General features: G+C 66.9%; 43 protein-coding genes (1 of these 43 running past the window's edge). 35 read left to right on the top strand and 8 right to left on the bottom strand.

Annotated elements, in window-relative coordinates:
• Positions 1 to 2,010, bottom strand: partial view of a formate dehydrogenase-N subunit alpha gene (gene fdnG / locus ARC23_RS08230; RefSeq protein WP_152985234.1) — the 5' portion only. 1,059 nt of this gene lie to the left of the window's left edge; the window shows 2,010 of its 3,069 coding nt (coding positions 1-2,010); the start codon lies at positions 2,008 to 2,010; its stop codon lies beyond the left edge, outside the window.
• A 292-nt stretch (positions 2,011 to 2,302) separates the two neighbouring features.
• On the opposite strand from fdnG, the gene gmk reads away from it, so the two are divergent.
• From gmk to ARC23_RS08145, 16 genes are all read left to right on the top strand, one after another.
• Positions 2,303 to 2,968: a guanylate kinase gene (gene gmk, locus ARC23_RS08220; protein WP_057496804.1), complete on the top strand. Its 666-nt coding sequence runs from the start codon at positions 2,303 to 2,305 to the stop codon at positions 2,966 to 2,968.
• A 110-nt stretch (positions 2,969 to 3,078) separates the two neighbouring features.
• Positions 3,079 to 3,378, top strand: a complete 300-nt coding sequence (gene rpoZ / locus ARC23_RS08215) for a DNA-directed RNA polymerase subunit omega (protein ID WP_005410877.1) — start codon at positions 3,079 to 3,081, stop codon at positions 3,376 to 3,378.
• 105 nt (positions 3,379 to 3,483) lie between these two features.
• Positions 3,484 to 5,646, top strand: a complete 2,163-nt coding sequence (locus ARC23_RS08210; protein WP_057496803.1) for a RelA/SpoT family protein — start codon at positions 3,484 to 3,486, stop codon at positions 5,644 to 5,646.
• A gap of 183 nt (positions 5,647 to 5,829) precedes the next feature.
• The gene (locus ARC23_RS08205; RefSeq protein WP_005410875.1) at positions 5,830 to 6,216 is read left to right on the top strand and encodes a RidA family protein; all 387 of its coding nucleotides are present in this window, start codon (positions 5,830 to 5,832) and stop codon (positions 6,214 to 6,216) included.
• 7 nt (positions 6,217 to 6,223) lie between these two features.
• Positions 6,224 to 8,335 (top strand): ATP-dependent DNA helicase RecG, encoded by a 2,112-nt coding sequence (recG, locus tag ARC23_RS08200; RefSeq protein WP_057496802.1) that lies wholly within the window; start codon positions 6,224 to 6,226, stop codon positions 8,333 to 8,335.
• Positions 8,336 to 8,666: 331 nt separating this feature from the next.
• The gene (locus ARC23_RS08195; RefSeq protein ID WP_057496801.1) at positions 8,667 to 9,605 is read left to right on the top strand and encodes a nucleoside hydrolase; all 939 of its coding nucleotides are present in this window, start codon (positions 8,667 to 8,669) and stop codon (positions 9,603 to 9,605) included.
• A gap of 88 nt (positions 9,606 to 9,693) precedes the next feature.
• Positions 9,694 to 9,936: a type B 50S ribosomal protein L31 gene (locus ARC23_RS08190; protein WP_005410871.1), complete on the top strand. Its 243-nt coding sequence runs from the start codon at positions 9,694 to 9,696 to the stop codon at positions 9,934 to 9,936.
• A 296-nt stretch (positions 9,937 to 10,232) separates the two neighbouring features.
• A complete protein-coding gene (locus tag ARC23_RS08185) occupies positions 10,233 to 11,510 on the top strand; it encodes a citrate synthase (RefSeq protein WP_057496800.1) in 1,278 nt (425 codons plus the stop codon).
• Positions 11,511 to 11,855: 345 nt separating this feature from the next.
• The gene (locus ARC23_RS08180; protein ID WP_057496799.1) at positions 11,856 to 12,932 is read left to right on the top strand and encodes a hypothetical protein; all 1,077 of its coding nucleotides are present in this window, start codon (positions 11,856 to 11,858) and stop codon (positions 12,930 to 12,932) included.
• Between the two features lie 350 nt (positions 12,933 to 13,282).
• Positions 13,283 to 13,645: a NirD/YgiW/YdeI family stress tolerance protein gene (locus tag ARC23_RS08175; protein WP_057496808.1), complete on the top strand. Its 363-nt coding sequence runs from the start codon at positions 13,283 to 13,285 to the stop codon at positions 13,643 to 13,645.
• Positions 13,646 to 14,065: 420 nt separating this feature from the next.
• Positions 14,066 to 14,575 (top strand): CS1 type fimbrial major subunit, encoded by a 510-nt coding sequence (locus ARC23_RS08170; protein ID WP_057496798.1) that lies wholly within the window; start codon positions 14,066 to 14,068, stop codon positions 14,573 to 14,575.
• A gap of 51 nt (positions 14,576 to 14,626) precedes the next feature.
• Entirely contained in the window at positions 14,627 to 17,353 is a 2,727-nt protein-coding gene (locus ARC23_RS08165; protein ID WP_057496797.1) for a TcfC E-set like domain-containing protein, read from the top strand.
• Positions 17,350 to 18,483: a CfaE/CblD family pilus tip adhesin gene (locus tag ARC23_RS08160; protein WP_057496796.1), complete on the top strand. Its 1,134-nt coding sequence runs from the start codon at positions 17,350 to 17,352 to the stop codon at positions 18,481 to 18,483. Before ARC23_RS08165 ends, ARC23_RS08160 begins: the two co-directional genes overlap by 4 nt.
• Before the next feature lie 18 nt (positions 18,484 to 18,501).
• Entirely contained in the window at positions 18,502 to 19,209 is a 708-nt protein-coding gene (locus ARC23_RS08155; RefSeq protein WP_057496795.1) for a hypothetical protein, read from the top strand.
• Between the two features lie 62 nt (positions 19,210 to 19,271).
• Positions 19,272 to 24,287: an ESPR-type extended signal peptide-containing protein gene (locus tag ARC23_RS08150; RefSeq protein ID WP_057496794.1), complete on the top strand. Its 5,016-nt coding sequence runs from the start codon at positions 19,272 to 19,274 to the stop codon at positions 24,285 to 24,287.
• 69 nt (positions 24,288 to 24,356) lie between these two features.
• Entirely contained in the window at positions 24,357 to 25,100 is a 744-nt protein-coding gene (locus ARC23_RS08145; RefSeq protein ID WP_057496807.1) for a hypothetical protein, read from the top strand.
• A 36-nt stretch (positions 25,101 to 25,136) separates the two neighbouring features.
• On the opposite strand, the gene ARC23_RS08140 is transcribed toward ARC23_RS08145, so the two are convergent.
• A complete protein-coding gene (locus ARC23_RS08140) occupies positions 25,137 to 25,781 on the bottom strand; it encodes a hypothetical protein (protein ID WP_057496793.1) in 645 nt (214 codons plus the stop codon).
• A 210-nt stretch (positions 25,782 to 25,991) separates the two neighbouring features.
• Positions 25,992 to 28,415 (bottom strand): penicillin-binding protein 1A, encoded by a 2,424-nt coding sequence (locus ARC23_RS08135; protein ID WP_057496792.1) that lies wholly within the window; start codon positions 28,413 to 28,415, stop codon positions 25,992 to 25,994.
• A 219-nt stretch (positions 28,416 to 28,634) separates the two neighbouring features.
• Between ARC23_RS08135 and ARC23_RS08130 the strand changes: the two genes are divergently transcribed.
• From ARC23_RS08130 to tkt, 13 genes are all read left to right on the top strand, one after another.
• Entirely contained in the window at positions 28,635 to 29,693 is a 1,059-nt protein-coding gene (locus tag ARC23_RS08130) for a pilus assembly protein PilM (RefSeq protein WP_057496791.1), read from the top strand.
• Positions 29,693 to 30,586, top strand: coding sequence for a PilN domain-containing protein (locus ARC23_RS08125; protein WP_057496790.1), 894 nt, complete (start codon positions 29,693 to 29,695; stop codon positions 30,584 to 30,586). Before ARC23_RS08130 ends, ARC23_RS08125 begins: the two co-directional genes overlap by 1 nt.
• The gene (locus ARC23_RS08120) at positions 30,583 to 31,239 is read left to right on the top strand and encodes a type IV pilus inner membrane component PilO (protein ID WP_057496789.1); all 657 of its coding nucleotides are present in this window, start codon (positions 30,583 to 30,585) and stop codon (positions 31,237 to 31,239) included. Before ARC23_RS08125 ends, ARC23_RS08120 begins: the two co-directional genes overlap by 4 nt.
• Positions 31,239 to 31,772 (top strand): pilus assembly protein PilP, encoded by a 534-nt coding sequence (locus ARC23_RS08115; RefSeq protein WP_057496788.1) that lies wholly within the window; start codon positions 31,239 to 31,241, stop codon positions 31,770 to 31,772. The genes ARC23_RS08120 and ARC23_RS08115 overlap by 1 nt, the downstream gene beginning before the upstream one ends.
• Positions 31,773 to 31,793: 21 nt before the next feature.
• A complete protein-coding gene (locus ARC23_RS08110) occupies positions 31,794 to 33,764 on the top strand; it encodes a type IV pilus secretin PilQ (RefSeq protein ID WP_057496787.1) in 1,971 nt (656 codons plus the stop codon).
• Between the two features lie 181 nt (positions 33,765 to 33,945).
• Positions 33,946 to 34,971, top strand: a complete 1,026-nt coding sequence (locus tag ARC23_RS08105; protein ID WP_057496786.1) for an AAA family ATPase — start codon at positions 33,946 to 33,948, stop codon at positions 34,969 to 34,971.
• Between the two features lie 8 nt (positions 34,972 to 34,979).
• Positions 34,980 to 35,909: a DUF58 domain-containing protein gene (locus ARC23_RS08100; protein WP_057496785.1), complete on the top strand. Its 930-nt coding sequence runs from the start codon at positions 34,980 to 34,982 to the stop codon at positions 35,907 to 35,909.
• Positions 35,906 to 36,355, top strand: coding sequence for a DUF4381 family protein (locus ARC23_RS08095; RefSeq protein WP_057496784.1), 450 nt, complete (start codon positions 35,906 to 35,908; stop codon positions 36,353 to 36,355). Before ARC23_RS08100 ends, ARC23_RS08095 begins: the two co-directional genes overlap by 4 nt.
• Positions 36,352 to 37,356, top strand: a complete 1,005-nt coding sequence (locus ARC23_RS08090) for a vWA domain-containing protein (protein WP_057496783.1) — start codon at positions 36,352 to 36,354, stop codon at positions 37,354 to 37,356. Before ARC23_RS08095 ends, ARC23_RS08090 begins: the two co-directional genes overlap by 4 nt.
• Entirely contained in the window at positions 37,353 to 39,173 is a 1,821-nt protein-coding gene (locus ARC23_RS08085) for a VWA domain-containing protein (protein ID WP_057496782.1), read from the top strand. The genes ARC23_RS08090 and ARC23_RS08085 overlap by 4 nt, the downstream gene beginning before the upstream one ends.
• A complete protein-coding gene (locus ARC23_RS08080) occupies positions 39,170 to 40,885 on the top strand; it encodes a BatD family protein (RefSeq protein ID WP_057496781.1) in 1,716 nt (571 codons plus the stop codon). The genes ARC23_RS08085 and ARC23_RS08080 overlap by 4 nt, the downstream gene beginning before the upstream one ends.
• A gap of 57 nt (positions 40,886 to 40,942) precedes the next feature.
• Positions 40,943 to 42,262 (top strand): dicarboxylate/amino acid:cation symporter, encoded by a 1,320-nt coding sequence (locus tag ARC23_RS08075; RefSeq protein ID WP_057496780.1) that lies wholly within the window; start codon positions 40,943 to 40,945, stop codon positions 42,260 to 42,262.
• Positions 42,263 to 42,478: 216 nt separating this feature from the next.
• Positions 42,479 to 44,476 (top strand): transketolase, encoded by a 1,998-nt coding sequence (tkt, locus tag ARC23_RS08070; protein ID WP_057496779.1) that lies wholly within the window; start codon positions 42,479 to 42,481, stop codon positions 44,474 to 44,476.
• Between the two features lie 126 nt (positions 44,477 to 44,602).
• Here the strand turns inward: tkt and ARC23_RS08065 are convergent, their stop codons facing one another.
• Together ARC23_RS08065 and ARC23_RS08060 are read right to left on the bottom strand one after the other, a co-directional pair.
• Positions 44,603 to 46,555, bottom strand: a complete 1,953-nt coding sequence (locus ARC23_RS08065) for an acetyl-CoA hydrolase/transferase C-terminal domain-containing protein (protein WP_057496778.1) — start codon at positions 46,553 to 46,555, stop codon at positions 44,603 to 44,605.
• 33 nt (positions 46,556 to 46,588) lie between these two features.
• Complete coding sequence (locus tag ARC23_RS08060) at positions 46,589 to 47,146, bottom strand: flavin reductase family protein (RefSeq protein WP_057496777.1); 558 nt, start codon at positions 47,144 to 47,146, stop codon at positions 46,589 to 46,591.
• Positions 47,147 to 47,264: 118 nt separating this feature from the next.
• Between ARC23_RS08060 and ARC23_RS08055 the strand changes: the two genes are divergently transcribed.
• Genes ARC23_RS08055 through ARC23_RS08045 form a run of 3 tightly spaced genes read left to right on the top strand, consistent with a single transcriptional unit; the run spans position 47,265 to position 49,424 of the window.
• On the top strand, positions 47,265 to 47,630 hold the full coding sequence (locus ARC23_RS08055; protein WP_057496776.1) for a BlaI/MecI/CopY family transcriptional regulator: 366 nt from the start codon (positions 47,265 to 47,267) through the stop codon (positions 47,628 to 47,630).
• Entirely contained in the window at positions 47,623 to 48,864 is a 1,242-nt protein-coding gene (locus ARC23_RS08050; RefSeq protein ID WP_057496775.1) for a M56 family metallopeptidase, read from the top strand. Before ARC23_RS08055 ends, ARC23_RS08050 begins: the two co-directional genes overlap by 8 nt.
• Complete coding sequence (locus ARC23_RS08045) at positions 48,861 to 49,424, top strand: hypothetical protein (protein ID WP_057496774.1); 564 nt, start codon at positions 48,861 to 48,863, stop codon at positions 49,422 to 49,424. Before ARC23_RS08050 ends, ARC23_RS08045 begins: the two co-directional genes overlap by 4 nt.
• Before the next feature lie 35 nt (positions 49,425 to 49,459).
• Here ARC23_RS08045 and ARC23_RS08040 read toward each other — a convergent pair whose 3' ends face one another.
• The 3 genes from ARC23_RS08040 to ARC23_RS08025 all read right to left on the bottom strand — a co-directional run bounded on the left by ARC23_RS08040 (position 49,460) and on the right by ARC23_RS08025 (position 52,279).
• Positions 49,460 to 50,260, bottom strand: a complete 801-nt coding sequence (locus ARC23_RS08040) for an MBL fold metallo-hydrolase (RefSeq protein ID WP_057496773.1) — start codon at positions 50,258 to 50,260, stop codon at positions 49,460 to 49,462.
• Positions 50,261 to 50,271: 11 nt separating this feature from the next.
• Positions 50,272 to 51,090: a S1/P1 nuclease gene (locus ARC23_RS08035; RefSeq protein ID WP_057496772.1), complete on the bottom strand. Its 819-nt coding sequence runs from the start codon at positions 51,088 to 51,090 to the stop codon at positions 50,272 to 50,274.
• Between the two features lie 559 nt (positions 51,091 to 51,649).
• Positions 51,650 to 52,279: an OmpW/AlkL family protein gene (locus ARC23_RS08025; RefSeq protein WP_057496770.1), complete on the bottom strand. Its 630-nt coding sequence runs from the start codon at positions 52,277 to 52,279 to the stop codon at positions 51,650 to 51,652.
• A gap of 191 nt (positions 52,280 to 52,470) precedes the next feature.
• On the opposite strand from ARC23_RS08025, the gene gap reads away from it, so the two are divergent.
• The 3 genes from gap (at position 52,471) to ARC23_RS08010 (ending at position 57,638) form a co-directional block, all read left to right on the top strand.
• Positions 52,471 to 53,475 carry a type I glyceraldehyde-3-phosphate dehydrogenase gene (gene gap / locus ARC23_RS08020; RefSeq protein ID WP_057496769.1) on the top strand — a complete coding sequence of 335 codons (1,005 nt, stop codon included), beginning with the start codon at positions 52,471 to 52,473 and terminating at the stop codon, positions 53,473 to 53,475.
• Positions 53,476 to 53,601: 126 nt separating this feature from the next.
• Entirely contained in the window at positions 53,602 to 56,265 is a 2,664-nt protein-coding gene (locus tag ARC23_RS08015; protein WP_057496768.1) for a DUF2339 domain-containing protein, read from the top strand.
• Entirely contained in the window at positions 56,262 to 57,638 is a 1,377-nt protein-coding gene (locus tag ARC23_RS08010; protein WP_057496767.1) for a DUF3999 domain-containing protein, read from the top strand. Before ARC23_RS08015 ends, ARC23_RS08010 begins: the two co-directional genes overlap by 4 nt.
• Positions 57,639 to 57,671: the final 33 nt, after the last annotated feature.

The following is a 57,671-nucleotide window of genomic DNA, read 5'->3' as shown; positions in this document are numbered from 1 at the left end:
ACCGCCGTCCTTCTCGTACATCGCTTTGATGCGATGGAACAGCTCGGACATGATCTCGATGTCGCTGCGCGCTTCGCCCGGCGGATTGGCGCCCTTCCAGTGCCACTGCAGCCAGCGCGAGGAGTTCACCACCGCGCCGTTTTCCTCGGCGAAGGAGGTGGTCGGCAGGCGGAATACTTCGGTCTGGATCGTGCTTGGGTCGACGTCGTTCAACGCACCATGGTTCTGCCAGAAGGCGATGGTCTCGGTTTCCAGCGGGTCCATGCTGACCATGAACTTCAGCTTGGAGAACGCGCTGATCAGCTTGCCCTTGTTCGGCGCCGAGGCCAGCGGATTGAAGCCCTGGCAGATGTAGCCGTGGATCTTGCCTTCATTCATCAGCTCGTACGCCTGCAGCATGTCGTACGGCTTGTCGAGCTTGGGCAGGTAATCGAAACACCAGTTGTTGTCGGCGGTGGCGGCGTCGCCCCACCACGACTTCATCAGGCTGACGTGGAACTTCGGGTAGTTCTGCCAGAACGACATCTGGTTGGCGCGCAGCGGCTTCTGCGTGCGCTTGGCGATGTAGGCGTCGTAGTCCTGTTCGTCCTGTCTGGGCAGGGTCAGGTAGCCGGGCAGCAGGTCGGACATCAGGCCGATGTCGGTCAGGCCCTGGATGTTGGAGTGCCCGCGCAGCGCGTTCATGCCGCCACCGGCCACGCCGATGTTGCCCAGCAGCAGCTGCACCATGGTGCCGGCACGCACGTTCTGCGCACCGATCGAGTGCTGCGTCCAGCCCAGCGCGTACAGGATGGTCATCGCCTTGTCCTTGCCGGCGGTGGACGCGATCATGTCCCAGATCTGGCGAATGCTGTCGGCCGGCGTGCCGCAGATGCGCTCGACCATCTCCACCGTATAGCGCGCATAGTGCTGCTTGAGCAGGTTGTAGACGCAGCGCGGGTCCTTCAGCGTCGGGTCGCTGCGCACGAAGCCATCGTCACCGTACGCGTAGTCCCAGCTGGAGCGGTCGTAGCTGCGCTTCTCTTCGTTGTAGCCCGAATACAGGCCGTCCTTGAAGGCGAATTCGTCCTTCACCAGGAACGACATGTCGGTGTAGTTCAGCACGTACTCGTGCTGGATGCGGTCCTCGGTCAGCAGGTAGTTGATCAGGCCGCCCAGGAACACGATGTCGGTACCGGTGCGGATCGGCGCGTACACGTCGGCCACCGCGGCCGAGCGGTTGAAGCGCGGATCGACCACGATCAGCCGGGCCTTGTTGTGTGCCTTGGCCTCGGTCACCCATTTGAAGCCGCACGGATGCGCCTCGGCGGCATTGCCACCCATGATCAGGATCAGGTCGGCATTCTTGATGTCGACCCAGTGATTCGTCATCGCACCACGGCCTAGCGTCGGGGCAAGACCTGCCACCGTCGGGCCGTGTCAGACACGTGCCTGGTTGTCGAATGCCAGCATGCCCAGGGAGCGCACGACCTTGTGGGTCAGCACCGCGGTTTCATTGCTGGTGGCCGAGGCCGCCAGCATGCCGGTGGTCAGCCAGCGGTTGACCGTCTGCCCGGCTTCGTTCTTCTGCACGAAGTTGGCATCGCGGTCTTCCTTCATCAGCCGTGCGATGCGGTCCAGCGCATCGTCCCAGCTCAGCCGCTTCCACTCGTTCGAGCCCGGCGCGCGGTACTCGGGGTAGAGCAGGCGCGACTTGCTGTGGATGATGTCGGCCAGGCCGGCACCCTTCGGGCACAGCGTGCCGCGGTTGACCGGATGGTCCGGGTCGCCCTCGATATGGAAGATGCTCGGCTCGGCGTTCTTGGCGCCATCGCCGAGGCTGTACATCAGGATGCCGCAGGCCACCGAGCAGTACGTGCAGGTGTTGCGGGTCTCGGTCGCGCGGGTCAGCTTGTATTGCCGAACCTCCGCGAGCGCGATGCCGGGCGCGAAGCCCATCAAAGCCAGGCTGGAGCCCACCAGGGTTGTCCCGGTGACCTTCAGGAACTGGCGGCGACTCATCGAGGGCATGCCGTTCTCCTTGGATGGCGGGGCGGCACGCAGACCACCCGGCTGTCGGTAGCTACATGCCGGTTATAGCACAGGCCCCCGGATGCCCATGTGGCACTAGGGCCGGCACCGGCCGGACGGGCGCGGGAACGGCCCGCTCTGGTAAAGTTGCGTGCCCGCCCCCCGGGGAAGCGTCTGCCGGGCCTGGTTCCAGGATGTTCCGCGCAGCCCCCGCCATCCTGGCGCGATCCTCCGCGCCGGATCTGGAACACCGAGGAAAAATTTTGCGAAATCAACCCGTTGGATCCCCCGCATGAGCGCCCCGTCGAAACCGTCGGCCGCCATCGCGCGCGGCACGCTGTACATCGTTGCCGCCCCGTCCGGCGCCGGCAAGAGCAGCATCGTCAACGCCACGCTGGCGCGTGATTCGCAGATCGCCCTGTCGATCTCCTTCACCTCCCGCGCGATGCGTCCGGGTGAAGTGAACGGCCAGCACTACCACTTCGTCTCTGCGGAGAAGTTCGAGGAAATGATCGCCGCCGGCGACTTCTTCGAACACGCCTGGGTGCACGGCGACTGGAAGGGCACCGCCCGCCAGTCGGTGGAGCCGCAGCTGGCCGCCGGCCAGGACGTGCTGCTGGAGATCGACTGGCAGGGCGCGCAGCAGGTGCGCCAGCTGGTGCCGGGCACGGTCACCGTGTTCATCCTGCCGCCGTCCAAGCAGGCCCTGCAGGACCGCATGCGCAAGCGCGGCCAGGACAGCGAGGCGGTCATCGCCCAGCGCCTGGGTGCGGCCCGCGATGAAATGCTGCACTTCAACGAGTTCGACTATGTCATCGTCAACGAGGTGTTCGACACCGCCGTGGACGAGCTGTGCGCGATCTTCACCGCCAGCCGCCTGCGCCGGGAGGCCCAGAAGGTCCGCCACGCCGGCCTGATCCAGGCCCTGTTGACCCCGGATCCGGGCGCAACTGACTGATTCCAAAAGAATCGGGTGGGGGTTGGCTTGATTTTGTCCAGCCCCTGCCAGTACACTCCGTCCCCTTTCCCTCATTCGACTGAGCGGCCGACCGGTCGCCGGGAGCCCGTATGGCCCGCATCACCGTAGAAGATTGCCTGGAAGTCGTTAACAACCGTTTCGAACTGGTCATGATGGCTTCCAAGCGTGCCCGCCAGCTCGCCAACGGCGTGCAGGCCACGCTGGACAACAGCGAGACCGAGGACAAGCCGACCGTGCTGGCGCTGCGCGAAATCGCCGCCCGCAAGATCGACAACGCGCTGATCGACGAAGTCGAGAAGGCCGAGCGTGAGCGCGCCGAGCGCGAAGCGCTGGAGTGGGCCGCCGCGGAAGTGGTCGCCGACGAAGACATGTCCAAGAACGACGATTGATCACATCGATCAGAGTCATTGCTGGATCGCCGAACAGCCCGCCCCGTGCGGGCTGTTTCGCATTCAGGATTTGCCGTAAACGTCGCGCTGGAATAGGCTTCGGACATGAACCCAGGCCCCACTGCCAAGGTCGCCGCAGTCCCCGCTGCCGCCGTACCCGACTACGTCCTCCAGCTTGAACGCGCCGCCCACTACCTGCCGCCGGAGCAGCTGCCGCTGCTGCGCCGCGCCTGGGAAGTCGGCGCCGCCGCGCATGCCGGGCAGACGCGCAAGTCGGGCGAGCCCTATATCACCCATCCGGTGGCGGTGGCGCAGGTGCTGGCCGAGCTGGGCCTGGACGTGGAAGCGCTGATCGCCGCGATCCTGCACGACACCATCGAAGACACCCCGCTGACCCGTGAGGCGCTGGCCGCCGAGTTCGGCGAAGCCGTGGCCGAACTGGTTGACGGCGTCACCAAGCTGGACAAGCTGAAGTTCCGCGACCGCCAGGAAGCAGCCGCCGAGAGCTTCCGCAAGATGCTGCTGGCGATGTCGCGCGACCTGCGCGTGATCATGATCAAGCTGGCCGACCGCCTGCACAACATGCGCACGCTGGGTGCGCAGAGCCGCGAAGCACGCGGCCGCATTGCCCGCGAGACGCTGGAGATCTACGCGCCGATCGCACAGCGCCTGGGCATGAGCCTGGTCAAGAGCGAGCTGCAGAACCTGGGCTTCAAGGCGCTGTATCCATGGCGCCACGCCATCATCGAAAAGCACATCCGCAGCCAGCCGGTGGTGCGCCGCGAAGCGATGGCGCAGGTGGAGGTGCAGCTGTCCCAGCGCCTGGCCAAGGAGGGCATCGAGCATCGCCTGGTCAGCCGCATCAAGACCCCGTGGAGCATCTACAACAAGATGCGCGACGAGAACAAATCCTTCGACCAGGTGATGGATGTGTTCGGCTTCCGCCTGGTCGTGCGCAGCGTGCCCAGCTGCTACCACGCGCTGGGCTCGGTGCACGCCACCTTCAAGCCGCTGGATGGCCGTTTCCGCGATTTCATCGCCATCCCCAAGGCCAACGGTTACCAGTCGCTGCACACCGTGCTGTTCGGGCCCTACGGCTCGCCGATCGAAGTGCAGATCCGCACCGAGGAAATGGACCTGATCGCCGAGCGTGGCGTAGCCGCGCACTGGACCTACAAGTTCGGCGGCGACTCGCCCAACAGCGCGCAGAGCCGTGCCCACGCCTGGATCGTCGAACTGATCGACTCGCAGCGCGCCGCCGGTTCCTCGCTGGAATTCCTCGACAACGTCAAGGTCGACCTGTTCCCGGACGAGGTCTACCTGTTCACCCCGAAGGGCAAGATCCTGGCCCTGCCGCGCAACTCCACCGCGCTCGATTTCGCCTACGCCGTGCATACCGATGTGGGCAACATGGCGGTGGCCTCGCGCGTGGACAAGAAACTGGTGCCGCTGCGCACCAAGCTGGTGTCGGGGCAGTCGGTGGAGATCATCACCGCGCGCTCGGCCACGCCGAAACCGCAGTGGCTGGAGTTCGTGGTTACCAGCAAGGCGCGCACCGCCATCCGCCACCAGCTCAAGCAGCTGGAGCACGAGGATGCCGTGCAGCTGGGCCACCGCATGCTCGACCGCGCGCTGGAAGCGATGGATTCCTCGCTGGAGCGGCTGCCCAAGGGGCGCCTGGATGCGTTCCTGGCCGAACACCGCTTCCCGCGCCTGGAAGCCCTGCTGGCCGAGGTCGCGCTGGGCAACTGGATGCCGACCCAGGCCGCGCAGGCGCTGATGGCCTACGCCGAGCTGCGTGGCGGCCCGCATTCGCGCCACCATTCGCAGGAAAAGATCCTGATCAACGGCAGCGAGCGCGGCGTGGTCACCTTCGCCGGCTGCTGCCAGCCGATTCCCGGCGACGAGATCATGGGCTACCACACCGCCGGCAAGGGCATCGTGGTGCATCGCATGGACTGCCCGAACCTGGCCGAGCTGCGCAAGTCACCCGAGCGCTGGGTGCCGATCGGCTGGGACACCACCGTCTCCGGCGACTACGACACCTCGCTGGTGGTGGAAGTGGAGAACGGCACCGGCGTGCTGGCGCAGCTGGCCGCCGCCATCGCGCAGAGCCACTCCAACATCGAGCGGGTGGATTACCTGGACCGCGACTTCAACGCCGCCGTGCTGGCCTTCAACATCCAGGTGCGCGACCGCAACCACCTGGCCGAAGTGATGCGCCGCCTGCGCCGCCTGTCGGTCGTGCAATCGGTACGCCGGCAATAACCCTGCTTCGGATCCGGGGTCGGATCCCTCTCCAACGGAGAGGGCTCTGACCCCATCGCGTGACCCGATCTCATGCACGGGGTCAGAGCCGTTCCCCGGCGGGAAACGGATCCGACTCCAGCCGACGCACGCCCCAGCCGGTACAATCACCGCTCTGTTTCCCCCAACGCACCGGAGCGACCCATGTCCCGCCAGATCATCAACACCGAAAAGGCGCCCGCCGCCATCGGCCCGTACTCGCAGGCCGTGCGCGCCGGCAACACCGTGTACTTCTCCGGCCAGATCCCGCTCGACCCGGCCACCGGCGACATCGTCGGCGCCGGTGACGTCGAAGCGCAGGCCCGCCGCGCCTTCGACAACCTCAAGGCCGTGGCCGAAGCCGCTGGCGGCTCGCTGGACAAGGTCGTGCGCCTGGGCCTGTACCTGACCGACCTGGGCGAGTTCGCCAAGGTCAACGCGGTGATGCAGGACTACTTCCAGGCGCCGTATCCGGCCCGTTCCACCATCGAAGTCTCGGGCCTGCCGAAGGGCGCCAACTTCGAGGTCGATGCGGTGATGGTCATCGACTGACCACCACGTGGCACGCAAGGCGGCGGTCACTCCGGTCCTGTCTCCGTCCGGCGAAGCATCCCTGGCGATGCTCGCTGGCGTAGGCCCGGCCGTGGCCGCCAAACTGCAGGCGCGTGGCCTGGCCACCCTGCAGGATCTCTGGCTTCACCTGCCACTGCGCTACGAAGACCGGACCCGGCTGACCCGCATCGAAGACCTGCGCAACGGCGTGCCGGCGCAGGTGGAAGGGCGGGTGGTCGCGGTCGAGCGCGGCATGCGCTACCGTCCGATGCTGAAAGTGGCGATGGAAGACGAAGGGCAGGGCACCCTGGTGCTGCGCTTCTTCCATTTCCGCCAGCAGCAGGTTGGCCAGTTCGCAGTCGGCAACCGGCTGCGCTGCTTCGGCACGCCCAAGCCAGGCCACCTCGGCCTGGAAATCGTCCATCCCAGTTACCAGGTGCTGGGCCGCAACGACGATCCCGAACTCGGCGACCGCCTCGACCCGGTGTATCCCACCGTCGAGGGCGTCGGCCCGATGACGATGCGCAAACTGATCGGCCAGGCGCTGGACCGCCTGCCCGAGGAAAGCACGCTGGAATTGCTGCCCAGTGGTTGGCTGGACGGCCTCAAGCTGCCCTCGCTGCGCAGCGCGCTGCTGACCGTGCACCGGCCACCGCCGGATGCCGACCTGGCCGCGCTGGCCGCCGGCACCCATCCGGCGCAGCGTCGCCTGGCGATGGAAGAACTGCTGGCGCACCACCTCAGCCTGCGTCGCCAGCGCATTGCACTGCAGGCACACCATGCGCCGCCGCTGGCCGGCCCCGGCAAGCTGGCCAAGGCGCTGCTGAAGCAGTTGCCCTTTGCACTGACCGGCGCGCAGGCACGCGTGTTCAAGCAGATCCGCCAAGACCTGTCGCGGCCCAGCCCGATGCTGCGGCTGGTGCAGGGCGACGTCGGTTCCGGCAAGACCGTGGTGGCCGCGCTGGCCGCCATGCTGGCGGTGGAGCAGGGCAAGCAGGTCGCACTGGCCGCGCCCACCGAACTGCTGGCCGAACAACATCTCAACAACCTGCGCGGTTGGCTGGAACCGCTCGGCGTGCGCATCGCCTGGCTGGCCGGCAAGGTCACCGGCAAGGCCCGCGCCAAGGTGATGGAACAGGTGGCCAACGGCGAAGCGCAGGTGGTGGTGGGCACGCACGCGCTGATGCAGGAGGCGGTGGTGTTCCAGGACCTGGCGCTGGCCATCGTCGACGAGCAGCACCGCTTCGGCGTGCATCAGCGGCTGGCCCTGCGTGACAAGGGCGCGGGTGGCAACAGCGTGCCGCACCAGCTGGTGATGACCGCCACGCCGATTCCGCGCACGCTGGCGATGTCCGAATACGCGGACCTGGATGTGTCGGCCATCGACGAGCTGCCGCCGGGCCGCACGCCGGTACAGACCGTCGCCCTCAACAATGACCGCCGCCCGGAGCTGATCGAGCGCATCGCCCTGGTCTGCCAGGAAGGGCGGCAGGTGTACTGGGTGTGCACGCTCATCGAGGAAAGCGAAGAGCTGGATGCTACGCCGGCACAGGCCACCTACGAATCGCTGCAGGCGCTGCTGCCGGGCGTTCGCGTGGGGCTGGTGCATGGCCGCCTGAAGGCCGCGGAAAAACTGGCCACGATGGTGGCGTTCAAGGCCGGCCAGATCGACCTGCTGGTGGCCACGACTGTCATCGAAGTGGGCGTGGACGTGCCCAATGCCTCACTGATGGTGATCGAGAACGCCGAGCGGCTGGGCCTGGCCCAGCTGCATCAGCTGCGAGGTCGGGTTGGCCGTGGTTCGGCGGTGTCGCGCTGCGTGCTGCTGTACCAGGCGCCGCTCTCGCAGATGGCACGCGAGCGCCTGCAGACCATGCGCGAAACCAACGATGGTTTCGTCATCGCCGAGAAGGATCTGGAGTTGCGTGGTCCCGGCGAACTGCTGGGTACGCGCCAGACCGGCCTGGCCGGCTTCCGCATCGCCGACCTGGCCCGTGACGCCGGCCTGCTGCCCGGCGTGCACGAGTTGGCCGAGCGCCTGCTGGACCAGCAGCCCGCGCTGGCCGACCGCGTGGTGCAGCGCTGGATCGGCACCGCCGTGCGTTACGCCTCGGCGTAGGCCGCCCCGGGGTCAGAGCCCTTTGCACAGCAATGGCCTCTGACCCCATTTCCGGCACGCTCATCCACGCACGGCGTGGATCCACTGTAGAGCCAAGCCCACGCTCGGCTGCTGTGCGCGCTGCGCGCGGGAGTCGAGCATGGCTCGACTCTACAGAGAGCTCTTCCCCGCCATCCGCGGGAAACCCGTTTTTGACGTTGCTGTCGAAGTTGCCGGCCAGCGGCCGGCACTACCGCGGGTGCAGGGCGCGGCCCTGCCAGAACCCCGCCCCCGTACTTGCAACGGTCATCATCCCGGTCCACACTTCGTTGCCGATCTGAAGACGGCAACGATGACCCACAAGATCCCCCTGTTGATCGACACCGATCCCGGTGTGGACGACGCCCTGGCCCTGCTGATGGCCTTTGCCGATGAACGGCATGACGTGGTCGCCCTGACCATCGCCGCCGGCAATGTCGGCCTCGAATACACCGTCCGCAACGCCCTCAAGCTCTGCGACATCGTTGGCCGCACCGACGTGCCGGTGTTCGCCGGCAGCCCGGATCCGCTGCTGCACCCCTCCGTCGACGCCGCCCACGTGCATGGCCGCGATGGCTATGGCGATGTGGACTTGCCGCCGCCCAGCCGCCAGGCCGAAGCCGAGCACGCTGCGCTGGCCATCCTGCGCCTGTCGCATGAACACGCCGGCGAACTGATGCTGGTGATGCTCGGCCCGCTGACCAACCTGGCGCTGGCGCTGAAGCTCGACCCGACCCTGCCCCAGCGCATCAAGCGCATCGTGGTGATGGGCGGCGCGGTCACCTGCCACGGCAACATCACCCCGGCTGCCGAGTTCAACATCGCCTTCGATCCCGAAGCGGCGCACGTGGTGTTCACCTCGTTCAAGCACCTGCTGGTGTCGGACTGGGAGGCCACCGTCGCCCATGGCCTGCCGCTTGAGCAGGCCGAGCAGTGGTTGCAGGCCGATTCCGATCGCGCCCGCTTCTACGAGCTGATCTCACGCAAGACCCGCGCGCTGTCCGAGGACGCCAAGGGCGGCCGCTGGTACACCGCCGATGCGGTGGCCATGGCCTGGGCGCTGAACCCGGAAGGGCAGCTGCAGGTCGAGTCGCGGCCGCTGAACGTGGAGCTGAACGGCACGTTCAGCCGCGGTGCGACGATCGTCGACTGGAACCGCCAGACCGGCCAGCCGGACAACTGCGATCTGCTGATGGCCTACGACCAGCAGCGTTTCGAGGCCCTGGTACGCCAGGCCCTGGGCGCGGACTGAGGTCGATGTCCCGGGACCGGTTGCCCCCAGCGGCAACCGGTGCTTATAATGCCGCTCTTGACCACCAGCCCATTTACGGTGTGAGCCCATGAAGGCCGATATCCATCCGAACTACCGCGACGTCGTCTTCCATGACGTCACCTCCGATTTCAAGATCCTGACCCGCTCGACCATGGCGACGAAGGAAACCATCCAGTGGGAAGACGGCAACGAATACCCGCTGGTCAAGGTTGAAATTTCCTCGGCTTCGCACCCGTTCTACACGGGCAAGCACAAGGTCATCGACACCTCGGGCCGTATCGACAAGTTCCAGAAGCGCTACGCGCGCTGATCTGTCGATCCTGCTTCGAACCGACGGCCGCGCTCTGCGCGGCCGTTTGTTTTTCCCCGACGCGTGCCCAACGGGCGTTTGGATGGGCGGAACACTGCGTTCGGGTGACAACGCTTTTGCCGATCCGGGCCGCTTGCTGGCCGGGCTGTGGCCGCCTGTCGTCTACGACTTCCGTCTAGCACCCGACAAATGCTGCTGTGCGATAATGACCTGATCCCCGGCACAGGCCGAGGACGTCATTCACGTGCCTGACCAATGCGCTTGGGCAGGCGCCTTCCCATGAAGGAGCGCACACAGTGTCCGATCTTGATCAGGTCACGCTCAACGCCGGCGATAAGTCGGTCGTTCTGCCCGTCATCAAACCCACCCTTGGCAACGACTGCGTCGACATCGCGAAGCTGACCAAGGAAACGGGGTATTTCACCTACGATTCCGGCTTCACCGCGACGGCCAGCTGCAAGTCCGCCATCACCTACATCGACGGCGACAAGGGCGTGCTGCTGTATCGCGGCTACCCGATCGAGCAGCTGTCGGAAAAGTCGAGCTACGTCGAAGTGGCCTACCTGCTGATCAACGGCGAGCGCCCGAGCGCCGAGCAGCTGAAGGCCTTCACCGATGAGCTGACCGCCGAAGCCAATGTCGACGACTCGATCAACACCCTGATCGGCAGCTTCGCCAAGGACGCCCACCCGATGGCCATCCTGGCTGCTGCGATCGCGCAGCTGTCGGCCATCTACCACGACTCGCTGGATCTGTCCGACGCCGAACAGCGCCGCCAGGCGGCCGTGCGCCTGATCGCCAAGGTGCCGACCCTGTCGGCGCTGATCTACCGCCACGGCAAGGGCCTGCCGGCCAACAAGCCGGACACCTCGCTGGATTACGTCAGCCGCTTCCTGAAGCAGACCTTCGAGTCGGCCGACGGCCAGTACGATCTGAACCCGGACGTGGTCAAGGCACTGGACCTGCTGTTCATCCTGCACGCCGACCACGAGCAGAACGCCTCGACCTCGACCGTGCGCCTGGTCGGTTCGACCGGTGCCAACCCGTACGCGTCGGTCGCCGCGGGCGTCACCGCGCTGTGGGGTCCGGCCCACGGTGGTGCCAACGAAGCCGTGCTGAAGATGCTGGAAGAGATCGGCAGCGCCGACAATGTCGAGTCCGCCGTGGTCAAGGCCAAGGACAAGACTTCCGGCTTCCGCCTGATGGGCTTCGGCCACCGCGTCTACAAGAACTTCGACCCGCGCGCCAAGGTCATCGGCGAGATGACCAGCAAGGTGCTCAAGCAGCTGGGCGTGCAGGATCCGCTGCTGGACGTGGCCGTGAAGCTGGAACAGGCTGCGCTGCAGGACGAGTACTTCGTCGCCCGCAAGCTGTACCCGAACGTCGATTTCTACAGCGGCATCATCTACAAGGCGCTGCAGATCCCGACCGAAATGTTCACCGTGATGTTCGCCCTGGGCCGTACCTCCGGCTGGGTCTCGCATTGGCTGGAACAGCAGGTCGATCCGGAAATGAAGATCGGCCGTCCGCGCCAGGTCTACACCGGCAGCGACGTGCGCGACTACCAGGGCTGATCGCCCGCGTAGGTTGTGCCGAGAACGCCCCGCATACGCGGGGCGTTTTTTTTATCGTTGCCCCGGTAGGTGCCAACCTTGGTTGGCACGCTTTCCCATCCACGCATGGCGTGGATCTATCGCGTTCCCACCTTCGGTAGGTGCCAACCTTGGTTGGCACGATCTCCCATCCACGCGTGTCGTGGATCTACCGCGTTCCCGCCTTTGGCAGGTGCCAACCTTGGTAGGCACAACGTTCAACGCGCCAAGACCGCGTGATTCAAGGGTCTCACCAGCTTCACAATCGCTCGCGCAGCCTCAGGACACCAACTGCATCCGCAGCATCTGATCCGGAGCGTCCACCCCATGAGTACCCGATTCGACCCACCCGAGCGCGGCCCGCTCGGCCCAGATGTCGCTACTGTCGTCACCGCCCCCATCGTCGCCCCTCCCGGCGAAAGCGCCGTGTCCTGGGGCGCGATCTTCGCAGGCGCGGTCGCCGCCGCCGCACTCTCCCTCATCCTGTTGATCCTCGGCGTTGGCCTCGGCCTGTCGTCGGTGTCGCCCTGGTCGTTCGAGGGCGTCAGCAAGGAAACCTTCGGTTGGTCCAGCATCATCTGGCTCACCTTCACCGCACTGGCCGCATCTGGCTTGGGCGGCTATCTGGCCGGTCGCCTGCGCACCAAGTGGACGCAGATCCATGGCGATGAAACCTATTTCCGCGATACCGCACACGGCTTCGTTTCGTGGGCGGTCGCCACGCTGCTGACCGCTGGCCTGCTGACCTCGGCCATCGGTGGCGTGCTCGGCGCCGGTGCGAAGGTCGCAGGCGCCACCGCAGGTGCTGCCGCTTCCACCGCCGGCGTTGCCGCTGCGGGTGCTGGCAGCGCGGCAGCCGCTGCGCCGGAAGGCGACCTCAACTACTGGGTCGACTCGCTGTTCCGCAACGCCACCAACCCGGTCCCGGACGCCGCCGCCGCACCGCCGGCCCCTGGCGCACCGAGCGCAGCACCGATCGACCCCGCCGCGCCGCCGCCGGCCGCCAACGTCGGCCCGCGCGACGCGCGCATGGCCCCGCCGCCGCGCCCGATGCCGGGCAACGGTCCGATGGGCGACCATCGCGAAGTACGCGCCGAAGTGAACCGCATCATCGTCAACAGCCTGCAAGGCGACGGCCTGGACCCGGCAGACACCCAGTACCTGTCGCAGCTGATCGCGCGCGAAACCGGCATGAGTCCGGCTGAAGCGCAGGCGCGTGTGACCGATGTGCAGACGCGCATGCGTGCGGCGCTGGAAAAGGCCAAGAACACCGCCAAGCAGGCTGCCGACGATGCCCGAAAGGCGACCGCCTATGCCGCACTGTGGCTGTTCATCACCCTGCTGATCGGCGCGTTCTTCGCCAGCCTCAGCGCCACCTGGGGCGGCCGCCGCCGCGACCTGTAACCCGCATTCCGTACAAGGAGACCCGCCATGAAAATGATTCTGCTCTGGTTGTTGGGCGTGCCGATTCCGCTGCTGATTCTGTACGCGATCTTCTTCTGATCGTGCGCCAACGCCATGTCTCATCAGGCCGCCGGAAGGCGGCCTGATATCTGTAGAGTCGCGCCACGCTCGACTCCCGCGCGCAGCACGGGCGGCAGCCGGGCAGGGGCGCGGTTCCACAGGGGCTCGCTTCAGGATCTGAATGCTTTCTGACAATGAATGTCGCTTTCACATCTTTTCGGATCTATTGCATGGGCATCACATCGGGGGCGATAGAACCTGACGGTACTGATCCCTGCATGGAGAACACCATGAACCGACTGCTTGCCATCGCCCTCATCGCCACGCCGCTGACCCTGCTGAGCCCGCAGGCATCCGCGCAGTACACCGGCCCGGGCGCAGGAGCCGCTGTCAGTACCGTCGCTGACGCACGCGCGCAGCGCGATGACCATCCGGTGGTGCTGCGTGGCACCCTCGTCGCCAAGATCGGGGGCGAGCGCTACCAGTTCCGCGATGCCAGCGGCCAGATCGAGGTCGAGATCGACGACGAAGACTTGCCGCCGCAGGCCATCGGCGCCGACACCGTGGTCGAGCTGCGTGGCAAGGTTGACACCCACCGCTTCAAGCCGACCGACATCGATGTCGATCACGTCACCGTGGTGCCTGCAGGCTGAAGCGAACGGCAGCCGAGCATGGGCTCGGCTCTACAGTAGATCCACGCCATGCGTGGATGGCGTGGAGTGACCGGAAAAGCTGTCTGTAGAGTCGAGCCATGCTCGACTCACACGCGCGGCGCTGGCATTTCGGACACTGGCACAACGGCAGCCGACTAACAGTCGACTCTACAAATGCAAGGCAATGAGGTTTCTTGCATTCAATCAGTGAGGAAAATTGCATAACCCTCAAACATTGAACACCTTCAAGAATTCTCCTTAACGTTCAACGTTTTAGGAATGCTTGAATGGCCTGCATGGCAATGGATTTCTAACATTCTCTCCGTCGCCCGCACCCATCCCCGCGGGCGGCGCCTCCCTCCCTTTCTCCTTAGGGGAGGGGGGCTTTCTTATTCCCCCTTTGTCCGAGAGAGACAACCCATGCACGCCATCATCAAGAAGGCCGCGCTCGCTGCAGCGCTGGCTACGGCTTCGCTGTCCGCGCACGCTGTTGAAACCAAGATCTCCGTCTACGCCGACGTCGACCCGACCCTTGCGCTGCTGCGCGATGACGGCACCCCGCTGCCGGACATGGTCACGCTGACCCACGATCCGCTGCGCGGCCTGATTCCGGACACCCAGCGCGTCCGCATCCACTCCAACGATGAAATCGCCGATATCGAGGCCCGTATCGACGGTCCATTCGTGCTGGCCAACGAGACCGGCGCCGTCACCGTGCCGATGACCATCAGCCTCAACAACCGCGCACTGGGTACCACTGCCATCGAGTACAAGGCGGCCGATCTGTTCAACGGCGCCGGCTCCACCCCGGGCGCCTCGATCTCGATGCCGTTGACCATTGCCCAGACCACACCGGCGCCGATTGCCACCAAGGGCCGCTACGCCGGCATCGTCAGCGTCGTGCTGAACCAGAAGGCCACCACGCCGTAATCCCCGCGCCGGCCCGCACGCCGGGCCGGCGGCTTCTGCAGTGGTACCCCCATGACCCCACACGCCCCCGCCGTCACCCGGCTGGCGGTCGCGCTCGCCCTGGCACTGGCTGCTCCCCTGGCCGCAGCCCGCGGCGTCCCCGCCGGCTTCGAGGATCTGGTCGAAGGCCAGACCGAACAACTCGACATCCAGCTGTTCGGCCGCTCGGCCGGACTGTCGCCGGTGCGCGTGACCCTGGAGCACGTGCAGCTGGAAGACCCCGCGCGCGTGCTGCAGGCGCTGGACCTGCCGGCCGAAGCGCAGGCGGCGCTGCTGCCGGCACTGTCACAACCATTGCCGCGCAACAGCCACCTGGCCTGCCGCTTCGGTGGCGCCACGGCGGGCTGCGGCTATCTCGATCCACCCGAAGACCCCGCAGCCGTGCGCGCGCTGTACGACGAAGGCGAGGGCGCGGTGCGCCTGTTCGTGGCGCGGCAGTGGATTCCCGGTGAGCCGGCGGCTGAGCGTTACCACAAGGTCACAGCCAACGCCGAGAACGCCTTCCTGCACCAGCAGACGCTCAACGTCAGTGGCGGCCGCGACTACCAGGCGCTGTCCGCGCGCGGCGTGGGCACGCTGGGCCTGTTCGACCGCGGCCACCTGTCCGCCGAGTGGTACTACACCCAGCAGCGCTACCGCAGCCGAAGCGACGACGACTTCCAGTTCGACAACGTCTATTACCGCCATGACCTGGGCCAGGCGCACTACCTGCAGGCCGGGCGTATGGACCGCCGCAACCTGTCCAGCCCGCAGGGCGGCACCTTCAGTTTCAGCATGCTGCCGCTGGACCGTTTCCAGGGCGCGCGCGTGGGCACCACCCAGGCCTATGTGGACACCGATGCCGCCGTGCAGGCCACGCCGCTGACGGTGCTGCTGGCGCGCGACGCTCGCGTCGATGTGTTCGATGGCGAGCGGCTGCTGCAGACCTTCTACCTGCAGGCCGGCATCAACCAGATCGACACCCGCAATTTCCCGTTCGGCAACTACCTGGTGCGCATGCGCATCTACGAGGACGGTGTGCTGGTGCGCACCGAAGAGGCGCCGTTCGACAAGGGCGGCGACTGGACCAACAGCCAGTGGCAGTGGTTCGTGCAGGGCGGCCGCCGCAACGAGCGTCGCAGCGATCGTTTCGACGGTGAGTCGGTTGCGGTGGCGGGCGTGCGCGTGCCGCTTGGCCGCGATGCTGCCCTTACCGCCGGTGCCGCCAACCTCGGCGGCCATAGTTACGGCGAACTGCGCCTGGACCTGCGCCGCGTGCTCGCCACGCATGAGATGCGTGCAACGCTCAGCGGCATGCGTGGCAGCGATGGCAGCAATGGCCAGCAGCATCAGCTGTCGTACCGGCGCAAGGCGTCGTGGAATCTCTACCAGCAGCGCATGCGCGGCAAGGCCTGCCAGTTCGAGGCCGATGCGCGCGACCAGCTGGGCTGCACCAACTCCCTCAGCGGCTCGATGTCGCTGCCAGTAGCCGGTGGCAATGCCTACGTGGGCTACACCCGGCGCCAGACCTGGCGCACCGGCTGGCATCGGCCTGAATTCGACCAGGATCCGTTGTTCGGGCTCGATCCGCTGCTGCCACCCGGTCCGCTGGAACCGCGCCGCGAACCCGTGCTCAGCCGCACCTGGCAGGCCAGCTTCAGCCGCAGCCATCGCTGGCAGGATTTCAGCGTGTCCACGCGCGTGGGCCTGTGGCAGCAGCGCAGCACCGACAGCGTGCGCGGCAGCAACGAGCGCGATCGCGGCATCTACTTCAACCTGAGCCTGACCCGCCTGCAGCGTAATCATGACAGCAGCGGCCAGCGCCGCTACGCGGTGGACGTGCGCCAGCCGCAGCATCAGCGCCCGGCCATCGACTACAGCGTGGGCCAGAGCCTGCGCCAGGAACGGGATACGCACTATCGCGAGCTGAACGCCGAACTGCGCGCCAACAACAACGATCGCTACAGCGCCTCGCTGAGTGGCCAGCTGCAGAACGGCATCGGCAATTCCACTGCCAGCATCGCGCACTATCAGCAGCGCGGACGCGGCGAGACGGGCTACAGCGGCAGCCACAGCTCCGGCTTCGCACTGGGCCGTCGCGGCGTCTACTGGAGCGGTGCCAACGGCGCCGAGGCCGGCCTGGCCGTGCAGGTGGACGGTTTCGACGATGCCGACCTGCATGGCGTGGCCGCGGAATTGCAGGTGGGTGGGCTGCGCCGACAGCGTCTGCAGATCGGCGAGCGCCGGCTGCTGCCGCTACAGGCCTATCAGTCGCAGCGCGCCGAAGTGCAGGACGCCAGCACGCTGGACAGCATCGCCGCGATCCGCGTGACCGGCGTGGGCGGTGCACGGCCGATGTTCCTCACCCCCGGCAAGCTGATGCGCATGCCAGTGCCGATCGAAGTGACCTACACCTTCATCGGCAACGCCAAGGACCTTGCGGGGTCGCCGCTGGGCGGCGCCCGCATCCTCAACGCGCCGGTGCCCGGCACCAGCGCCAACGGCAGCTTCGTTGCCGATTTCCCGCGTCGCGAAACAACGCTGTACCTGCTGCAGGACGACCGCCTGCTGCATTGCCCGCTGCAGGTGCGAGAGCGCCGTCAGGTGGTGCTGCTGGTCGGCGCCGTGCACTGCGAGCCGCTGGCTGTGGCCCAGCTGCCGCCCGAGATCCGCCAGCAGGCCCGCGTGACCCGCCTGCTGCAGGAACGCGCGTTGATTGCCGCCACGCCCCAGACCGCTGCTGCAGGAGGTACGCCATGAGCCGGCGTTGGATGTGTGTGTTGATGCTGGTGTGTGCGCTGGTGCTGGTGATGCCACGGGCGTGGGCGCAGTGGCCGCCGGAGACGCATCCGACGGACCAGAGCAGGGACATCGTGATGAGCTGGGATCGCTCGACGGCGCCGGGTGATGTGGTGCTGTGGGCGCCACGGACGGTGCTGGGGTTCAGTCACGACCTGGCGTTCAAGTATGGGCAGATCCATGTGGTTTGTGGGTCTGCTTCTGATAGTGAGTTTGGGAAATGTGCCGTAGATGGTGAGCCGGGACAGTCGCTTGGCATCAGTAACGTTGCCCTGCTGTTTGTAGAACAGAGAACCGGCCTGCGTACTGAGCTTCGAGCGGAGGGGTATCTGCAGAGGATCATGTCGGACTGGATCTGCGCCACTGACTACTGGGACACGGCTAGAAGACGTCTGAATGCGTCCTTCTGGTTCGAGTGCGGCTCGGGTAAGCCAGCGGGTACCGGGGCGAACCTTGAGGTTCCAGCTGCAGAACTCTCCAGACTCGTCGCTGGCCACTGGAAAGCCACGATGCGCCTGAACATCAAGTCCGATCCCGCCGCAGCACCCGTCGCAACAGCCACCTTCAACTTCGACTTCACCGTCACCGACTACGACGCGATCTCGATCTACTTCCCGGGCTTCGACGGCATCGCACCGCTGGTCAACATGGACCTGCGCTACGACCCCATCGGCAAGATGGTCGGCGGCTACAAGGAAGTGGACATGTGCCTGTACGACGGCGTGGGCTCGCAGAGCGAGTTCCTCGGCGTCACCGTGCGCGACAGCTGGCCACGGCCCCCGCCCGGAAGGGACTTCGCGGTCTGGCACGGGGACGGCGGCAGCGATGACACCCAGCGCCTCGACTACCAGGTCAGCCTGAAATACGGCGGCAACCGTCTGGCGATGAAGAACGGTGAAGAACAGCTGCTACGCGGTATCGACAGCGCGCAGTTGCGGCTGGTGATGCTGCCGGGCATCAGCCAACCCGTGTACTGCGTGCCCACGCCGCTGGTGCTGGAAACGCCGCCTACGCCCATCGCCAGCAAGCGGCCCGGTCTCTACGACGGCGAGTTGACGGTAGAGCTGCGCGTGCCGACCGCCAAACCCTGATCCCCACGGAGTCTCATCATGAAGAAGCTGCTGTTCTGCCTGTTGCCGTTGAGCGCGCTGCTGGCACCGCCGGTACATGCCAACCTCTCGATCCATCCGATGCGCGCGGCCGTCGATGGCAAGCGCGGTACGCAGATCCGCGTCTACTCGCACTCCACCCAGCCGCAGTACGTGCAGGCACGCCTGTTGCGCATCTCGAATCCCGCCCAGGCTGGCGAGGAAGAGGTGGACATGGAGGCGGCCGATGCCGCGGTCGCCATCACCCCCGGGAAGTTCGCACTCAGTGGCGGAGGCAATCGCCTGATCCGGGTGATTCCACTGCGCAGCGTGGAGAAGGAAGTGGCCTACCGCGTCTACTTCGAGGGTGTCAGGGGACCGGACGGGACCCTGCTCGAGGGTGACGAGCAGGCGGCACAGGCCAACGTCGGCGTCAGCCTGGTCTGGGGTGCGCTGGTGAACGTGCTGCCCGCCAATGGCAGTGTGGATCTGCAACTGCAGGGCGACACCCTGCGCAACGTGGGGACCTTGCGGGTCGGTATCACAGGGCTGGCCGAGTGCACCGGCAGTGGTGCCTGCACGACCCACGACTTTGCCAAAAGCCTGTACCCGGACGCGGTGCTGAAGCTGCCGTTCCAGCCTCAACCGGGCAATACCGTGCAGCTGCATTACCGCCTGTCCAAGGACGGCTACCGCGAGCACGTAACCACCCTGGCGCCAAGCGCCTGATCGTTCCTGGCCCCGCGCTGTTCGCGGGGCCTCATTTTCGATGTCCTGTTAAGGAAGAGAGCATGAACCACATCTATCGTCGTATCTGGAGTGCCGCCAAGCAGTGCTGGGTGGTCGGCAGTGAGTTGAGCAGTCCGCGAGGGAAGTCCGGTGGAGGCAGGGCACTATTGCTGGTGGCTGCACTGGTGGGCCTACCTGCCGCAGCGCATGAGCCTTCAGATGAAGCGGTTGAGCGCGAGCGGGAAGGCGCGGATTCCAGTCAACTGCCGGTGCCTTATCTGTTGCACTCTTCATTGTTTGCGAACCAGGTAAATGCTGAGCACAGGCAGGTGGCTCTGGTAAATGACACCCAGTATCGGAATTCCACGATCAGCGGTGATATGCAGATGATCCTGGGTTCACGCTCCAGCATCAGTGGCTGGGGGTCCGTGGTCTACGGCACCGGATCATCGCTGTCGGGGCTCGGAAGTGTGCTTGTAGGAAATTCATCGATCGCGCGCGGCGACAGGAGCGTCGTCGTTGGATACGGGTCTGAGGGCAAGAGCGGATACTCGACAGTCGTAGGTGCCGGCTCGATCGCGTCGGGGATTGGCGCGACGGTACTGGGACAGGACGCCAGGGCATACTCGAGCAACTCCATTGCGGTGGGCAGCGGTGCCAAGACCGTGGAAAGTTCGGCGGGCGTTTCCCGAATCGCCATCGGTGGAAATGCATTTGCTGGGACTGCGGGTTATTCGGGAGCGATCGCGTTGGGAGGGAACTCACACGCAGAGTACAGCGGAGTTGCGCTGGGGCATCATGCCATGGCGAGCGCCAATGGCTCGGTTGCCATCGGAGCATTTTCCGAAGCAACGGAAAGCAATTCGGTGTCCGTTGGCAGCTCATCGACGAAGCGGCGAGTGACCAATGTGGGCGATGCGCGATTGAGCGCCAGCAGCACGGATGCCGTTACCGGAAAGCAGCTCCATGCCACCAACAGCAATGTCACCGCTGCCCGGTCCGTCGCTGACTCTGCCAAAACCAATGCCGAGAGCGCGCTGGCAAAAGCCAATACGCTCTCCGGCCTTATGGGCCAGACGTCTGCCTCGGGGAGCGTCCGTGTAGGTGCAAGCAATAGCGGTACCGTACTGGACGTCCGTAACAGCGTCAGTGCCAATCGCAGGATCACGGGCGTGGCAGACGCCACGCTGAGTACGACCAGCACGGACGTTGTGTCAGGCAAACAGCTGAACGCTACCAACAGCAATGTCACGGCTACGCGTTCTGTTGCCGACTCCGCCAAGACCAATGCCGACAGCGCGTTGGCAAAAGCCAATGTGCTTTCCGGTCTTCTGAGCCAGACGTCTGCCTCGGGGAACGTTCGTGTAGGTGCAAGCAACAGCGGCACCGTACTGGACGTCCGCAACAGCGCCAGCGCCAATCGCAGGATCACGGGCGTGGCGGATGCCACGCTGAGCGCGACCAGCACGGAGGCTGTGTCCGGTAAACAGTTGAATGCCACCAACACCAAGCTGGCAGATGCACAGCGCGTCGCAGACGCGGCAACCGCGCGCCTGAACGCATCCGCCCCGGCCATCGGGCTGATGGCAGAAGCGGAGGGAAGCGGAAGCGCTGCGAGTGCAGCGATGGGGCGCTCGGCGAAGGCTTACAACTCCAACAGCATCGCAGTTGGCGCAGATGCTCGCGCCGGTGTGGATGCCGATGGTGACAAGAGCGCTGCCACGGGTGCAGTTGCTCTTGGTGCTGCAACGCGTAGTGGCAACGGCGCGGTGGCGGCAGGCCTGCGTGCTTCGGCAGTGGGCGACCGCGCCGTGGCCGTGGGCAATGATGCAACGGCCGCGGCAACCCATGCCGCCGCGCTGGGTTACAAGGCAGATGCGAGCGGCAATCAGGCCGTCGCCGTTGGCCGGGAGGCCGCCGCATCCGGTCTGTACTCGACGGCGCTTGGCAATCTTGCAAAGGCGGGTGCCGAAAGTGCCATTGCGTTGGGCGACCGCGCCCTGGCATCGCACACGGGAAGTATCGCTCTGGGCAATGGCTCGCAGACCACCGGCATCAATCAGGTCTCGGTCGGCAGCTCCAGTATCAAGCGCAAGATCGTCAACCTGGCGGATGGCGCTGTCAGCAGCAGCAGTACCGAGGCCATTACGGGCAAGCAGTTGAATGAAACCAACGGCCGGGTAACGACTGCACAGAATGCTGCGAACGGCGCGCAGGCAACGGCCAATGCCGCACAGGTTGATGCCAGCAAGGCCTTGACTGAAGCTACCGTTCTGGGTGGGCTGGTCGGGCAGGTTTCGGCCACGGAGGCTGTCCGCCTGGGTGAGAAGAACAGCGGCACCGTACTGGATGTGCGCAATAGCGCGAATGCGAACCGTAAGCTGACCGGCGTGGCCGATGGCGTGGTCAGCGCCAGCAGCTATGAAGCCGTGAATGGCAGGCAGCTCAATGCCACCAATGACAAGGTGACGACGGTGGAGGGGATGGCCAAGTCTGCGGGTGCAGATGCTGCCGTGGCAAAGAAGGATGCGACCAAGGCGCTGGCCGAAACAGCGGCGCTGGGCGGGCTGGTGGCACAGGTTTCCGCGTCTGGCGATGTGCGTTTGGGAGAGAAAAACAGCGGTACGACCCTGAATGTGCGTAATAGTGCAAATGCCAACCGGAAGATCAGTGGTGTGGCGGATGGAGCCCTGAGTGGCAGTAGTGCCGAAGCTGTGTCTGGGAGGCAGCTGTACTCAAGTAATGCTCGGATCGCAGCCCTGGAAGATACAACTCAGTTTCTGAGCATTGGCACGGCGCCTGCTAGCGAGCGTGCCGAGGCGGGGCCGGTAGGAGTCGCTGTAGGTAACTCAGCCAAGACCGGCAACGATGGGGGAACAGCAGTGGGTACACATGCGAAGGCACTCGGTAAAAACTCCGTGGCCATTGGCCGTGCGTCAGTTGTGCATGAGGATTCTGATAGTGGATTTGCACTAGGTGCTGGAGCGGAGGTTGGCATTGCGGGAAGCGGCGCACGGGGAGGTGTTGCAATCGGTGCTGGAGCAAAGGTGGGTGAAGGAGCGGATGGTGCGCTGGCACTCGGCGAAGGCTCTCAGGCGAATGAGGCCGGAGTGGCTTCCTTTGGAAGTGCGACTACTTATCGTCGTCTGGTGAACATCGCCCGAGGCACCGCCGACCACAACGCCACCACCGTCTCTCAGCTCAAGGATTCGCTCGCCACCCTCGGCGGCAGTGCGGGTATGGACGCCAGCGGCAACATCGTCGCGCCGACCTACGCGATGCAGGGCGGAGCGCAGCACACCGTCGAGGACGCGCTGATGGCACTTGATGGCGCTGTCATCACCGCAGGCCGTCGCGCGGACAAGGTGGAAGGCCAGCTGGGTTCGATCTTCCAGGATTCACCTTCGGCCCGCACCGACGGCATGAACCAGATCGCGCTGAATGGCGTGAATGGCATGGTGCTGACCAACCTGGCTGACGGACGAGTGGCGCCAGGAAGCCGTGATGCCGTGACCGGCAGTCAGTTGTACGCTGCCGAGCAGAAGATCTCGCAGAATCGAAACGATCTGGAGGCGATGCGCAAGAAGCGGGAGATGGGCGAGCAGGCCATGCGTGGATTGGATGCGAGCGTCATCGACTACGGCGGTGCACGTTTGACTGGCGTGGGCGAGGCGAAGTTGTCGGCTGATAGCTCGGATGTTGTGCGCGGAAGTCAGCTCTATGAGACCAATGGTCGACTCGATGCACTGGAAGATGCTGGTCAGTTTCTCAGTGTGGGTACAGGTCCCACGACTGGCCGCGCGGAGGCCGGCCGAGCCGGGGTCGCGCTTGGCATCCTTGCAAAGGCGGGCACCGAAGGGGGAACTGCGATTGGGTCACGCTCTCTTGCGTTGGGGGTGAACTCGGTGGCACTTGGGCGGGGATCGACCGTCTTCAATGGTTCCGACTTCAGCATTGCCATTGGGACGGGCGCGGAAGTCGGAACGTATGATGGTGGAACCGCAATTGGTGGGATCGCTCTCGGCATCGGTGCGAGGGTTCGGAATGGTGCCGACGGTTCGATGGCGCTTGGGTTCGGCTCGTATGCGACCGAGGTAGCAGTTGCATCGTTCGGTAATGGTGAGATGAAGCGTCGTCTCGTAAACATCGCCAACGGCACCGCCAACCACAACGCTGCCACCGTCGGCCAGCTGCGCGGTGCCCTGTCCGCTCTCGGCGGCGAAGTCGATGCCAATGGCAACATCGTCGGCCCCAGCTTCAACGTGCAGGGCCAGTCCCAATCCACGCTCAATGGTGCATTGGAAGCGCTCGACGGTGCAGTCGTCAGCACCACCTCGCGCGTGAACCAGGTCGAATCCCAGCTCCGCTCCGTGTTCCAGGAACGCCCCTCGGTCCGCGCAGACGGTATCCACCAGCTCACCCTGGCCGGTGCCAACGGCATGGTCATCTCCAATGTGGCCAACGGCCTGATCGCGGCCGGCAGCCGCGATGCGGTCAATGGCGGCCAGCTGCATTCGATGCAGCAGCAGCTCAACGGCCGCATGGATGGGCTGGAGCAGCGTATCGACGATCATCCGCAGGCCCGCGCCATGTCGACGGCATCCACGCCTTCGCCGTCCACCGAAGAGATCGCGCCGACGCCGGAAACCAGCGGTCCGCCGCAGATCGCTTCTACCGGTGAAGGTGACAAGCCCACGCCGCAGCCGAAGTCGAAGCAGGACGACACGCCCAAGCCGCAGGTCGACACCGCTGAGCTGGAGAAGATGCTGGCACGCGCCAACGAGTACACCGACGGTGCAATCAGCAATTTCGAGCGCCGCCTGGACAAGATGGACAAGCGCTTCAACCGCATGGCGGCGATGAGCAGTGCGCAGAGTGCGATGGCAATGAACACTGCCGGTCTGGCCACCTACAACCGCCTGGGTGCGGGCGTGGGCTACAGCGAGGGTGAGTCGGCGATGGCGGTGGGCTACCAGCGCGTGCTCAACGAAAAGGGCTCGGCCACTTTCAGCCTCAATGGTGCGTTCACCAACAGCGGTGAGCGCAGCATGGGCGTCGGCGTGGGCATCGGCTGGTAAGCCATGCAGCCCCGGCGTGGTGCGCGTAATGAACCCCGCCGCGCCGGGGTCCTTGCCGAGGAGATGGCAATGTACCGGTTCATGAGCCGCTTCATCAGCTACCGCAGCTACTACCTGTGGCGTGCGCGCTATCGCTACTACACGCGGCATCTGGATCGATGGTCGCTGTTGAGCGCGTCGTGCCTGGCCGGCGTGGTGCTGGTGCTCTGGTATTACGCACGGGTGGTCGGCTTGCCACCGCCACGGGTACATCCGGATGCGGTGGCCGTGCGTGTGGAGAGTATTTCGCGCGAGGCGATCCATCGCATCGTGCTGGTCCGCCATGGCAATGGCAGGGGCGGCGAACCGTTCGCGACGCCGGAAGAAGTGCGCGACGGCACGCTGCGCACGATGCGGGTACGCCAGGTGCTGCAGAGCGAGGTGGTCTGGAGACTGAAGGCCCACCTGCTCGCGGATATCGCCGAGTACATCGATGCGACGGGCGGCTGCTTCCCTTATGACTGCAACCGGGTGCTGCATCACCTGGAACTGCTGCACCGGGCCGAGGCGGAGAACAGGGCGATCACTCTTGGCCTGCAGGCGATCCTGGAGGTGCCGCTGGATAGGATGCCCGACCTCAGCGGTGGCGAACGGCTGCGCGTGCGCAGCGCGTGGTCCGATGGGTTCGGTGATACCCATGACCAGCTCTGGCTGCTGGGCGAGCTGCAAGGGATGCACGCGCGGATGATGCTGGAATATCCACATCGCGCAGCGGCACCATGGCTGGCGCGTGTTCTGCACGGCGACGCGCTGGAACCGCCCCTGCTCTGGTAGCGCGGTGCATGGCGCCGGGCCGTGCCCGGCGCGGTGTCATCCCCCGATGTACGCGGTGATCTCGGCGTCGGCCAACACCTGCCGCAGCTGGGCGGCGGACGCGCGGCGCATCGGCTTCTCGTCCACCGGCGATAAGGGCGCCTGGCGCAGGGCGTCATACGGCAGTACGGCCAGATCGAAGGTCAGCTCTTCGGCACTGAACACCCACACCGGTACGTCGAGGCTGCGCTCGCGGTCCATGCGCAGCCGCCGCACCCGCGATTCGGCAGGGATGCCGTGCTCGTCCAGGAAGCGGTGCACGGCTTCAGGGTCATCGCTGTGCAGGTGCAGCTGCACGGGGCTGTTGGCGTCGGCGGTGCCGTCCAGTACCGGGCCGGCCAGGCGCGGGGCGAAGCCGTGCAGGAACTCCAATGCACGCATCGCGGCCTCGCGGCGGCGCTGCAGCTCGCTGCCATGCTGGGGGCCCGCGAACAGCCGCTGGTATTCGCGCAGGGCGTCTTCGATCTCGGTGTTGCGCGGCAGGGAGGCATCGTCGTGGATGCCAAGCCGGCTGGCAGCCTTCAACTTGGCCTGGTGGTAGTCGCGGATGCCGCCTTCGGCCATCAGGCGGGCGGCTTCATGTGCGAGGCGGTGGCGCCGCTCGCGGGTCTGGCTGGCAGCATGCTGGCGTGCGCGATGCATGCGATGACTCCTGTTGCGACCTGGCTACAGACTAGCGCACGGATGTGACATCTGCGTGGGTATTTCACGGAGGCGAGCAAGCGGGTGCCGTTGATCCTGTAGAGCCGAGCCCATGCTCGGCTGCTCTACCGCGGGCGCCTGGAGCCGAGCATGGGCTCGGCTCTACAAAGGCGGTGCCAACCAAGGTTGGCACCTACCCCTACCTGCCTCTTAGAAGATGTCGAACGCGGCGGCGTCGGCCTGCGGGGTGTTGAGGTTCAGGTCGTAGTCGGTCAGGCGGTCCATGTCTTCCACCTTCACCCACTCGGTCGCGCCGTTGAGGGTGGCCTGGACCATGCCGCTGGGTGGGTCGTTCTGCGCGATCGGGGTGTCCTTCAGCGCGGTGCGCATGTAGTCGATCCAGATCGGCAGGGCCGCCTTGCCACCGTATTCGCGGTAACCCAGCGAACGGAAGTCGTCGCGGCCCACCCACACCGTGGTCACATACGGGCCGCCGAAGCCGGAGAACCAGGCATCCCGGTGGTCGTTGGTGGAGCCGGTCTTGCCGCCCACGTCCTCGCGGCCGAGCACCTTGGCCTGCACGCCGGTGCCGCGCTGGACCACGTCGCGCATCATCGATACCAGCTGGTAGGCGGTGCGGGCGTCGATCGCGCGCGGGGCAGTGCGGGCATCCGGGTTGGCCGGCGCGGCCGGCGTTTCGGTCTTGGCTTCGGCCTTGGCCGCAGCGGCCGGGTCCACCTTCGGCGCAGGGGCACCGAAGTTGAAGCCGTCCACCACCTGGTTGACCGGCTGGTCGCTGCTGCCGGCGCAGTCGCGGCAGGCCAGCGCCGGGTTCTCCTTGAACACCAGGTTGCCGTCGCGGTCATTGACCTGGTCGATCAGCCAGGTGTCCACGCGCGAGCCGCCGTTGGCGAACACGGCGTAGCCGCGCGCCACCGACAGCGGGGTCAGCGAGGCCGTACCCAGCGACATCGACAGGTTCGGCGGCAGCTCCGATTCGGCAAAGCCAAACTCGCTGATGTACTTGCGGGCGTAGTCCACGCCCATGCCATCAAGCAGGCGTACCGAGACCAGGTTGCGCGACTGCACCAGCGCCTCGCGCAGGCGCATCGGGCCGCGGAAGCCGCCGCCGTCGTTCTGCGGGGCCCAGGTCTTGCCGCGGCGGTCGCGGAACACGACCGGGGCGTCGAGCACGATCGAGGCCGGGTTGTAGCCCTTGTCGAAGGCGGCCGCGTAGACGAACGGCTTGAAGCTCGAACCCGGCTGGCGACGCGCCTGGGTGGCGCGGTTGAACTTGTTGCCCGAGAAGCTGAAGCCCCCCACCAGCGCCTTCAGCGCGCCGCTGTGGGCATCCAGCGAGACCAGGGCGGACTGGCCGCGCGGAATCTGGTCCAGCAGCCACTCACCTTCCTTGGCGCCAGCGCGCACGCGCACGATGTCGCCGCGCTGCACCAGCTTGCCCGGGGTCTTGTTGGTCCACTTGGCGGCACCGGCCGGCAGCACGATCTCGGTACGGTTGGCCAGCACCACCGTGGCGCTGCCGTCGGCGCCGGTGCTGGCGACGATCGCCGGCAACAACCCGGCCTGGCCGGACAGGCCGCGCAGGTGCTCGGCCAGGGTGGCGGCATCGTCGCCAGCGCCCAGCGGCACCTGCTTTTCCACGCCATGCCAGCCGTGGCGGTGGTCGTACAGCAGCAGGCCGTCGCGCACGGCCAGGTTGGCCGCGGTCTGCAGGCTCGAATCGATGGTGGTGGTGACGTGGTAGCCCTTGTTGACCACGTCGCCGCCGAAACGGGCGATCATTTCCTGGCGCACCAGCTCGGCCACGTAAGGCGCGTCCACCTGCACCGGCGGTTCATGCGCACTGGCGTGCATCGGCACGGCCTTGGCCGCATCGGCCTCGGCCTGGGTGACGAACTTCAGGTCGGCCATGCGCTGCAGCACATAATTGTCGCGGCGCTGGCGGGCACGTTCCGGGTTGGAGATCGGGTTGCCCGAGGAGGGGAACTTCGGGATGCCGGCCAGCGAGGCCATCTCGTCCAGGTTCAGTTCGCCCAGCTTCTTGCCGTAATAGAACTCGGCGGCGGCCGCCACGCCATAGGCGCGGTTGCCGAAGAAGCTCTTGTTCAGGTACAGCTCGAAGATCTCGTCCTTGCTCAGCTCGGACTCGATCTTGCGCGCCAGCAGGATCTCGGCCAGCTTGCGGGTGTAGCTGTACTCGGAGCTGAGGAAGAACTGCCGGGCCACCTGCTGGGTGATGGTGGAGCCGCCGGGCACGCGCTTGTCGTTGGTGGTGGCCAGCAGCCACACCGCGCGGGCAATGCCCTTGTAGTCCACGCCGCCATGCTCGTAGAAGCGGGCGTCCTCGGTGGCCAGGAAGGCCTGCTTCAGCTTTTCCGGTACGTCCTTCATGGTGATCGGGGTGCGCCGGGTCTCGCCGAACACCGCCATCAGCTTGCCGTCGGCAGCGTAGACGTACATCGGCTCCTGCATTTCCACATCGCGCAGGGTCTGCACGTCGGGAAGCTTGGAGGACACGGCGTAATACAGACCGCCCACGGCGGCCGCGCCGATCAGCGCCAGGACCAGGACAATCAGGAAGATCCAGCGCAGCCAGCGGCGGAGTCGAGTCATCGGGTTCAGATTCCGATTGCGAATTTCGTGGTCGCAGAGTATAGATTACGCAAGGTGGCGGCTGGGGTCGGCACCGGGGAGCGCAAGGGGAATTGCCAGGGGCTGCTTCGTGAATCCGTGAGGGATTTCACAGCAGGGCGGTTGTCATTTGCTAAGAATACGTTATTAATGCGCGGACGCAGCTCTTGCGTCCAAGTGCCCGTCGGCAGGGGAGAAACCGTGGGGCTCATCCCAAAAAGTCAGTCGCCGCTCGTTGGCGTCGACATCAGTTCGACTGCGGTAAAGCTTTTGCAGCTGTCCCGCAGCGGCAATCGTTTCCGTGTGGAACATTATGCTGTGGAACCTCTTCCGCCAAACGCGGTGGTGGAGAAGAACATCGTGGAAGTGGAGGCCGTGGGTGAGGCCATCCGGCGCGCGATGAACCGTTCAGGCAGCAAGGCCAAGCTGGCCGCCGCGGCCGTGGCCGGCTCGGCGGTGATCACCAAGGTGATCCCGATGCCCGCCGACCTGGACGAGAACGACATGGAAGCCCAGATCGAGCTGGAAGCGGTCAACTACATTCCGTATCCGATCGAGGAAGTGAACCTGGACTTCGAGGTGATCGGGGCGATCCCGAACAACCCGGAAATGGTCCAGGTGCTGCTGGCCGCATCGCGCTCGGAAAACGTCGAGCTGCGCCAGTCGGCGCTGGAACTGGGCGGCCTGCAGGCCAAGGTGATGGACGTTGAGGCCTTCGCGGTCGAGAACGCCTACGCCCTGGTCGCCAGCGAACTGCCGGTGTCCATCGACGGCGTGGTTGCGCTGGTCGACATCGGCGCCACCATGACCACGCTCAACGTCCTGCGCGGCGGCCGCAGCCTGTACAGCCGCGAACAGGTGTTCGGTGGCAAGCAGCTGACCGACGAGATCATGCGCCGCTACGGCCTGAGCTACGAGGAAGCCGGGCTGGCCAAGCGCCAGGGCGGCTTGCCGGAAAGCTACGAGATGGAAGTGCTGGAACCGTTCAAGGAAGCCACGGTCCAGCAGATCAGCCGCCTGCTGCAGTTCTTCTATGCCGGCAGCGAATTCAACCGCGTCGATCACATCGTGCTGGCCGGCGGCTGCGCCGTGCTCGGTGGCCTGCCGGAGATGGTCGAGGAACAGCTGGGCGTGCCGACCGTGGTCGCCAACCCGTTGGCGCAGATGACCCTGGGGCCGAAGGTGAACGCGCATGCGCTGGCCCAGGATGCCCCCGCGCTGATGATCGCGACCGGTCTGGCGCTGAGGAGCTTCGACTGATGGCACGCATCAATCTATTGCCCTGGCGCGCCGAGCGGCGCAAGCAACGCCAGCGCGAGTTCTACGCGATGCTGGGCATGGCCGCTGTCGGCGGCCTGCTGGTGTCGCTGATGATCTGGTTCTACTACGACCGCCAGGTCAGCGGCCAGATGGACCGCAATGCCTACCTGCAGGCCGAGATCGAGAAGGTCAAGGAGCAGAACAAGGAGATCGACCGCCTCGACGCCCAGAAGGAACGCCTGCTGGCCCGCAAGAAGGTGATCGAGGAACTGCAGGCCAAGCGCTCGCAGATGGTCCATCTGTTCGACGCGCTGGTGCGCACCATCCCCGATGGTGTGGTGCTGACCGCACTGAAGCAGGAAGGCGACGTGCTGACCCTGGAAGGGCGCACCCAGTCCAACGCGCGGGTGTCGGCCTACATGCGCAACCTGGAGACATCCGGCTGGATGACCAATCCGGAACTGTCGATCATCGAGGCGCGTGATCCGGAGAAGGACAAGGACGGCAAGACCGGCCCGGTTGCCGATATCAAGGCGCTGCCCTATGTGTTCGTGGTCAAGGTGAAGCTGCCGGCGCAAAGTGAAGAGGCCTCGGCCACGCCGGGCCTGAACGCCGATGGCTCGGTGGCGGCGCCTGCGCCTGCATCTGCGCCGGCTCCGGTGGCGCCGCTCGCCGCCGGCCCGGACGCGGCAACGCCGGCCGCACCGGCCGCACCGGCCGCTGGCCAGCCGGCACCGGCTGCATCGGCTCCCGCTCCGGCACCTGCTGCGAGCCCGGCGCCTGCCGCGGCCAAACCGAACCCGCCCACCGCCCCGGCGCCGAAGCCCGAAGGCAGCCGCCTGGCGCAGCCGCCGCAGGCCTTCAACGCCCCGCTGACGGGGGACCGCGCATGAGCCAGAAGATCGATCTGAAGAACCTGGATTTCAACGACATCGGCAACTGGCCGCAGAAGGCCAAGATCGTCTTCTGCTCGTTGCTGGCGCTGGTGATCATGTTCGTGGCGTGGATGCTGCTGATCAGCGGCAAGCGCGAGGAGCTGGCCAGCCTGGAATCGACGGAAGTGGAGCTGCGCGGCGAGTTCACCAAGCAGCAGGAGCGTGCGGTGAACCTGGAGCCGCTGAAACAGCAGCTGGCGCAGATGGAGCAGGTGCTGCAGCAGATGCTGCGGCAGCTGCCCAGCAAGACCGAAATGCCCGACCTGATCATCGACATCTCGCAGACCGCATTGTCCAGCGGCCTGACCAACGAACTGTTCGAGCCGGAGCAGGAGCAGATCAAGGAGTTCTACGCCGAGAAGCCGATCAAGCTGCGCATGGTGGGCAGTTACCACCAGTTCGGCGCGTTCGTCAGTGGCGTGGCTTCGTTGCCGCGGGTGGTGATCCTGACCATGCATGACATCAACCTCAAGCCCAAGGAAAAGACCGGCGGCAACATCCGCAGCGGGGCGCTGGAGCTTTCCGGCACGGTCAAGACCTACCGCTACCTGGATGAGATCGAAGTGCAGGCGCAGCAGGCGGCTGAGGCGGGCAAGGAGGGCAAGAAGTGATGCACGCACAGATCGTACGGGGTGCGACGGTGCTGGCAGTGCTGCTGCTGGCTGCGTGCGGCCGCGGCGTGACCAGCACGCCCGGTGACGCACCGAACCTGGAAAAGTGGGTGGAAGGCGAGCGTGCGCGACCGGCGCAGCCGCTGGAGCCGCTGCCGGTGATGCAGCAGTTCGAAACCTTTGAGTACTCCGCGCAGGGCATGCGTGATCCGTTCACCGATGCCTGGACCAATCCGCAGCAGGGGAATGGCGGATTGCGGCCAGATCCGAACCGGCGCAAGGAGCCTCTGGAAGGCTTCCCGCTGGATGCACTGGACATGGTGGGTACCATCGGTACCGGTGGCGGTACCGTGGCGCTGGTGATGGGGCCGGACAAGGTGACCTACCGGGTGCGCCCGGGGGGATACCTGGGGCAGAGCGACGGGCGGGTCACGGCGGTCTTTGAAGACCGCGTGGAGCTGATCGAACTGGTGCCGGATGGCGCGGGCGGCTGGCTGGAACGGCCTGCAACGCTCTCGCTTGAAGATCAATGATCGTTTACTGGGGATAGCACGATGACCTTTCACCAAGCCAAGGGGCTGCGTCCCATCCGGCGCTCTACCTTGAACCGCATCAGCGCGCTGGGAGTCGCGCTGATGCTGGCCAGCGCTCCGGCGCTGGCCGCCGCACCGGCAGAGAAACCGGCAGGCACGACTGTGGCAGCGGCCACCGCGCCGGCCGGCCTGTCGGTGGCCAAGATCGATTTCAAGCGTGGCGATGACGGCGCCGGGCGCCTGATCGTGCAGTTCGACGGCCAGGGGGCGATCCCCGACCTGCGCACGCAGGGCAACAGCGTGGTGGTCGACGTCGGCAACGCCCGCCTGCCCGCAAACCTGCAGAAGCCGATGAACGTCACCGACTTCGCCACGCCGGTGCAGCGCATCGATGCCAAGCCCTCCGGGGCCGGCACGCAGCTGGTGCTGAGCACCGGCGGTGCGGTGGAATCGCTGGCCTACCAGAGCGGCAACGAATACGTGGTCGAGATCAGCCCGCGCCAGGCACCGGCTGCGGTCGGTGCGGTCACGGCCGGCAGTGTCACCCAGGCGGCCAAGGCCGTCGGCCAGCGTGGCTTCACCGGCAAGCCGGTGACCTTCAACTTCCAGGACGTGCCGGTGCGCACCGTGCTGCAGTTGATCGCCGAAGAATCCAACCTCAACGTGGTGGCGTCCGATTCGGTGCAGGGCAATGTGACCCTGCGCCTGGTCAACGTGCCGTGGGACCAGGCGCTGGACATCGTGCTGCGTGCCAAGGGCCTGGACAAGCGCCGCGACGGCAGCGTGATCTGGGTCGCGCCGCAGGCCGAGCTGGCCAAGTTCGAGCAGGAGAAGGAAGACGCGCGCATCGCCATCGAGAACCGCGAAGACCTGGTCACCGATTACGTGCAGATCAACTATCACAGCGCCACGCAGATCTTCAAGGCGCTGACCGAGGCCAAGGGCATCGGTGGTGGTGGCGGAAGCGGAGGAAATGGCGGCAGCTCGTCGCAGGAAGACAGCGGGTTCCTGTCCTCGCGTGGCCGCATCGTGGCTGATGAACGCACCAACACGCTGATGATCAGCGACATTCCGAAGAAGATCGCGCGCATGCGTGAATTGATCGGGGTGATCGATCGTCCGGTTGATCAGGTGCTGATCGAGAGCCGCATCGTCATTGCCACCGATACCTTCGCCCGCGAACTGGGTGCGAAGTTCGGCATCAGCGGCAGCCGTGACAATGTCTACTTCAGCGGCAGCCTGGACGCCAACGCCGAGACCCGCAAGTCGCAGGTCGATACCGCGCTGGCCAATGCCAAGGCAGTGCGTGAATGGGAAGCTGGCGGCAGCGTGGGACCGGCACCGGTGCCCAGCGGCTCGACCATCAAGCGCGGGCTGAACTGGAACCTGCCGGTGGCCGCGGCCAACAATCCCGGTTCGCTGGCGCTGTCGATCCTCAATGCGGGTTACCTGCTGGACGTGGAACTGTCGGCCATGCAGGAGGAATCGCGTGGTGAGGTGATCTCCAACCCGCGCGTGGTCACCACCAACCAGCGCGAGGCGATGATCAAGCAGGGCAAGGAGATCGGCTACGTCACCATCAGCGGCACCGGCGCCGCCGGCGGCGCCGGTTCCACCCCGAACGTGCAGTTCAAGGAAGTGGTGCTGGAGCTGCGCGTCACCCCGACCATCACCAATGACAACCGCGTGTTCCTCAACATGCAGGTGAAGAAGGATGAGGTCGATCGCCTGATTGAACTGCAGGGCTACGGCACGGTGCCGTCGATCAACCGTCGCGAAGTCAACACCGCTGTGCTGGTGGAGGATGGACAGACCGTGGTGATCGGTGGTGTCTACGAGTTCACCGACCGCAGCAGCATCAGCAAGGTGCCGTTCCTGGGCGATGTGCCGTTCCTGGGCAACCTGTTCAAGAAGCGCGGCCGCAACAAGGACAAGGCCGAACTGCTGGTGTTCGTCACCCCGAAGGTGCTGCGCGTGGCCAAGCAGAACTGAACCACCCGCACCGGCAACACGAGAAGGGCCGCCGCGTGCGGCCCTTCTTCGTTTGGCCCTGTCTGGCCTTCGCAGATCCATGCCATGCGTGGACGCCGTTCAGCCGTTCTTGATGCCAATCGCAGGGCAGCCTGCGATGATGTCGGGAACCCGTGCCGTCCTGCGCCGGTCAAAGGCCCCCATGAACCTGCCTCCGCCGATGCCCGAAACCGTCCCCGCGCCGTCCACGCCGGCCACCAGCCGCCTGCACGCGGCCTTCAGCCAGCTGCGCGACGCATTGTCGGCCGAAATTGTCGGCCAGGCGGCGCTGGTCGAGCGCCTGTTGATCGCCCTGCTGGCCGATGGCCATCTGCTGGTGGAAGGTGCGCCGGGGCTGGCCAAGACCACTGCGATCCGCGCGCTCGCCGCACGGCTGGAGACCGATTTCGCCCGGGTGCAGTTCACTCCCGATCTGCTGCCAGCCGACCTGACCGGCACCGAGATCTGGCGCCCGCAGGAAGGGCGCTTCGAGTTCGTTCCCGGCCCGATCTTCCACCCGATCCTGCTGGCCGACGAAATCAACCGCGCCCCGGCCAAGGTGCAGTCGGCGCTGCTGGAAGCCATGGGCGAGCGCCAGGTGACTGTCGGGCGCCACACCTATGCATTGCCGCCGTTGTTCCTGGTGATGGCCACGCAGAACCCCATCGAGCAGGAAGGCACGTTCCCGCTGCCGGAAGCGCAGCTGGACCGGTTCCTGATGCACGTGCGCATCGGTTATCCCGACCAGACGGCTGAATCGGAAATCCTGCGGCTGGCGCGCGAGCGCGCCCGTGGTGCGCTGGGCGAGGCCGCAGCGGCGCCGCAGAAGCTGCCGATGCAGGACGTGTTCGATGCCCGCCGCGAAGTGCTGGACCTGCACATGGCACCGGCGCTGGAGCGCTATCTGATCGAACTGGTGCTGGCCTCGCGCGATCCATCGCGCTATGACGCCGGACTGGGCCGCCGCATCGCCTGGGGCGCCAGCCCGCGTGGATCCATCGCGCTGGAACGTTGCGCGCGTGCGCGCGCCTGGCTGGGCGGGCGCGATTTCGTCACCCCGGACGACGTGCGCGCCGTCGCCGCCGACGTGCTGCGGCATCGCGTGCTGCCCAGTTACGAAGCGACCGCCGAGGGATGGGACGGCGAACGGCTGGTACAGGAACTGCTGGCCCGGGTGCCGGCCCCCTGAGCCTGCGCATGACCGATCGTTCCCCGCAGCAGATACCCACCGCCAGCGATGGCGATGGGCTGCGCCCGCAGCTGTCCGAACTGGTGGCCCTGCGCCGCCTCGCGCAGCGTCCGCCGCCGCCGCAGCGGGGGCGTGCCGGCAACGCCGGGCAGGCACCGTCACCGCTGCGTGGACGTGGCATGGAATATGCCGAGTCACGCGAGTACGTGGCCGGTGATGACGCGCGCCACATCGATTGGCGCGTCACCGCGCGCACCGGACGCGCCCACACCAAGCTGTTCCAGGCCGAACGCGAGCGGGTCAGCCTGATCGTGGCCGACACCTCGCCGGCCCTGTACTTCGGTACCCGTGTGCGCTTCAAGTCGGTGCAGGCCGCGCGTGCCGGCGCGGTTGCGGCGTGGTCGGCGCAGCGCCGCGGCGATCGCGTTGGCGCCCTGCGTGGCAGTGATCGCGAGGCGCCGATCGCGCCCGCCGGTGGGCCACGCGGTGTGCTGCGCGTGCTCGACGCGCTCGCCCGCTGGTACGCGCAACCACCCGCCGATGACCTGGGGCTGGAGCGTGCACTGGACCACGCGGCCCGTGTACTGCGCCCGGGCGCTCGCATGCTGGTGCTGGCAGACCCGCAGCAGGCCATCCGGATTGCACCGGCGCGCTGGAGTGCGCTGGCCCAGCATCACGACCTCAGCCTGGTGCTGCTGGTCGATCCGCTGGAACTGCACCCCCCCTCGGCCGCCCTGCAGTTCCAGACCGCACAGCAGCGCATCGGTCTGGACCTGCGTCGTAGCGAGGTGCAGGCGCACTGGCGGGCACACTTCGTCGAACCACTGCAGGAACTGCGGCGCCAGCTTGGCGCGCGCCGGGTCGATGTGCAGGTGCTGTCCACCGAAGCGCCCAGCGATGCCTGGCTGGCGGCGTCGCCGACCGAGGTGCCGGCATGAGTGCCAACCTGCCGTTGCGCGATGTGCAGCTGCCGCCGGCACCGTCGTGGTGGCCGCCGGCGCCCGGCTATCTGATGATCGGCGGCGTGCTGCTGCTGGTGGTCCTGATGCTGGCCCTGCTGGGGTGGCAACGCCGCCGTCGTCGCCTGCGATGGTTGCAGGTGTTCGATCAGGAGCTGGCCAACGCCACCGATGCCACGGCGGAACTGGCGGCGATCGCCGGCCTGCTGCGCCGTGCCGCGCGGCAGGCACAGCCGGGCAGCGAATCGCTACGCGATGACGCGTGGTGGCAGCGCGTGGATCCGAAAGGCACGCTGCCCGCGGCACGTCGCAGTCTGCTGGCCGAAGGCGCCTATCGCCCACGGGTGGATGCCAACGATGTGGCGGCGCTGCGCAGTTGGGCACGCGAGCGCTATCTGGCGATGCTGCTGGAGCGTCGCCGATGAACCTGCTGGCAAGTTACTGGCCATGGCCGGACCTGCAGCTGGCGTGGCCGCTGGCCCTGCTGGCGCTGCCGTTGCCGTTGCTGATGCGTTGGTGGAAGCGTCGTGCCGATCCCGGCGCTGCGCTGCGCGTGCCCTATGCGGCTACGGAGCTGGAAGCGCTGGCCGGTGGCGGCCGCGTCGACGTGTCGTGGCTGCGTACGCTGCTGTTGTGGCTGGGCTGGTGCGCGCTATGCGTCGCGCTGGCTCGCCCGCAACAGCTGGGCGAAGCGATCACGCCGCCACAGCAGGGCCGGCAGATGATGCTGGCGATGGACGTGTCCGGCAGCATGGGCGAGGGCGACATGGTGCTGGGCGGGCAGGCGGTGGACCGCTTGACCGCAGCGAAGGCGGTGCTGGCCGACTTCCTGGATCGTCGTGCCGGTGATCGCATCGGCCTGCTGATCTTCGGTGACCGGGCCTACACGCTCACGCCGATCACCGCCGATCTGGCCAGCGTGCGCGACCAGCTGCGCGACAGCGTGGTGGGCCTGGCGGGGCGCGAAACCGCCATCGGCGATGCCATCGGCCTGGCGGTGAAGCGCCTGCGCAGCCAGCCCGAGGGACAGCGCGTGCTGATCCTGCTGACCGACGGCGTCAGCAACGCCGGCGTGCTGGAACCGCTGCGCGCGGCGGAAGTGGCCCGCGCCGAGGGCGTACGCATCCATACCGTTGCATTTGGTGGTGATGGCAGCATGCGCCTGTTCGGCATTCCCGTTTCCGCCGACCAGGATCCGGTCGACGAGGCTACGTTGAAGAAGATCGCGAGCATGACCGGCGGCCAGTTCTTCCGCGCCCGTGACACCACGCAGCTGGCCGGCATCTATGCCGAACTGGATCGGCTGGAGCCGATCGCGGCGAAGGGACCCAGCCTGCGCCCGCGCGAAGAGCGCTATGCCTGGCCGTTGGGCCTGGCGTTGTTGCTGGGTGCATTGGCCTGGGTGTGGCCGGAGCGCCGTCGATGATCGCGTTGGCCTCCCCGCTTCCCGACTGGAATGCGCTGCACTTCCTGCGCCCGGAATGGCTGTGGGCCCTGCTGGCGTTGCCGGTCATTCTTGCGCTGGCGTTGTACCGGCAGCGGCGCAGCGATGTGTGGCGAACCGCGGTGGATGCCCACCTGTTGCCGCATCTGCTGGCTGCGGGCAAGCGTCGCCGTGCACGCCTGCCGTGGGCCGTATTGCTGGGCTGGACGCTGGCCTCGCTGGCCATGGCCGGGCCGAGCTGGCGCCAGCAGGCGCAGCCGATGTTCCAGGCCAGCGCACCGCTGCTGGTCGTGCTGGATCTGTCCAGCCGGATTACCGCCACCGATCTGCCGCCCTCGCGCCTGCTGCAGGCGCGGGCGAAGGTGGGCGAGCTGCTGCGTGCCCGCCAGGGCGGCCAGGTGGGCCTGGTGGTCTACGCCGAAGATGCCTACACCGTGGCGCCGCTCACCGATGACGGCAGCAACGTTGCGCTGTATCTGGATGCGCTGTCCCCCGAGGTGATGCCGCGTGATGGCCAACGTGCCGACCGCGGCATCGACTGGGCGACGCGGTTGATGCGTCAGATCGGGGCCTTGCGCGGGCAGATCCTGCTGGTCAGCGATCAGGCGGATGATGAAGCAGCGCTGGCCGCAGCGCAGGCACGCAGCCTCGGCCTGCAGGTGTCGGTACTGGGCCTGGGCACCTCCGCCGGGGCGGCGTACCGGGATGGCAGTGGGCAGATCCGCCAGGCCGCGCTGGACGAAGGCAGCCTGCGTGCGGTGGCCACCGCGGGCGGTGGCCGCTATGCCCGCATCGCCGCCGATGACAGTGATCTGCGCGCACTGGGTGTACTTGATGCGCGCGAAGGTACTGCGGCGCAGCGGCCCGGCGCAGGCAAGCAATGGCGTGACGAGGGGTTCTGGCTGGTGCCGCCGGTGATGCTGCTGGCGCTGCTCGCCTTCCGTCGCCGGGCGCTGCTGGCGGCCGTGCTGGCAGTGGGCCTGCTGCCGTGGATGGGAGATGTGCAGGCACAGGCACCTCCAGCGGCCGCCTCGCAGCCGGTGCAGGGCACGCTGTGGAAGCGTGCTGATCAACTGCAGCACCAGCGCTTGGCGGAAGGCGTACAGGCGTACCGCAATGGCGACTATGCCAACGCGCGCAGGCAATTCGAAGGCGTCAACAACGATGCCGGCTGGTACAACCTGGCCAATACGCTGGCGCGCCAAGGCCACTACGATCAAGCCATTGCCGCCTACGACCGCGCGCTGGCACTGCATCCCGGCATGGCCGACGCGGTGGCCAACCGCGCCGTGGTTGATGCTGCCCGCAAGCGCAAACCGCCGGGTGGCCAAGGCCAGGATCAGCAGAAACCGCCGCAGAACGGGCAGCAGAAGCAACCGCAGAACGGCCAGGGCCAGCAGAATCCGCAGGGCCAGCAGAACCCCGGCCAGGGACAGCCGCAGTCGGGCCAGCAGGGCCAGCCCAGGCCCGGTGACGACAGGAACCCGTCGAGTCCGCAGCCCAGCGAGCGTGGCCGCGATGGCCAACAGGCGCCACCGCAGGTGGAAGATGCCAAGGCACAGGCCCAGGCGGATGAGCAGCAGCGCCAGCGGATGCAGCAGGCAATGCAGCAGGCACGTGAGGGCAAGGGCGAACAGGATGGCAAGCCTGTGCCAGGCAGCGACGGCAGCACCCCGCGCCAACGCGAGGAGCAACAAGCGGTGGAGGCCTGGATGCGGCGCGTACCGGATGATCCGGGGGCATTGCTGCGGGCCAAGTTCCAGCTGGAAAACGAACGCAGGAAGAGGGAAGGGCGATGACGCGGGCGATCACCATGCACGGGCGCTGGCCACTGCAGGTACTGGCGGCACTGCTGCTGTGGCTGCCGCTGCTGGCCTGGGCGCAGCCGCGCGCCTGGCTGGACCGCGACCGCATCGCGATGGGCGACACGGTCACCCTCAATGTCGAGAGTGATCAGGGCGCGCCAGACTTCACACCGCTGCGTACCGACTTCGATCTCAGCGGGCAGACCAGCAGCCGCCAGGTGGAGTGGAGCAACGGCAGCATGCAGCAGCGCAACCTGTATGGCGTGGCCCTGACGCCACGGCGCAGCGGCGCGCTGGTGGTCCCGGGCCTGCAGGTGGGCAGCACGCGCACCGCGCCGCTGACCCTGCAGGTGGATGCGGCCGTCGTGGCCGGTCCGGACAGCAATGCGATGGCCTTCATCGAAACCGTGGTCGATGACGAGACGCCTTACGTGCAACAGAGCGTGGGTGTGGTAGTGCGGCTGTATTTCGCCTCGCAGCTGGCCTCCGGCGAACTGGTGCTGGATACGCCGGCAGGCGCGTCTTTGCAGCGGGTGGGCGATGATCGCACCGATGTGCGCCAGGTCAATGGCCGCCGCTACAACGTGGTCGAGCGGCGCTTCCTGCTGATTCCGGAGCGCAGCGGCGCGTTGCGCCTCGCCGGTGCCCGTTTCAGCGGGCGCAGCGCGGGTGGTTTCTTCGATGACTTCTTCGGTGGCGGCGACGGCCGCATGAATGCCACCGGTGCCGATCGCACGTTGCAGGTGCAGGCACAACCGGCACAGGCGCCGCAGCCATGGCTGCCGCTGCAGAGCCTGCAGCTGCGCTACACCAGTGCGCCGACCAGTGCCCGTACCGGCGAAGCGGCCAACGTGGTGGTCGAGGCGATTGCTGAAGGGGCCACCCGCGCGCAGTTCACCGACCTGCCGGTGCCGGATGTCGGCGCCAATGCGCAGGTGTTCGCCGAACCCGCGCAGTACGAAGAGACCTTCAACGGCAGTACACCGCGGTTGAAGATCACCCGCCGCTATTCGATCGTGCCGCGCCAGCCGGGTTCGCTGGTGGTGCCGGGGCCGCGCCTGCCCTGGTGGGATGTGCGCAACGGCAAGGCGCAGGAAGCGAAGCTGCCGGACCTGACGCTGGCCGTTGCGGCCGGTACCGGCGCGGGCACTGCCTCGCCGGCGCCGCTGCCGCCGATCGACACCGAGGCCGCACTGCCCGGCGCCGATGGCCAGGACAGCCGTATCGCAGCCACCGATCCGCGCGCCAGCGGCCTGGCCGAGCGTCCGTGGCCGTGGATGGCGGCGGCCATCGGCCTGGCGCTGCTGTGGCTGTTGACCCTGTTGTGGGGCTGGCAGCGAGGCCGGCGCCCCCGTGCAGTGGCGCCTGTCGCTGGCAAGCCCTCTGTGCCGACTGTGCCGAGCGGACGTGCCGGCCTGGCCGAACTGCGCCGCACGCTCGATGGCGAGGGGTTCGACCAGGTTGAGGCGCAGCTGTGTGCGATGGCCGGCGTTGAACGCATCGAACAGGTTATCGCGCGGCTTGAGGATCCAGCCCAGCGGCAGGTACTGCAGGACCTGCAGCAGGCGCGCTGGGGCGGGCAGGGTGATCTGGCGTCGCTGCGTGCGCGCCTGCGCGAAGTCTTCCGTGACGGACCGCACTGGTCGACGGCCGCGGGTGCCGCCGACACTGGCTTGGCGCCGCTGTATCCACCACGGCGAACCTGAACCGGCGCCGCTTGTGGGCTTTGTTAGAGTGCATTCATTTTTCGAGGAAACCCGCGTATGACAGCAGCTGCTGCCGACAAGAAGAAGTTGCCCCTGCATTGGAAGATGGGCATCGGCTTTGCGATCGGCCTGGTCCTGGGACTGATCGTGCATGCCCTGGGCGGCAGCGTCGACGGCCTGCAGGCCGGTGCCAAATGGGTCATGGACTACGTCACCACCCCGGCGTCGGGCCTGTTCCTCAATCTGATCTTCATGCTGATCGTGCCGCTGATCTTCTCGGCGCTGATCATGGGTGTGTCGGAGATGGGCGACATCCGCGCCCTCGGCCGCATCGGCTGGAAGACGCTGGCATTCACCGTGGTGCTGTCCGGTATCGCGGTGGGCATCGGCCTGGTGCTGGTGAATGTGCTCAAGCCGGGCGCGGGCGTGGACCCGCAGACTGCGGCACTGATGCTGTCGGAGAACGCCGAGCGCAGCAAGGAGATCGTAGCCGGCATCCATGGCACGCCGAAGGGCATGGACATGCTGCTGTCGATCGTGCCGAGCAACGTGCTGCAGGCGGCATCGGACAACGGCGCGATCCTGTCGCTGATGTTCTTCGCGCTGATGTTCGGCATCGGCATGGTGCTGACCGACAATGAGAAGGTCGCCCCGCTGCGCCGCGCCATCGAAGGCGTGTTCGAAATCTCGATGACCCTGATCAACCTGGTCATCCGCCTGGCCCCCTATGCGGTGGCCTGCTTCATGTTCAACCTGGCCGCGCTGTTCGGCTTCGAGCTGATCATCCGCCTGGGCGCCTATGTGGGCGTGGTGGTGCTGGCACTGGGCCTGCACATGATCGTGACCTACGGCACCGCAGTGTGGCTGTCCGGCCGGTCGCCGCTGTCGTTCTGCCGCGATACCCAGGAAGCTACGGTGATGGCGTTCTCCACCGCGTCCAGCAATGCCACCCTGCCGACCGCGCTGCGCGTGGCCGACCAGATGGGCCTGCCGCAGCGCGTGTCGCGCTTCGTGCTGACCGTGGGCGCCACCGCCAACCAGAACGGCACCGCACTGTTCGAGGGCGTGACGGTGATCTTCCTGGCCCAGTTCTTCGGCGTGGACCTGAGCATCGGCCAGCAGTTCATGGTGATGGCGGTGTGCATCCTCGGTGGCATCGGTACCGCCGGCGTGCCGTCGGGCTCGCTGCCGGTGGTGGCGATGATCTGCGCGATGGTGGGCGTGAACCCGCTGGGCATCGGCCTGATCCTGGGCGTGAACCACTTCCTGGACATGTGCCGTACCGCACTGAACGTGACCGGTGATCTGGCCCTGACCACCCTGGTGGCCAAGGGCGAGCCGCATGACGGCCCGGCGCTGGGCCCGCAGCAGGACTGAGTCCGGGACCGCCGCCGGCGACCTGATCGGGGTCGGATTCCTTTCCGCCAGGGAAGGGGCTCCGACCCCTTTTCACATCCGGCATCCGGCAGCGATCACCACCTTGCCGGCCAGCGGCCGGGACGACCGGGCACGGTGATCCGACCCCCGGCCCGGCGACTATGGGACAATAGGCCGCCCGCACGTCCGCGGCCGCCTCCCGATTCCGACAGAACCATGACGCAGCCTACCCGTCGCCAGTTGGCCAACGCCATCCGCTTCCTTGCCGCCGATGCGGTTGAAACCGCAAAGTCCGGCCACCCCGGCATGCCCATGGGCATGGCCGACATCGCCGAAGTCCTCTGGAACGACTACCTCCGCCATAACCCGAGCAATCCGCACTGGTTCAACCGCGACCGTTTCGTGCTGTCCAACGGCCACGGTTCGATGCTGCAGTACGCGCTGCTGCATCTGAGCGGTTACGACCTGCCGATCGAGCAGCTCAAGCTGTTCCGCCAGCTGGGCAGCCACACCGCCGGCCACCCGGAACGCCACGAGACCCCGGGCGTGGAAACCACCACCGGCCCGCTGGGCCAGGGTTTCGCCAACGCCGTGGGCTTCGCCCTGGCCGAGAAGCTGCTGGCGCAGCGCTTCAACCGCCCGGAGCTGGAAGTGGTCGACCACCGCACCTGGGTGTTCATGGGCGATGGCTGCCTGATGGAAGGCGTGTCGCATGAAGCGGCGTCGCTGGCCGGCACCTGGGGCCTGCACAAGCTGGTCTGCTTCTGGGACAACAACCACATCTCCATCGACGGCAACGTCGAGGGCTGGTTCACCGACAACACCCCGGAGCGTTTCGAGGCCTATGGCTGGAACGTGGTGCGCGATGTCGATGGCCACGACCCGGAAAGCATCAAGGCCGGCATCGAGGCAGCGCTGTCGCAGAGCGACAAGCCGACCCTGATCTGCTGCCGTACCACCATTGGTTTTGGTTCGCCGAACAAGGCGGGCAAGGAATCCAGCCACGGCGCGCCGCTGGGCAAGGATGAGCTGGAAGCCACCCGCAAGCAGCTGGGCTGGGAATACGGCCCGTTCGAGATCCCGCAGGCGATCTACGACGGCTGGCGTGCCAATGGTGCCGGCACCCTGCGCCAGGCCGAGTGGGAACAGCTGTTCGACAAGTACGCCCGCCAGTACCCGGGCGAAGCGGCTGAGCTGACCCGTCGTTCGCACGGCGAACTGCCGGCCGACTTCGTTGCCAAGGCCGATGCCTACATCGCCCAGGTGGCCGCTGAAGGCCCGACGATCGCCTCGCGCAAGGCCTCGCAGCTGGCCATCGAAGCCTATGCACCGCTGCTGCCGGAAATCGTCGGCGGCTCGGCCGACCTGGCCCACTCCAACCTGACCCTGTGGAAGGGCAGCAAATCGGTCGCCAGCGACGACGCCAACGCCAATTACGTGTACTACGGCGTGCGCGAGTTCGGCATGACCGCCATCGCCAACGGCCTGGCCCTGCACGGTGGCTTCATTCCGTTCGACGCCACCTTCCTGGTCTTCAGCGACTACGCCCGCAACGGCGTGCGCATGAGCGCGCTGATCCCGGCCCACGCCATCCACGTCTACACCCACGACTCGATCGGCCTGGGCGAAGACGGCCCGACCCACCAGCCGGTGGAGCACCTGGCTTCGCTGCGCTACATCCCGAACAACGACGTGTGGCGTCCGTGCGATGCCGTTGAATCGGCCGTGAGCTGGAAGGCCGCGATCACCCGCCAGGATGGTCCGAGCTGCCTGGTGTTCAGCCGCCAGAACCTGCCGCACCAGCCGCGCAGCGCCGAGCAGATCGCCCAGATCGAGCGTGGTGGCTACGTGCTGGCCGATGCCGCCGGTACCCCGGATGTGATCCTGATCGCCACCGGTTCGGAAGTCTCGCTGGCTACCGAAGCCAAGGCCCAGCTGGACGCGGCCGGCCTCAAGACCCGCGTGGTCTCGATGCCGTCCACCGACGTGTTCCTGCGCCAGGATGCGGCCTACCGTGAATCGGTGCTGCCCAACGCCGTGCGCAAGCGCGTGGCGGTGGAAGCCGGCGTCACCGCGTTCTGGCGCCAGTTCGTCGGCCTGGACGGTGCGGTGGTTGGTATCGACACCTTCGGCGCTTCGGCTCCGGCCGACCAGCTGTACAAGCACTTCGACATCACCACTGCCCACGTGGTGGAAGCTGCCAAGGCGCTGTAAACAGCCTCGCCGCGTGATGAAGGAAAGGCCGGCGCACGCTGGCCTTTTCTTTGCCGCAGGAAAAGGGGACGGAGGGGATCAAGTCGTTTGTGCACATGCGACTTGATCCCCTCCGTCCCCTTTTTCTCAGGCGGTGCGCGCCAGCGCCAGGCGCAGCAGGCGCGCGTCCAGGCGCTCGGCGAAATCCTTCGGCGCCTGCAGGCCCATGCGCTGCAGGTACACCGCGTCGCCGTCGCCGGCCGGCTGGCGCAGCGCTGCCCAGACGGTGCGCAGCTTGTCGCCGCGCGTCTGGGTGTTGGCTTTCAGCCAGCCCAGTGCCTTCACCAGCACCTGCTCGATTTCGTTGAAGTCGCTGCCCAGCGGATAGTCCGGCAGGCTGCCATCGGCGCGGAACGGTGCCAGTGCCGCCGCCAGCGCCTGGGGCGTGTTGCGCCGCTGACGTTCCGGATCTGGTTGCGTAGTCGCCAGCAGCTTGCGCGAGGCATGCGCCTGCTGCAGCAGGCCGTCCTGGAACGGGGCCTCGGTGATTGCGGCCATCGCCCGCACGCAGTCCGCGTCGGTCAGACCACGCAGGTCGGCGATGCCGTATTCGTTGAGGTAGATGTCGCGCAGGTGGCGCGGGATGGTGGTGTGACCGTAGTTCCAGCGCACGTTGGATTCGCGCCGGCCCTTGTCGTCGCGCGCGGCCCGGAACATCAGCACGCTGCGCGCTTCCGGCAGGGCATGAGCCATCGCCACGAAGTTGTACTGGCCACCCACGCCGGACACCACGCGGCCATCGTCCAGCGCATCGGACACCGCCGCGCCCAGCGCGGTCGCCATCATGCAGGAATTGAAGAAGCGCGCATGCCGGCGCTGCAGGCGTTCCAGCGTCTCGTTGCCACCGTACAGCTGGTTGATCTCACTGATGCGGCGCATGCCGATCGCACGGCATTCGTCTTCCGGCAGCGTGCGCAGCCATTCGTAGAACTCCGGTGAGCCCAGGTAGAACGCGCCGTGCAGGTACTCACCTTCGGCGGCCAGCGTGGCGTGGTCGATGGACAGCGTGCTGCCGTTCTCGATGCGCTGCATCAGCGCCAGGTCGTCATGCACCTTGCGCTTGATCACCCCGGTCTGCACCAGCCGGCGGAAGCCCTCGTTGAGCATTTCGCTGCAGCCGTACAGGCCGACCTCGAACGGATCCAGGCCGCCGATCTCCTGCACCAGCGGGTGGCTGGCCAGCTGCGGGTCCAGCGCGTGCAGCACACGTCGGTAACGCGCGTTGTCGGTGTGGCGCAGCACCAGTGCGTGGCTGAGCGCGTCGGCCAGCGTGCCGATGCCGATCTGCAGCGTGCCGCCGTCGCGTACCAGCGTGCTGGCATACAGGCCGATGGCGTAGTCGGCATCGCCGACCGGCTGCCGCGGCAGGCCGAACAGCGCCGGGTACGGCGGCGGCGGGGTGATGACCAGATCGAAGAATGACACATCGACCGTGGCCGAGCCGCCCAGATAGGGCAGTTGCGGATCGATCTCGGCGATCAGCAGCGGGCGCGGCAGCCCGCGAGCGGTCATCGCATCGAGCGTGTCCTGGGTAATGTCGTTGTTGCACGACAGCGACAGCCGGCGATCGTTCGGCCGCATCGCCACCTTCTGCACGATCACCTGCGGCGCGCGCTGCGCGACCGCATCGGCGGCGTGGGTGTAGTTCAGGCTGGTGTAGCTGGATTGCGCCTGCCGCGAACCGAGCAGCGCGCCGGACTGCATGTAGAACTCTTCCACCTGCACATGCGCCGGCAGTGCATCACGCGCGATCGCATCGGCATAGGCCAGGCGCGGGAAATCCTCGCCGAAATGGCGCTGCACGAACGGCGCCATGAAGCGCGCCTCCAGGCCGTTGCCGCGCCCCTTCGGCGGGTTCAGCGACAGTGCGGTATACAGCTGCAGCGGCCGCGACGGGTCCTGCTCGACGCGTGCGTAAAGGGCATTGAGCAGCCGATGCGGCTTGCCCAGTGCCAGCGGTGCCCCGATCCGCAACGGCCCGTCCACGCGCGCAAACACCCAGTCGACGGCGGCGTCCAGGTCGGTGAGGTGTTCGGTCATGCGCGGTGGTCCTGCGTGTGGGGAGTGCGGGCATTACAGCATGTCGGGCTTGAACCGCCGTCGACGCGAGACTTCCGCGCCGGACACCATGAACTGCCCATCGCCGCGGTAATGCACCGTGCGCGGCAGCTTCGGCCGCGGGGCAACGTGCGCACGCACGATTTCCCAGATGAACAGGTTGCTTGAGTCGACCTGGCTGTCGTCGTACAGGCGGCACTCGAAACAGGCATGACACTGGCCCACCAGCGCCGCGCCGACCTCGCGCGCGGGCAAGGCGTCGAGCCCGAAGCGGGCGAACTTGTCGACCTCACGGCCGCTGCAGTTGCCGATGTCCACCACGGTATCGAGCAGCTCCACGCCGGGCACATTGATCACGCACTCGGCGCTGCCACGGGCCAGGGTGAAGCTGTGGTTTTCGTGCCACAGGTAGGTGGCGACCAGTGATGGCGAGAAGCCCATCACCATGTGCCAACCCATCGTCATCAGGTTGCGCTGGCCGCGCCAGGCGGTGCTGACCAGCACGATCGGGCCGGGTTCGAGGAAGCGGCGGGCCTGCTCGACCGGGAAATCCTTCTTGGGCAGCGCTTTCATCCGGGGCCTGGGACGGGAGGAAGCGATGCTGGCGCAGAGGCGATGAACCCCGAGTCGAGGGGCTTGACACAGGGTTCGATTACGCGCGTAATCGGACTGTCGATTACGGATGTAAACCATGACCCCGATCAGCGAAGCCGAAGCCGTTGTGATGGAGGTGCTGTGGCAGCAGGCACCGCGTAGCGCCGAGGACGTGGTGGCTGCGCTGGCCCACCGCGACTGGGCCGAGCCGACCATCAAGACCCTGCTCAATCGCCTGCTGACCAAGGGCGCGATCGCTGCCGAGCGTGATGGCCGGCGCTATCTGTACCGGCCCCTGTTGCAGCGCCAGGCCTGGGTGGAGGCGCAGAGCCAGGATTTCATCGGCCGCGTCTTCGAAGGCAGGGTAGCGCCGCTGGTGGCGCACTTCAGCGAACGCGGCCAGCTCAGCGCACAGGACATCGCCGAACTGAAGAAGCTGATCCAGGAGCTGGACCATGAATGAGCTGCTTGAGGGACTGTGGCAGGGCAGCCTGTGGCTGGCGGTCGGGGCGCTTGTGCTGGCCGCGTTGCGCCCGCTGCTGGTCCGGCTGGGGGGCGCCACGCTGGCCTACCGCAGCTGGTGGCTGCTGCCGTTGCTGTTGGCGGCGCTGTTGCTGCCGCTGCCCGAGGTCGCGCTGCTGCAGCAGGTGCCGACGCTGCCGCTGAAGGTGATGCCGGGGGCTGCCGGTGGTCCCAGCGGGGCGTCGTTGCCGTGGGCCTGGCTGCTGTTGCTGGCGTGGGCGCTGGGCGTGGGCATCCGCCTGTTGCGCGATCTGCGTGCGCAGCGCCGCTTCGAACGCAGCATGGGGCAGCTGCACGCGCGTGCCGACGGTAGTTGGCAGGCCAGCGCTGATCCGGGCCTGCCCGCGCTGGTCGGCCTGTGGCGGCCACGCATCGTGGTGGGTCCGCAATTCGATCAGCAGTTCACCGTGCAGGAGCAGAACCTGATCCTGCAGCACGAGCGCAGCCATCGCCGCAATGGCGATCACTGGGCCAACGGCGCCCTGCTGCTGGTGCGCGCAGTGTTCTGGTTCCACCCGCTTCTGCCATGGGCGGCACGCCGTTTCCTGCGCGACCAGGAACTGGCCTGCGATGCCCGCACCATTGCCCCGCAGCCCGCGCTGCGCGGCCTCTATGCCAGCACGCTGCTGAAGGCGCAGCTGGTCCATCCGGTTGCGCCCGCGATCTGCCCTTGGCGCAGCCAACCCGTGTTGAAGGAGCGTATCGCCATGTTGAAGCAGTCCAAGCGGAAGGCATTGCCGTGGGTGTCGGGTCAGGTGCTGGTGGTCGGGTTGTGCGCGGGAATGGCGGCGGTGGCCTGGGCCAGCCAGGGCGGTGCGGCGGCAGGTCGCCGGATCGGTGTCGAGCCGTTCGAACACGCTGCAGAGGATGCGGCCAGGGCGGGGCTGGACAGTCCGGTCCAGGTCGACAGGATGCCGCCGCCGTCCTATCCGAAATCCGCCTTCGAGCAGCGCCAGGTGGGCGTGGTCAACCTGCGCATCGAGGTGGATGCACAGGGTCATCCCACCGATGTGCGGGTGCTCAGCGCCACCAATCCCGGAGTGTTCGATGCCGTTTCCATCGCCGCCGCGCGCAGCTGGACCTATCGACCGGCGCGGAAGAACGGCAAGCCGGTGGCCAGTGCCGTCCGCATTCCGATCACCTACGCCATGGATGAGACCGAGGAAACGAAGTGAGGCGGGCACCGCTGTGGATGATGGCGGCGCTGCTGGTCGGGTGCGCAAGCCAGGCGCACCTGACGACGGTCGATACCCGCAGCGAGAATGTCGGGCACCAGCGTCTGCGGCCCGGTGCCGCCGGCGGCGCCGGCCAGATCCAGCCCTACACACTGGCCGACAGCGAGGGCTATCGGATGCCGCAGTTGCATACGGCTCCCGATCCGGTGGTGGGCGAGCGCGACCCACGCACGGCGCTGCCGCCGACCACGGTCTGCCTGCAGGTGGTGGTGGATGCGCAGGGTAGCGTTGAACGCAGCACGCCGCTGACCGACCGCAGTGAATGCCGTGAGGGCGCGAGAGCGGAGAATGCGCCCTTGCTGCAGGCCGCGCAGGAGGCGGTTGCGATGTGGAAGTACTCGTCCGCCGCGGTCTGCCACTTCGCAGCGGGCAAGGTGCCGGCTGACCGGGGCGACTGCCGCAGCGCCGAGCGGGTCGAGCCGGTCGCCGTCACCCTGCAGTACGCCTTCACCTTCGAGATCGTGAAGGGCCAGCATGTGGTGCGCACACAGGGCGGGTAGCGCCGGGCCATGCCCGGCGAGTGCAGCAGCGTGGGTCAGGCCCCGCCCTGGATGTTCGCCTTAACCGCCGGCTGCATCAGTGCCGGCTCGGCCAGCGACGCATCGCGGGCCTGGCGCACGCTGACGAACTCCGCCTCGGCCACGCCGTCATGCACGTGGATGTTGTGCGCGCGCTGTTCGCCGATGGTGGTTTCGTTGGCGAATGCGCGGCCACCCGGGCCGTAGTCGTGGCAGACGAACACGCGGGTCGCATCGGGCAGGGCCAGCAGGCGCCGGATCGAGCGGTACAGCTGCGCGGCGTCACCGCCCGGGAAGTCGCAGCGGGCAGTGCCACCGTCAGGCATGAACAGCGAGTCGCCGCTGAACAGGGCATCGCCGATCAGGTAGGCGACGCTGTCGCTGGTATGCCCGGGCACGGCGATCACCTGGCAGCGCAGTTCGCCCAGAGCGAAGGTCTCGCCGTCGCTGAACAGGTGGTCGAAGATTTCATCGGCCGCAGGAAGCTGGAGGCCATAGCGTGGTGCAAACGTCGCCTGCACCGCGCGGATGCCTTCGCCGATGGCGAGCGTGGCCTGCGGGAAGCGCTGCTTGAGCCGGCGCCCGGCCGACACATGGTCGGCGTGGGCGTGGGTTTCAAGCAGCCAGCGCAGCTGCAGGCCCTGCTGTTCGATGGCCTGCAGCGCTTCGCGCAGCGGTGCCTCGCTGCTGGCGTCGGTCTCCGGGTCGTAGTCCAGGACCGGGTCGATCAGCGCCGCCTCGCCGCTGGCCGGGTCACTGACCAGGTAGCTGAAGGTGTTGCTGTCACGGTGGAAGAACGACTGCACCTGGACTGACATCGGAACGCTCCTCAACGCGTGCCGAGCACGCGGTTCAGCAACTGCGCCAGGTTTTCCCCGGCCAGTCGCAGCTGCGCTTCGGCCAGCGGCCGGTAGCGCTCGGTGTACTCATCACCGATTTTACGCGTGGCCGGATAAACGCCAGCTTGCATGGAAATGCGGCAGCTGGCCTCGGCCCAGGCCTGCGGGTCACGCTGCGGGTTGGACTGGCGCGCCAGCTTCGGCGCGCGCAGGCCCTGCAGCACGGGCAGATAGCCGGTGTCGTCGAGCTTGCGGGTGTTGAGCATGCCGCTGTCCCACAGCGAGTGCAGGTTGGTGCCGCGGTTGCCGAACTGCAGCTGGAAATCGTTGCCGCCCTTGTCATGGGCGTAACCGGCGTGCATGGGCTGGTGGATGTCGCCGACCAGGTGCACCACGAACTTCAGTGCCTGCAGGCGCTCGCCGTCGGTCAGGCTGCGGTCGCCGAGGATGGCGCTCTGTGCTTTCAGGGCCTCGACGATGCAGTTGCCGTTCCTGCAGTGCCTGGGTGCTTCGTAATGGCAGTTGTCTTCGGCGATGTTGACGTAGTGCCAACCGGCCGAGCGGCGGCCCAGGCCGGGGTCCTTGGCGCGCAGCTGATCGGCCCAGGGCGCGATGCTGGCCAAGGTGGCGTCCGGCTCGGTGGCCAGCAGGCGGTCCACTTCGGCGCGAGCGGTGGGGGTGAGGCGGGCGTCGGCGACTTCGGCGACAAGGCGGTGGCCTTGTGCGCCCCAGGCATGAGCGGGGGCGGAGGCGGACATCAGGGCCGGCGCCAGCGCGGCGGCGAGGAACAGGGAGTGCAGGGCTTTCATGCGCACATTCTAGCGGGGCAGGTGGATTGAAGAGCGGCGCGTTCCTGTCTGCTGGGGGCTGGCTGCAGGGGCAGGCGCTGCGGGACACGCTGCAAGTACGTCCCTGTAAGCTCGGCCGCGGCATCCATGCCGCGGACGGTCCCGCAGCGCCTGCCCCTGCAGCCCCCATCCAACATGACCGCGAAGGCGGATGCAAACGTCAAATGCAACATCAAAAACAAATGCAGGATCAAAATCGGCCTCCTGCAATTACAGGCAATCACTGCGCCTCGGATGCACGGGTTCTGCTCTTGCCTTTGCTTGAGCTGGTACGCACGCGGTGATGGGAAGGGGCAAGGCGGGGAGCGGAGCCGGGACCGTTGGCGCCATGGATGGCGCCATCGAGCCCCCAGGGATGGGTTTACGGCGCGTCCCGGCTCCGCTCCCTGCCTTGCCCCAGCTCCGGAACCGCTTCAGTCACAGGCACAAAAAAGCCCCGGCAATTACCGGGGCAACATGCTGCGAGGGTTCTGCGTGTAGCGGGGGAGCGGGGGCGAAGCCCCCGCGCTCAACACACCGCTTAGAACTTGAAGACGTAGGACGCGCCGTAGACCAGCGGATCGATGTTGACCGTGCCGATCTTCTCGCCGTTCAACTTCACCTTGCTGTCGATGTCGATCCAGCGCATGTCCACGCGCAGCGCGCCCTTCTCGCCGATCGCGAAGTCGATGCCCGCATGCGCGGCCAGGCCCCACGAATCCTGCAGCTTCAGGCGGCTGTCCTTCAGTGCGCCGGTGGTGTCTTCGCTGAAGAAGGTCGTGTAGTTCACGCCGGCGCCGATGAACGGCGACACCTTGCCCTTGCTGTTGAAGTGGTACTGCACGGTCACCACCGGCGGCAGCTGCTTGGTGCTGCCGACGCGGCCCAGGCCGTTGATGTTGATGTCGTGCTTGAACGGCAGCGCCGCCAGCACTTCGATGCCCAGGTTGTCGGCGATGAAGTACTCGCCGGTGATGGTCGGCTTGACGTCATTGTCGACGTCGACCTTCAGGGTGCCGCCGGCCAGCCAGCCGTTGTTCGACTTCGGCGCCACCTGGTGCACGCCGGCCGAGACGGTCCAGTCGCCCTTGGACTGGGCCATGGCCGGGGCGGCGGCAAGCGACAGGGCGGCGGCCAGGCTGGCCACGATCAGGGAGGAGGTCTTGCGCATGGGGGGATCTCGTTGCGGGGTGGATGGCGACAGTCTCGGCCTCACGCCGCGCTAACGCTTTGATCCGGATCAATTCCTGTCCGCCGGCCCGCTGCGCCCGGGGGCTGGCCCACGGTGGCCAGCCCCGGTTTGCTAGACTTGTGGGCCCTATCCATCCCGCCGCACCCGTCGCGGCCGCAGGAGCTTGAGAAATGGCAATCAAGGTTGGTATCAACGGTTTCGGTCGCATCGGGCGTAACGTCCTGCGCTCGGCGGTGCTGAACTTCGGCGACGACATCGAAATCGTGGCCATCAACGATCTGCTGGAGCCGGACTACCTGGCGTACATGCTCAAGTACGACTCCGTGCACGGCCGCTTCAAGGCCGACGTGGCGGTGCAGGGCAACGACCTGCTGGTCAACGGCAAGAAGATCCGCCTGACCCAGGAACGCGACCCGGCCAACCTGAAGTGGAACGACGTGGACGTGGACGTGGTGATCGAATCCACCGGCCTGTTCCTGACCAAGGAAACCGCGCAGAAGCACATCGATGCCGGCGCGAAGAAGGTCATCATGTCGGCGCCGTCGAAGGACGACACCCCGATGTTCGTCTACGGCGTGAACGACAAGACCTACGCCGGCCAGGCCATCGTCTCCAACGCCTCGTGCACCACCAACTGCCTGGCCCCGCTGGCCAAGGTCATCAATGACAAGTGGGGCATCAAGCGCGGCCTGATGACCACCGTGCATGCGGCCACCGCCACCCAGAAGACCGTCGATGGCCCGTCCAACAAGGACTGGCGCGGCGGCCGTGGCATCCTGGAAAACATCATTCCCTCCTCCACCGGTGCGGCCAAGGCCGTCGGCGTGGTCATTCCGGAGCTGAACAAGAAGCTGACCGGCATGAGCTTCCGCGTCCCGACCTCGGATGTGTCGGTGGTCGACCTGACCGTCGAGCTGGAAAAGGAAGCCACCTACGCCGAGATCTGCGCCGAGGTAAAGGCGCAGAGCGAAGGCCCGCTGAAGGGCATCCTGGGCTACACCGAAGACAAGGTGGTGGCCACCGATTTCCGTGGTGAGACCTGCACCTCGGTATTCGACGCCGAAGCGGGTATCGCCCTGGACGGCACCTTCGTCAAGCTGGTGACCTGGTACGACAACGAGTGGGGCTACTCGAACAAGTGCCTGGAAATGGCCAGGGTCGTCGCCGCCAAGTAAGGCCGGCCAGGATCGCAAACGAACCCCGGCCTGGCCGGGGTTCGTCGTTCATGGGGCTGGGCCTGTCGTAGCATGGGCCGGTCGACCGCCGCCGCTGGGGCGCGGGATCGCATTGGAAGGCATGCAATGGAAGCACTGATCGCCCTGGTTGTCCTGGTTCTGCTGGCCATTCCGCTGTTGCTGGTGGTGGCACTGGTGATGATCGCCGGGCTGCGCCGCCGTGTTGCCGCCCTGGAAGGCGCGCTGGCCGCAGCGCCGGCTGCCCGACCGGCCCCGGTTGTCGCCGCCGAGGGGGCGCCTGCGCGGCCGGTGGTGACCCCAGTCGCCAGCGCTGATCCGCCCTTCGTCCGGCCGGTGGTGGCCGCAGCGCAGCCGCCGGTGCCCGAGGCGTCCCGCGTCGATGTGCCCGCGTCGCGCCCGGCTGCGCCGCCGCCGGTGCCATCGGCCCCCGTCGTGCCGCCGTTGCCGGCCGAACCGCCACTGCCGAACCTCATCGAACGCGGCATCCATGCGGTCAAGCGCTGGTTCACCGAAGGCAATGTGCCGGTCAAGATCGGCATGCTGGTGCTGCTGGCCGGCGTCGCCGCGCTGCTGAAGTACGTCAGCGACCAGGGCTGGCTGGTGCTGCCGATCGAGCTGCGCCTGGCCGGCATCACCGCCGGTGCGCTGGGCCTGCTGGCGTTCGGCTGGCATCAGCGCGAGCGCAGGCGCCTGTTCGCGCTGGCCCTGCAGGGCGGCGCCATCGGCGTGCTGCTGCTGACCATCTTCGCAGCCTTCAAGCGCTTCGACCTGATTCCCCCGGGGTTCGCCTTTGCCAGTTCAATCGCACTGGTGGCCGGGCTGTGCGTGCTGGCGGTGGTGCAGAACTCGCGCACGCTGGCGGTGCTGGGCATCCTGGCCGGGTTCATGGCGCCGTTGTGGCTGTCCACCGGTAGTGGCAACCACGTGGGATTGTTCAGCTACTACGCGGTGCTCAACGCCGGCATTTTCGCCATCGCCTGGTTCCGCCCGTGGCGCGCGCTGAACCTGCTGGGCTTCGCTTTCACCTTCGGCATCGGCACGTTCTGGGGCGTGCTGCAGTACGCGCCGGACAAGTTCGCCAGCACCGAACCGTTCCTGCTGCTGTTCTTCGCCTTCTACCTGGTGATCCCGCTGCTGTACGCGCGCCGGCAGCCGGCCGGGCGGCGCGACCTGGTCGATGGCAGCCTGGTGTTCGGCACGCCGCTGGTGGCGTTCTCGCTGCAGGCAGGAATGCTGCATGAGCAGCCGATGACCCTGGCGCTGTGCGCGCTGGGCCTGGCGGCGATCTACGCCGTGCTGGCAAGGGCATTGATCGCCCGCACCTCGTATGCCGTGCTGGCGCAGTCGCATGCGGTGCTGGCGGTGGGCTTTGCCACGCTGGCGGTGCCGCTGGCGTTGTCGGCGCGGGCCACCGGCGCGGTGTTCGCGCTGGAAGGCGCCGGCCTGGCCTGGCTGGGGTTGCGCCAGAAGCGCTGGCTGCCGCAGGTGGCCGGCGCGCTGCTGCAGATCGGCGCTGCGTTCGCCTTCGTTGCAGGCGCCGACCACTGGCTCGAAGACGCGCGCTTCCTGCTCAATCCAACGGCGGTCGGGGCACTGTTGCTGGCACTGGCCGGGTTCGCCTCGGCGTGGAGCTACCAGCGCAGGTCGCGCCATGAGGTCGCACTGGTCTACTACCTGTGGGGGCTGCTGTGGTGGCTGGGGGGCCTTGTCCACGAGATCTTCCGCTTCTTCCCGCACCGTGCCGAAGCCGATGCGCTGCTGGTGCTGTCAGCCATCACCGCGTGGCTGGCCGCCGAGGTGCAGCGCCGCCAGCCGGGGCGTGCGCTGGGCGTGACCGCGCTGGCGATGCTGGCGCTGGGATTCCCGCTGGCCCTGATGCAGAGCGATGCGCACCAGCAGCCGTTCGCCGGTTACGGCGCGCTGGCCTGGGCGGTGTTCGCGCTGCTGGGTGTGCGCACGCTGCTGTGCCTGCGCCAGGGCGGCGACACCGTGGCGCGCATCGCGCAGTTCCTGTGGTGGCTGCTGTGGCCGTCGCTGCTTTCGCTGCTGGCGCTGTGGGGTAGTAGCGAGGCTGGCCTGGCGCAGGGCTGGACGCTGCTGCTGATCACACTGCCGTGGCTGCTGATGGCTGCGCTGTCACTGTGGCGCTGGAGCGCACTGCGTTGGCCGCTGGGTGAAGCGTTCGACCGCGCGCGCGCGCCGCTGCAGTGTGTGCTGTTCGGGCTGCTGTCGATCGGCTGGCTGCTCGGCCAGCTGTTGCCGGGCGATGCTGCGCCGCTGCTGTGGCTGCCGGTGCTGAACCCGGCCGAGCTCGGGCAGTGGCTGAGCCTGCTGCTGCTGGCGCGTTGGCTGTACAGCGGGCAGGCGCCGCAGGCGCTGCTGAAGATCCGCACGGCGCTGCTGGCACTGTCGGTCTTTGTCGCGCTCACCAGCCTGGTGCTGCATGGCGTGCATCAGTGGGGAGGGCTGTCGTGGAGCGCGTCGATGATGCGCTTCAGCCTGGCGCAGACCAGCCTGACCGTGCTCTGGAGCGTCCTTGGCGTGATCGCCTGGGTGTGGGGCTCGCGCCGCGGCCAGCGTGTGCTGTGGATGGTCGGCGCGGTGCTGATGGGCGTGGTGCTGGCCAAGCTGGTCCTTGTCGATCGTCAGCACCTGGGCAACCTGCTGGGCATCGCATCGTTCATCGCCTACGGCCTGCTGTGCACGGTCGTGGGTTATCTGGCACCGGCACCGCCCAGCGCGGCGCCGACCGTGGAGGAAAACCCATGAAGACGTGGAGCAGGGCACTGCTGCCGGCGATGTTCGGCCTGCTGGCCGCTGTCGCTGCGCAGGCCGCCGAGTATCGATCGCAGTACGCCGAACAATGGCCGCTGACGCTGTCCAGTGCACAATCCGGCGCCTACCGTATCGTGCTGGAACCGGCGATCTACCGCCGTTCCGGGGCCGCCGACCTCGGCGATCTGCAGGTGTTCAACGCGGCCGGCCAGTCACTGCCTTCGGCGCTGTTGGCGCCGGACCAGCCGCTGGCGCAGCCGCCGGTGCAGCGTGAGCTGCCCTGGTTCGCGCTGCCGCCGTTGGCCGAAGCGCAGCGCAACGATCTGCAGTTGCTGACCGAACGTGATACCGACGGCCGCGTGCGTCGCGTCGAGGCGCGCGTGGGTGCCGGCGTGGCCGCCAACGCGCAGGGCGGCTGGCTGATCGACGCCAGCGTGCTGGACAAGCAGCCGGTGGCCGCGTTGGTGCTGGACTGGGCCGACAGTGGCCAGCCTCTGCAGGCGCAGGTGCAGCTTGATGCCAGCGACGACCTGCAGCATTGGCGTCCGCTGGGCCGCGACATTCCGCTGGTGGATCTGCAGCGTGCCGGCAAGCGGCTGCTGCAGCGCCGCCTGCAGGTGGACGGTGAAGCGCGCTACCTGCGCGTGCTGGCACAGGGCGACGCACGCCTGCCGGCCCTGCGCAGCGTACTGGTTGAACTGCCACCGGCACCGGCCACGATTCCGTGGGAATGGCTGTCGCTGGAGCCTGCTGCGGCGGGCAAGGGCGAGTACACCTTCGAGATGGACGGCCGCTTCCCGGTGGCGCGTGCCGACGTGGCCAGCACCGACAACAGCCTGGTGCAGTGGACGCTGTTCAGCCGCGACGACCCGGGCGCGGACTGGCAGCGCCGCAGCGCACCTTGGATCGCCTACCAGGTGCAGCAGGGAACGCAGGGCCAGCGCCAGCAGTCGGCCGCGCAGCCGTTGGGCGGCGTGTACCGCGACCGCTACTGGAAACTGGTGGCAAACCCGGCCGACTCTGCGACTGCGCCGACCCTGCGCCTGGGTTACCAGCCGGAAGTGCTGGTGTTCCTGAGCCAGGGCGCTGCGCCCTACGCGCTGGCGGTGGGCAGTGCGACCGCGCGCCGGGCCGAAGCCCCGATCGGGGTACTGATCGAGGAGCTGCGGCAGCGCAATGATCCGTCATGGCAACCGACACTGGCACGGCTGGAGGGCAGCCCGGAGCCGCTGGCTGGCGATGCCGCGCTGAAGCCGCAGCATGACTGGAAGGCGTGGCTGCTGTGGGCGCTGCTGGGTCTGGGCGTGCTGGTGGTGGGGGGGCTGGCGATCAGCCTGCTTCGGCAGAAGCCCGCGCCTTCGGCGTAGTTTCCGGCGGACGGCGCAGCCCCTCGTGGGTGG

The organism is Stenotrophomonas beteli (assembly GCF_001431665.1).
In the GTDB taxonomy this organism is placed as follows: Bacteria; Pseudomonadota; Gammaproteobacteria; order Xanthomonadales; family Xanthomonadaceae; genus Stenotrophomonas; species Stenotrophomonas beteli.
Note: the sequence above shows the minus strand (reverse complement) of the source record. Positions and strands in the feature narration are given on the sequence as shown.

Bases quoted from the DNA above. Each gene is read 5' to 3' on its own strand.
- gmk (WP_057496804.1), top strand. From the start codon at position 2,303: ATGAGCGCCCCGTCGAAACCGTCGGCCGCCATCGCGCGCGGCACGCTG.
- rpoZ (WP_005410877.1), top strand. From the start codon at position 3,079: ATGGCCCGCATCACCGTAGAAGATTGCCTGGAAGTCGTTAACAACCGT.
- ARC23_RS08210 (WP_057496803.1), top strand. From the start codon at position 3,484: ATGAACCCAGGCCCCACTGCCAAGGTCGCCGCAGTCCCCGCTGCCGCC.
- ARC23_RS08205 (WP_005410875.1), top strand. From the start codon at position 5,830: ATGTCCCGCCAGATCATCAACACCGAAAAGGCGCCCGCCGCCATCGGC.
- ARC23_RS08195 (WP_057496801.1), top strand. From the start codon at position 8,667: ATGACCCACAAGATCCCCCTGTTGATCGACACCGATCCCGGTGTGGAC.
- ARC23_RS08190 (WP_005410871.1), top strand. From the start codon at position 9,694: ATGAAGGCCGATATCCATCCGAACTACCGCGACGTCGTCTTCCATGAC.
- ARC23_RS08180 (WP_057496799.1), top strand. From the start codon at position 11,856: ATGAGTACCCGATTCGACCCACCCGAGCGCGGCCCGCTCGGCCCAGAT.
- ARC23_RS08175 (WP_057496808.1), top strand. From the start codon at position 13,283: ATGAACCGACTGCTTGCCATCGCCCTCATCGCCACGCCGCTGACCCTG.
- ARC23_RS08170 (WP_057496798.1), top strand. From the start codon at position 14,066: ATGCACGCCATCATCAAGAAGGCCGCGCTCGCTGCAGCGCTGGCTACG.
- ARC23_RS08165 (WP_057496797.1), top strand. From the start codon at position 14,627: ATGACCCCACACGCCCCCGCCGTCACCCGGCTGGCGGTCGCGCTCGCC.
- ARC23_RS08160 (WP_057496796.1), top strand. From the start codon at position 17,350: ATGAGCCGGCGTTGGATGTGTGTGTTGATGCTGGTGTGTGCGCTGGTG.
- ARC23_RS08155 (WP_057496795.1), top strand. From the start codon at position 18,502: ATGAAGAAGCTGCTGTTCTGCCTGTTGCCGTTGAGCGCGCTGCTGGCA.
- ARC23_RS08150 (WP_057496794.1), top strand. From the start codon at position 19,272: ATGAACCACATCTATCGTCGTATCTGGAGTGCCGCCAAGCAGTGCTGG.
- ARC23_RS08145 (WP_057496807.1), top strand. From the start codon at position 24,357: ATGTACCGGTTCATGAGCCGCTTCATCAGCTACCGCAGCTACTACCTG.
- ARC23_RS08140 (WP_057496793.1), bottom strand. From the start codon at position 25,781: ATGCATCGCGCACGCCAGCATGCTGCCAGCCAGACCCGCGAGCGGCGC.
- ARC23_RS08135 (WP_057496792.1), bottom strand. From the start codon at position 28,415: ATGACTCGACTCCGCCGCTGGCTGCGCTGGATCTTCCTGATTGTCCTG.
- ARC23_RS08125 (WP_057496790.1), top strand. From the start codon at position 29,693: ATGGCACGCATCAATCTATTGCCCTGGCGCGCCGAGCGGCGCAAGCAA.
- ARC23_RS08120 (WP_057496789.1), top strand. From the start codon at position 30,583: ATGAGCCAGAAGATCGATCTGAAGAACCTGGATTTCAACGACATCGGC.
- ARC23_RS08115 (WP_057496788.1), top strand. From the start codon at position 31,239: ATGCACGCACAGATCGTACGGGGTGCGACGGTGCTGGCAGTGCTGCTG.
- ARC23_RS08110 (WP_057496787.1), top strand. From the start codon at position 31,794: ATGACCTTTCACCAAGCCAAGGGGCTGCGTCCCATCCGGCGCTCTACC.
- ARC23_RS08105 (WP_057496786.1), top strand. From the start codon at position 33,946: ATGAACCTGCCTCCGCCGATGCCCGAAACCGTCCCCGCGCCGTCCACG.
- ARC23_RS08100 (WP_057496785.1), top strand. From the start codon at position 34,980: ATGACCGATCGTTCCCCGCAGCAGATACCCACCGCCAGCGATGGCGAT.
- ARC23_RS08095 (WP_057496784.1), top strand. From the start codon at position 35,906: ATGAGTGCCAACCTGCCGTTGCGCGATGTGCAGCTGCCGCCGGCACCG.
- ARC23_RS08090 (WP_057496783.1), top strand. From the start codon at position 36,352: ATGAACCTGCTGGCAAGTTACTGGCCATGGCCGGACCTGCAGCTGGCG.
- ARC23_RS08085 (WP_057496782.1), top strand. From the start codon at position 37,353: ATGATCGCGTTGGCCTCCCCGCTTCCCGACTGGAATGCGCTGCACTTC.
- ARC23_RS08080 (WP_057496781.1), top strand. From the start codon at position 39,170: ATGACGCGGGCGATCACCATGCACGGGCGCTGGCCACTGCAGGTACTG.
- ARC23_RS08075 (WP_057496780.1), top strand. From the start codon at position 40,943: ATGACAGCAGCTGCTGCCGACAAGAAGAAGTTGCCCCTGCATTGGAAG.
- tkt (WP_057496779.1), top strand. From the start codon at position 42,479: ATGACGCAGCCTACCCGTCGCCAGTTGGCCAACGCCATCCGCTTCCTT.
- ARC23_RS08065 (WP_057496778.1), bottom strand. From the start codon at position 46,555: ATGACCGAACACCTCACCGACCTGGACGCCGCCGTCGACTGGGTGTTT.
- ARC23_RS08060 (WP_057496777.1), bottom strand. From the start codon at position 47,146: ATGAAAGCGCTGCCCAAGAAGGATTTCCCGGTCGAGCAGGCCCGCCGC.
- ARC23_RS08055 (WP_057496776.1), top strand. From the start codon at position 47,265: ATGACCCCGATCAGCGAAGCCGAAGCCGTTGTGATGGAGGTGCTGTGG.
- ARC23_RS08050 (WP_057496775.1), top strand. From the start codon at position 47,623: ATGAATGAGCTGCTTGAGGGACTGTGGCAGGGCAGCCTGTGGCTGGCG.
- ARC23_RS08040 (WP_057496773.1), bottom strand. From the start codon at position 50,260: ATGTCAGTCCAGGTGCAGTCGTTCTTCCACCGTGACAGCAACACCTTC.
- ARC23_RS08035 (WP_057496772.1), bottom strand. From the start codon at position 51,090: ATGAAAGCCCTGCACTCCCTGTTCCTCGCCGCCGCGCTGGCGCCGGCC.
- ARC23_RS08025 (WP_057496770.1), bottom strand. From the start codon at position 52,279: ATGCGCAAGACCTCCTCCCTGATCGTGGCCAGCCTGGCCGCCGCCCTG.
- gap (WP_057496769.1), top strand. From the start codon at position 52,471: ATGGCAATCAAGGTTGGTATCAACGGTTTCGGTCGCATCGGGCGTAAC.
- ARC23_RS08015 (WP_057496768.1), top strand. From the start codon at position 53,602: ATGGAAGCACTGATCGCCCTGGTTGTCCTGGTTCTGCTGGCCATTCCG.
- ARC23_RS08010 (WP_057496767.1), top strand. From the start codon at position 56,262: ATGAAGACGTGGAGCAGGGCACTGCTGCCGGCGATGTTCGGCCTGCTG.